Raw genomic sequence first — 57671 nt, 5'->3', positions numbered from 1 at the left:
TTTTGGGTGGAGTGACGAAGGGTCTTTAGGAAAAGCACTCCGCTTTATTACAGGAGGAAAAGAAACGTTAAATAATGAAGGAAAGCGAGTATGGCCGAATGTAGGGGATGAAGCGAGCTTTGTTTTGACGAATGCGACATGCGCTGCTGAAGCAGTAGCGCGTCAAACAGAAAAACGTTTAGTCGTGTATAAAGGAAATATTGTTGTTGGAAGTTTAAATGAGGTGGAATTAAATAATCTTGTGTAGAAGAATCGTTTAAATATTTTGAGGAGGGTTCTAATGGTGAGTATAGAACTCTTCTTTTTTATTCTTACAATATATTTTTATAGGAAAGCTAGAAGGGATGAAAAAATTGGACAATCAACATAACCAAAATCATATTATGGGAACTTTGCAATGGTTTATATTTCTATTAGCAAATTCAATCGCACTACCAATTGTCGTTGGAGGATTATTTCATCTTACGACGGAAGAAATATTTTATTTAATGCAGCGTACGTTTTTTGTAGTTGGTATATCTTCTTTCTTACAAGGATGGATTGGGCATAGACTGCCAATTGCGGATGGACCAGCTGGATCTTGGGTTGGTGTATTTACAGTACTTGCTTATGCAACGGCCGGACAAGATCAATTGCATAGTACACTGCAAATTTTAGAGTTAGGAATGATAATCTCCGGTGTTATTTTAATAGGATTAGGAGTAACTGGTTTTATAGGACGTATTTTATTTTTATTTACGCCAGTTGTGACAGGGACGTTTTTACTTTTATTATGTTTACAATTAAGTGGTGTATTTTTAAAAGGAATGCTAGGAATTACAGCTACTATTTCTCAAATCGATGGATTTACAGCGATAATTGCGTTTAGTATATTTTTGTTCGTTATTATACTGTCTAATTTTGGAAAAGGTTTTGTCAAAAGTTATGCAGTTTTAATAGGATTAATTAGTGGGTGGATTATTTTTCTTATTGCAGGAAAATTGACAATCCCATCTCAAGTAACTCATTTTGTGCAACTTCCACATATATTTGCTTGGGGACTTCCAAAGTGGAATATAGGTATGGCTGTATCAAGTTTCGTTATGGTATGTATTTTAGTTTCGAATACGGTGGCAGCTATTATAGCAATTAATCAAGCAACTATTCATAAAGCGACTATTGAACAAAAACAGTTGAAAGATGGAACATGGGTTGGGGGGATTTCACATATCATCTCTTCTGTATTTTCAACTGTAGGTGTCGTACCATTACCAGCAACGGCAGGATTTATACGTTTAACAAAACAAAAGTATATACGATCGTTCTTAATGGCATGTGCGTTACTAGTCGTAATGTCTCTTTTTCCAAGTATTATTCGTTACTTGGCATCTTTACCATCTGCTGTCGCATCGGCTGTTTTAATGGCTTCGTTCGTACAGTTAATTGGAATTGGATTTAATAATATAAAACAAGTGCCGATGAGTGAAAGGAATGTAACGATTTTAGGCGTTGCAGTATTATTTGGCAGCGGCGTTATGTTTTTACCGTCTGGAGCACTCCAATCCTTGCCGTCTGTTATGCAATATATATTTGGTAATGGTTTATTTGTAGGTACGGTTGTAAGTATATTGCTAGAACAAATATGGCGTGTTGGAAAGTGAGTGTATAAAAGTCTAAAATAACATGTGAAATAAAGCCCATTTTCATTCACCACCTGCACATTTCGTTCATACAATATCTTGACTAAATAAACACCCAACTTACACATACACAGCTCTGGCTTAAGCAAGGAGGGTTATACCAGTTGAAGGAAAAAGCGTATCAATCTAAACCTTTACTCACAAAGAGAGAGAGAGAAGTATTTGAATTGCTGGTTCAAGATAAAACAACGAAGGAAATTGCAGGTGAACTTTTTATAAGTGAAAAGACAGTTCGCAACCACATCTCAAACGCAATGCAAAAGCTAGGGGTTAAAGGACGTTCACAAGCAGTTGTTGAGCTTCTTCGCATGGGAGAGCTCGAACTATAAGAAAGCAGCCGACTTTTATATAAAAGTCGGCTATTTTTTTTGTTTATATTTTGAACTTAAAAAAGGTATCTCAGACTGTGAGGGGGAAGATATGTTTAAGAAAGAAATGTTAAAAATAACTATTTTAAAATATGATGAGGTATCCTTGTCATTCATGGATAAGAAGGTGCAAATATGAAGTTGTATTTTAAGGATATGGAGATAGGTGAAATTAAAGATGTTTTTGGAGATATGCCATGGATGTATGGAACAATTCGTCTATACGAGAATAGTAAAACGTTCCAAAAATATTTTCGTGAGATGGTAGACGAAGATAGTGCATTTGATTTTGAAAGCATAGACCCTGAATTTTTACATGAAGAAAATTGGTCTATTTTTGATGAGGATGATCAGCGGTATTTAAGGATTGATATACCTGCTATTCATATGGAGGATACAACAATTGCGTGGCGTTGGAGATAAAAGCTATACAGTTGTGAACATCTTCGTACGAAAGAATTCAAACGATAACAATAAGCTGAATTTTATACAAAAGGTCAGCTTATTGTTATCGTTTTTTTCGCTTGCTATATGAATGATAAGAACACTCCATACATAAATAGGTAGTAAGGAGGGGATATGTTGAAAAGGATATTGTTAGTTTCAACAAGCGCTCATGATATGAATGGACACCCGACTGGTTTGTGGTTGGAAGAGCTCGCAGCTCCTTATAATTTGTTTAAAAAAGCTAAGTTCGATGTTGATATTGTGTCGATACAGGGTGGTAGAGTACCGATTGATAGAGTGTCTATTCCGAACGGGATACCTCGTGAGTTTAAGCATGTTGCATCTTTGTTGCAAAATACGAATCCGATCTCAACGGTTCATTTTTCGGATTATGATGCGGTTTTATTTGGTGGTGGGCACGGGGCGATTGTAGATTTTGCGGGTAATCCGTATGTTGCAAATTTGATTGAAAATATGTACAACAATAACCGGATTGTGGCGGCTGTTTGTCACGGAGTAAGTTCTTTAGTCGGTGTGAAAAATAAAGATGGTTCGTTTTTTGTTGCCGGTAAGCGTATAACAGGTTATACAAATGATGAGGAAAAAGCTGTGCATTTAGAAAAGCGAGTGCCGTTTTTATTAGAAAGTAAATTGAAAGAAGAAGGGGCTTTGTTTTATGTGGCTCCAAATTTCACGCCGCATGTTGTAGTAGATGGGCGTTTAATTACAGGGCAAAACCCGCATTCTAGTATGGAAATAGGGAAAGCTATAAGGAGAGCTGTAAATAAAGTATAGAAAAAATGCTCGTTACTTATAAAGGTAGCGGGCATTTTTCTATAGTATAAATGACCCCTTAAACTAAAAAGATATATTGAGTATAGTGACTTCATTTATAATTAATTGTGAATTTGCTATACTATCTTGTATGGACAAAAGGGGAGGCTCTTTTAATGAGAAAAGTTGCATGTGCAAACACTTATATTAATAAAATAAAGCCCGTTATTAGAAAAACGAGTTTTAGTCAATTGAAAATAGATGAAATTGCGAAGTATATGGATATTAGTAAAGCTACTTTATATAAACGTTTTTCTTCAAAAGATGAGATTATTGAAGCTGTGGTAGAAGATTTTATGAACTACCTTCTTGAAGGAGATGCGGATAATCAAGATGAAAGTATGTCTTTTACAGAACGTTTCCAAAAGACGTTTATTCACTCTTTAAAATGTGTGACGTATATTTCAGATGTCTTTTTACAAGATTTGAAAGAGGCATATCCGCACTTATCTGATCAGTTAGTCGCTGCGCAACAAAATCGTAATCATAATTTGCAAATGTTTTTTGAAGCTGGTATGGAACAAGGTTACTTTAATAAAATGAACGCACAATTATTTATGGTGCAAGATGACGTGATGTTAAGACGTATTATAGATCATTCTTTTTGTATTCAGTACGATATTACGTTAAAGAAAGCGATACTTGATTTTTATCAACTAAAGAAGTATCAACTTTTTAAACCAGAGTATATAGAAGCAATTGATGATTCGGAAATTGAAAAAGAAGTTATTGCTATTTTGCAAATGATTTCGTAAAAAAGCAGGTTTTCCTATAGTAATGGAAAACCTGCTTTTTTATTACATGTTATTTTTTACGTATTGCAATACTAATTCAGCTACTGCACCACCTGAAGCTGGGTTTTGACCAGTGATAACACGATTATCTTCTACAGCGAAAGCTTCCCAAGGCTCTGCAGCTTTTTCGTAAAGTCCTCCATTTTTAATGAGTTCATCTTCTGTTAAAAATGGAACAAATTGATCTAATTCAGCTAGTTTTTCTTCTTCATTTGAAAATCCTGTTACTTTTTTACCGCTAATTAAACGTTCCCCATTACTTAATGTAATGTGAAATAAACCAGCAGCTCCGTGACAAACAGAGGAAACGATTCCTCCATTTTCATAAATGTTACGGCTAATCATTTGAAGTTCTTTATTTTCTGGGAAGTCCCAAATCACACCGTGACCACCTGCGTAATAAATAACAGCATAGTCTTCTGGATTCACCTCACTCGGTTTCATTGTAGAACCGAGACGATTCATAAATTCTTTCTTTTGATACCATTCCCAATCGATGCTCTCCGCCATTGCTAAACTATGCGGGTCAATCGGTGTATAACCACCTTGTGGGCTAACATAATCTACTTCGTAACCAGCTTCTTCAACTTTTTTAACGAAATGGACAGCTTCACCAAGCCAAAGACCAGTAGCTCGATTTAAATTTGGATATTTTTCTACGCTCGTTAATACAACTAACATTTTTTTCTTCATCATAATCCTCCTGTAATGTTTCTTCTATATAAAAATTTATTATTTTATTAAGTTAGAAATTGCAAATTTGAATAACCATGTCAGCCCTCTTTATATCGGATTCGAAATTAGTGTATAACAATTTTTGAACAAAGTAAACTAAAAATACTAAATTAGTTTACTTTGTATATTTTTCGTTGACAAACTGTAATGCTGAAACTATGATAGTTCCATGAATATCGAACAACATACATGTTTCGTTTCGGATCCAGTTTGTCGCGCGATAAATATATACATTTGATGAAGTTGTTTAGTAGCGATAGAGGCGCTGAATAACTTTATTTTTCATTTTTATTTACAGTTACTATAATCAGGAGAGGTGTTACACATGGGAAAAGATATAAGTAACCATTCAAAATGGTTTGTTTTCACATTATGTTTTATCGTTTTATTAGGACCGATGAATGCGGTTTTATTTAATGTTGCGTTAGAGGATATGGCTCATGATTTATCCATTAGTCAATCGAAAGTAAGTTGGGTTGTAGTAGGTTATTCCTTATTTGTCGGTATTGGTTCGATAATATATGGGAAGCTTGCTGATCGTTATAGTGTAAAAAAACTATTGATTATTTCAATTATCATATTTGTAGCTGGGTCCATTATTGGATTTGTAAATCAATCTTATGCGATTGTCATTTTTGCAAGATTAGTGCAGGCGAGTGGGGGCGCGGCGTTTATTGCGCTTAGTATGATTGCGGTAGCAAAATTAGTCGCTCCTGCTAAGAAGCCTGGTGCTTTAGCGATGATTAGTTCTTCTATTGCATTAGCGGTTGGTATTGGTCCTTTAGTTGGTGGGGCTATTACAAATACACTAGGGTGGCCATATTTATTTTTATTTATGGTTATTTCAGTATTGGGGATTTTCTTGCTTATAAAATTTATGCCAGAAGAAGCGCGTCATACGGAAGAAGCGTTTCATTTTGATTACATTGGAGCGGCGTTACTATTTGTATTTATTACGACTGTTTTGTTAGGTGTTAATATGAATAGTTGGCTATTTGTGTTATCTGTTATTTTCTTATTTTTATTCACTGTTCGTATGAAGAACGCGGAGCATCCATTTATTGATATTGAGTTGTTTACAAATAAACCATTTCTTCGTTTAATAGCGGTCGGATTTATAATGAATGTGGCGTTATGTGCTAGTTTATTATTATTGCCATTGCTGTTAGGAAGAGAGCATGGATTGTCTCCATTCGTTATCGGAATTGCATTGTTTGTTGCATCACTCTTTGGTATTGTATCTAGTTTTATTACCGGGAAGATTGTCCCTTCGTTTGGAAATGTGAACATGATTTATGTAGCGTCTGTCCTTATGATTGTTGGCTTTTTAATTTTAGGGCTTATTCCGAATGGAAACTTAATAGTTATTTTAGTAGCGATTATTTTAACGTTTATGAGTTATTCTGCCATTCAAGTATCATTGAACACATTTATACCGAAAACATTACATGTAGCTAAAGTTGGAGTCGGTCTTGGTTTATACAATTTAATTAACTTCTTCGGTATGGCATTTGGACCAGCTGTAGCGAGCAAAATTATGGAATCCACAAATAGTTATCGTTTTAATTTTATGTTAATCGTCATTTTAATTGCTGCTCATTTCTTCTTATTAATGGGAATGTCTTCTTTTCAAAAAAAGATGGAGCAATGAATATGCACTTTATATAGAAGAAACCGACTTTCTTATAGAAGGTCGGTTATTTTTCTATCTTGCAAATTACGAAAAAAAGGAGCAAAATAAAAAAGGTCCTAGTCTATACATGGGCAAATGAAAATTTTCATACAGAAGCATTTGAAGTGAGCGAACTTAAAGTGTGTAAAATATAATGATAAACATAAAAGATGATGAATGAGAAAACGGGTGATGAAGTTGAATAGAGCAATCGGTGTTATCGATTCAGGAGTTGGCGGTTTAACAGTAGCGAAGGAATTAATTCGTCAGTTGCCGAAAGAGCGTATCATATATTTAGGAGATACAGCACGTTGTCCTTATGGTCCACGTTCTCGAGAAGAAGTACGTCAATTTACGTGGGAAATGACGGAGCATTTACTAGATTTAAATATTAAAATGTTAGTTATTGCGTGTAATACAGCAACTGCAGTTGTATTAGAAGAGATGCAAAAACAATTACCAATTCCAGTAGTAGGAGTTATTCACCCAGGATCACGTACAGCTTTAAAAGTGACAAACACGTATCACGTTGGGATTATTGGAACGATTGGAACGGTGAAAAGTGGTGCATACGAAGAGGCGTTAAAGTCTATTAATAACCGTGTTATGGTAGAAAGTTTAGCTTGTCCACCTTTCGTTGAACTTGTAGAGAGTGGGAATTTCGAAAGTGAAATGGCGTATGAAGTTGTAAGAGAAACGCTGCAACCACTGAAAAGTACCGATATTGATACACTTATATTAGGGTGTACACATTATCCGATTTTAGGACCTGTTATTAAAAAAGTAATGGGAGATAAAGTGCAACTAATTAGTTCTGGTGATGAAACAGCACGTGAAGTAAGTACAATCTTATATCATAGTAAAATGTTGAATGAAGGAGAAGAACAAAGCGATCATCTCTTCTTAACAACAGGAAAAATAGACTTGTTTAAAGAAATTGCATCAAAATGGTTCGGTCAACCGATTGAAAATGTGAAGCATATTCATTTAGAAAAAGAATAATAGTAGAATTCATATAAGTGAGCTCCTGAGAAATCAGGAGTTTTTTGTTTATCCCGCTATTTTCCGCGCAGTAAGACCTTCACCTCAAAATTCAGCGGAAGAAAAGAAGTTATGTGGGGATGAACAAAACCCCCATTGATTAAAGTTTCACTATATAAGAGGCACGGTTTGTTCTAAAATGTGAAACAGCTCGTATACATAATAGTACAAACTTAGATTTTAGGGGGGAATGGCATGCCTAAATCCACTTTTAAATGGGTTGTTGGTGCTACTGTGAGCGCTGTTTTACTAACAGGGTGTGGCTTTATAAATCAGGAGAAAGCAACTGAACAAATTGATCCGCCAAAACAAGTTACGTATACAGAGGGTGGGAAGAAAGAAGTAGCTAAAAAAGATAAGCAAGGGCAAATGGTAAATAGAGAACTATACCTTGTTGATAAAAATGGTTATGTTGTACCACAAACGTTAGCTATACCTACTCCGAAAGCAAATGAGACTGTGAAGCAAACGTTAGAATACCTTGTGAAAGATGGACCGGTAACAAATTTATTACCGAATGGATTTCGTGCAGTCATTCCGGCGAATACAACGATGACCTTAGATTTGAAAAAGGACGGGACGGCAGTTATTGATTTCTCTAAAGAAATGAAAAATTATGCGAAAGAAGAAGAGCGTCAAATCGTTGAATCTATAGCGTGGACGTTGACGCAATTTACAGAGATAAAACAAGTGCAGTTCCAAATAAATGGTGAGAAATTGGCGAAGATGCCTGTTGGGGGTACACCGCTTGGTGAAGGAGTGAGCCGTGCAAATGGTATTAACTTCGATGATGAACAAGTAGCAGATGTAACGAATACAAAACCAGTCACATTGTATTTCATGGCGCAAAATAATAATAAACAGCAATACTACGTACCAGTCACACGTCGCGTTGCGGAAGGTAAAGAAAATGACTATGCAGCAATTATAGATGAGCTTGTAAAAGGTCCGATTCATCAATCGCTCCTGAATGATTTTAATCCAGGCGTTAAGCTTATTACGAATCCGAAATTACAAGACGGAAATCTTACATTAAACTTTAATGAAAATATATTTGTAAACCCAGATAAAAATATGATTTCAAATTACGTACTGAAGTCGTTAGTTTTATCTTTAACAGAAAAGAAAGGTGTGAAAAATATTTCTATTGAAGTGAATGGAAAAGCAAATCTTATAGATGAAAAGGGTGGAAAGTTAATAAAACCTGTAGATCGTCCAGAAAACGTGAATACAGGTAGTTTTTAATCTTGAATAATTTGATATACTTGTAAGAAAGGAGAATTGCTTTTTGGGTTCTCCTTCTTTTATTGTATACATATCATACATTTAAATTTGGCTATACTAACGAGTAGTAATTAAGAGGAGGTTATTTTTATGCGAGTAGATGGTAGAGAGAAAACAGAATTACGCCATATACATATTCATACGAATTATTTAAAACATCCAGAGGGATCTGTATTAATTGAAGTTGGGGATACAAAGGTGATTTGCTCAGCAACAATTGAAGAGCGTGTCCCGCCGTTTATGCGTGGAGAAGGAAAAGGATGGGTAACAGCTGAATACGCGATGATTCCGCGTGCAACAGAACAACGTACGATTAGGGAGTCAAGTAAAGGGAAAGTAACAGGACGTACAATGGAAATCCAGCGTTTAATTGGACGAGCATTACGTGCGGTAGTTGACTTAGAAGCACTTGGTGAAAGAACGGTTTGGATTGATTGTGATGTTATTCAAGCGGATGGTGGAACGAGAACTGCTTCTATTACAGGTGCATATGTAGCAATGGTATTAGCGTTTGAAAAGCTATTACAAGCAGAAAAAGTATCTAAAATTCCAGTAAAAGATTATTTAGCAGCAACGTCAGTAGGAATTGTTGAAGAACAAGGTGTTGTTTTAGATTTAAACTATGCAGAAGATTCTAAAGCAGACGTTGATATGAACGTGATTATGACTGGAAAAGGTCAGTTTGTTGAAGTGCAAGGAACTGGAGAAGAAGCGACGTTTAGCAGAGCACAGTTAAATGAATTACTTGATGCTGCAGAACAGGGCATTTTCCAACTGATTGATATGCAAAAAGAAGTGTTAGGCGACATCGTATCTCATATAGAGTAGAGGTGGAAAGTATGAAACAAGTTGTTGTAGCGACAAAAAATATGGGTAAAGTACGTGAATTTGCTGAGTTATTTGAGCGATTTGATTTAGAAGTAAAATCATTACACGATTTTCCTCATATTGATGAAGTTGAAGAAACTGGTGAAACATTTGAAGAAAATGCAATTTTAAAAGCGGATAGTTTGAGCAAACAGCTGAATGCAATCGTAATTGCGGATGATTCAGGTCTTATTGTAGATGCTTTAAACGGAAAACCAGGCGTGTATTCAGCTCGTTTTGCTGGTGAACCAAAAAATGATCAAGCAAATATCGATAAAGTGTTACAAGAATTAAATGGCATTGAATTTGAAAAGCGTAAAGCTCGTTTCTATTGTGCATTAGCAGTTGCTTTCCCTGAAGGTGATAAAAAGCCTGTCATTGTAAATGGGACATGTGAAGGATTTATTTTAGAACAACGCCGTGGAGAAAATGGTTTTGGATACGATCCGATCTTTTATGTGGAAGAATACAAAAAGGCAATGGCGGAATTAAGTTCAGATGAGAAAAATGCTATTAGCCACCGTGGTCGTGCTCTTCGTAAGTTAGAAGAAAAAATCCCAGAATGGTTTTTAGAAGAATAAGGGAGAGAGAGCGATGAAAGCTTTAATCGTAAGCGATAGTCATAGCTCTGTGAAGGAATTACAGCAGTTGAAAGAGAAATATGAAGGGAAAGTAGATATCATGATTCATTGCGGTGATTCAGAGCTAACACCTGCTCATGAAGAACTGCAAGGTTTCCATGTTGTAAAAGGAAACTGTGATTATGCTAACTTTCAAGATGAAATTGTAACTGATGTAAATGGAATTCGCTTCTTAGTTGTGCATGGACATCGCCATAATGTGAAAATGACATTACAAACGCTAGCGTACCATGCTGAAGAAGTAGGAGCGCAAGTTGCATGCTTCGGACATTCTCACGTATTAGGTGCGGAATTAATCGACGGCGTTTTATTTATTAATCCAGGCAGTATTTTATTACCACGTCAGCGTGTAGAAAAGACATTTGCTTTATTAGAAATGGATGAAAATCAAATGGAAGTTCGTTTTGAAACATTAGACGGACAACTAGTTGAACAAGCAGTTTTTAAAAGAGGATAAGAAAATTTATCCTCTTTTAAAAAAGGTGTTGACTTTATGTATGGTTATACATATAATAAATATTGTCGATAGGGCAACGGCGCTAACGAAGAAAAGAAAATAACATATGCGGGTGTAGTTTAGTGGTAAAACAAGAGCCTTCCAAGCTCTGGTCGAGAGTTCGATTCTCTTCACCCGCTCCATGTCCCAGTAGCTCAGCCGGATAGAGCATACGCCTTCTAAGCGTACGGTCGGGAGTTCGAATCTCTCCTGGGACGCTAAAAAAACCTTGTTATCAAAAGATAACAAGGTTTTTTGTTTGTCTAAAATTTGATGTTTGGGTTATAGGTGTAGTTCATTCTTGATATTTGCGACCTTTCCTTTGATATTAAGCAGTTGCATATGTACTTCTTTTTCTTAAATAAAAAGAGCGCCATTTATGCGCCCTATTCCTCTTATTTAATTTAAAGAATCAATAGGTTTATGATGGAACTCAAATCCATATCCAGATTCTCTTAATTGTTTACTTACAATATTATAAAACTCTTTACCATTCTAGTACGATTGAGCAGCAGTTATCGGAACTTATTCCCGGTAGTGTGTTACAATTAATAGAAGCGGAAAACGAGAATCTCCAATTGACTGGACCTGTGATTGGTTAGATGGTTTAAGAAGGTCGTATAAAAAAGGGAGATGGCGCAAAGATGGCGAGATCAAATGAGAATGATTTAACGGAGAAATTGGCGGAAGGTCACCGGAAATATGGTGATGGCAATTTTACAGTACAGAACATCGGTGATGAAACTAACCCGAATTGGACTGTCGTAAAAAATGTGAGGAAGGGATCGGCAGGCATTCGCGAAGGAGAAGATATATTAAGACTGCGATCAAAATATATAAAATAGTACGGAAATGGGCGGAGCGGGAGTTCGAATCTCTCCTGGGACGCTAAGAAAACCTTGTTATCTTTTTGATAACAAGGTTTTTTGTTTGTTTTAAATTAGTTGTTAATAAACTTGTCAAAGACAAAACCATAATCTTTCACATTATATTGTTTCTTCGTATCAACAAGCCAGTTAAAGGCGATCTCGTTCATCTCTTTAAATTGCTCTGCTAAGTTTACTTGTGCGTTTGAAATACGGCTGAAAGCGTTAGATGCCATATCTAAACTTTTATGTGCATATTTTAATGTAATGTCGTTGTCGTATGAAATTTCTTCAATTTTAAGTAAAGCCTTATATAAATCTTTTAATTCTTCAATATGTTTTTTATGAACATCAATTGAGTAATGCTCATCTCCCATTTGAAACTTAATTTCTATATCTAAATCAATCGTTCCTGCAGTTTCAAGTGCTACGTTTTTAATTTGATATTTACTATAGCTATAGCGGCGCAGTGTGCGTTTTTTACTTGTTGCGCTTGTACCATCTAGGTGAAGTAATCCTTTGTTTGTGAAGCAATATTCATCTGATTTGGATTTAATTAGAAAATAAATTTTCTCTCCATCTTCGTGCATCACGTAATCATCAGCATCAACTTTATCGTAATCTTTCGGTGTAATGACAGAACCTACATCGCTTAACCCTAAAACATCAGCAGCTACTTTTTTGAACATATATAATCCCCCTTGTAAATTAAATTCTTAATTGTACAAAAATATATTAACATGATTTTAACAAAGAGTTTTCTTTTAATGAGAAAATATTGGGAGGTAAGTTAAGAAAAGGAACGAATATTATTATAAAATATGTAAAAAGGTGCTGAGAAAAAGTGTACCATCATACAAGAACAAAAGGAGATTTAGCTGTTTTAAAGGCACAAGTTGATTTGTATGAAAAAGGATACATGATTTTAATGCTGCAAACAGAGCATTCGCCGTTTGATCTTGTAGTATATAAAGACGTGAGATTTAAAAGGGTACAAGTGAAATATAGAGAATTGAATGCAAGAGGGATACTAGAAGTTAGATTCCGATCTAGTTATTCTACGACAAGCGGAGTCACTACAAAAGAAGTGAATAAAGAAGAGATAGATGTGTATTGTGTATACTGTCCTCAAACAGATCTTTGTTATTATTTCAATCCAAAATTATTTAGTAAATCTATTAGTTTAAGAGTGGATTCTCCGAAAAATAACCAAGAGAAAAAAGTTAATTTTGCAAGTGATTATAGAGAAACTCCGTGAAAGCACCTCAAGCGATATGAGGTGTTTTTCAATCCTCTTTCGAAATCTTACAATTCTGTAAGGTAACTGTAAGGTAGTTCGATGGTAACAAATTGCTAATCCTCTATAATGAAGATAACAACGATAAAACGAGGAGGAAGAAATGATGAAAGGATTAGTTGTAACGGGCTTGACGGTTGCTTTTGGATTTGTAGCGTATGAGAAATTAACGTATGTAGTTGATGTTGTGAAACATTTGATTGCTTAGAGAAAACAGCCATGAGAGGGAAAGGGAATGAGTGAATGAATGGAATGGTTATTTGGAATTATAGGTACTTGTAGTGTAGTGTTATTGTTCTTTGTCCCAAGTGGTATACTTAGTTCGACAACAAGTTTGTTCTTCTTAAGTTTGTTTGCTTGTACGATGCTTATTATTATGTTTTTAATGAAGCGAAGTAAACCAATCTTCTATTTTAGCATGATTGTTATGGCAATTATTGTTCTCCAAATTATTACCCTTGTAATATACCCCACAATTATAAAAGCTTTCCATTAATGATAAATCCTCTGCGTTTGTTGCTGGGGATTTTTATTTGTACAATTTTAATTTTTAGTAGAGATTTATTTGTATTGGAATGTAAAAATTAAATATTTTTATATTTCAAACAAATAGTTTTGGGATGTTGTGTTCTCATTACGCATTTGATATATTTACTTTGAACATAATTAAAATCAAGAAAAAGAGGCGGACGTATGGATAAAAAAGAAAATACGGTCGTATTGTTTCCACAACTATCAGAGCGCTATATTGATGAAGGTTTTTTAGCGCTGAAAGAGCGGAAATTCGAAGATGCATTGCGCTGCTTTGAAATATTACGTCAGTATAATGCGGAAACGGAACAAACGGAATTAGCTTCAGTTATTTGTTTACTCGAATTAAAACGTATGGAAGAAGCGAAAGACAAATGTGAACAGTTGCTTAAAACAGGAGTTGTCTTATTTGGTGATATTCTTGAAACGTACGTGACTATTTTAGTTCAAACAAATGATTATGAAGGTGTTATTGAAACTGTTGAAAAGGTTTTACAAACGAAAGATATAATGCCTGATCAAAAGGAAAAATTAGCGCAGCTTGCTTTATTTGCAGAAGGTATGCTAAATGAAGGAGACGCATCGCTAGTGGATTCGAATTTTGAATTGGATGAGTTTACTAATGAAATTTTTGGAGAAAACTTTGGACAGAAGCTAAGAGCGATTCAGCGACTTTCTTTAAAAGACTTAGATCTTGCATTACCTGTTTTAAAGAAATTTTTAATAGACGAAGAGCAACACCCCTATTTGAAAACTTCTATTTTGTATAAAATGATAGAAAGTCAGGTAGAAGAGGAAATAGAGGTAGAAAAGTTTGGGAATACGATTAAGGTAATTCCAGCATTTACAGGTCATAATGAGGAGCAATCCAATAACATTATACATAAATTATCAAGTCGATTAGAGCAAAATTATCCCGATATATTTGAAGCGATGGTTACATATTGGAAAGAATTGCAAATTAGCGTTTTCCCATTCGCTCTATTAATGGATAAAGAGGAGATTTGGTCAGCTGTTTTAGAGAGAATTGGAAGAAAGCGTTTCGGATTGGCTATTGATGAAGAAGAGCTTATGGCAGCATACAATATCGAATTGGAAGAGTTTCATATTGCCTATCAATGGTTATTACGTGTTGAAAGAGAAGGATATTTGCCCGTATAATTATGAAAAAGAATCGTTCAGTTCTTGAAACGAGCATATTCTATGTTATAATGTAAGGGTTGCAAAAGGCAGAAAACTGCCTGTTTGTAAGAGAAGAGAAGTGTAATTCTCTTACTTAATATGTTTCATATTATTCTCGAACAAAATATACCGTAGTTGTCTTCTGGGCAATTAGTAGATTGGAACATTATATCTGAAAGCTTTTGCTAGAGGATTATTTGTGTATTTGTTATTTCAAAAAAGAGATAATGAAGATCTTAATCTATAGAGGTATGTGCATACATTATTATAGTTGGAGGGAAAGAATAAATGTCTACAAAATGGGAAAAATTAGAAGGTAACGTTGGCGTTTTAACAATCGAAGTTGATGCTAAAGAAGTAAACAACTCTATCGACGCTGCGTTCAAAAAAGTAGTAAAAACAATTAACGTACCAGGTTTCCGTAAAGGAAAAATGCCTCGTCCATTATTCGAACAACGCTTTGGTATTGAATCTTTATACCAAGATGCTTTAGATATCATTTTACCAAAAGCATACGGTGAAGCGATTGAAGAAGCTGGTATCTTCCCAGTTGATCATCCTGAAATCGACATCGAGAAGTTCGAAAAAAATGCTAACCTTATCTTCACTGCAAAAGTTACAGTGAAACCTGAAGTTAAATTAGGTGAGTACAAAGGTTTAGCAGTAGAAAAAGTTGAAACAACTGTAACTGACGAAGATGTAGAGAACGAATTAAAATCTTTACAAGAGCGTCAAGCTGAGCTAGTTGTTAAAGAAGAAGGAACTGTTGAAAACGGTGATACAGCTGTAATCGACTTCGAAGGTTTCGTTGATGGCGAAGCATTTGAAGGCGGAAAAGGCGAAAACTACTCTCTAGCAATCGGTTCTGGTACATTCATCCCAGGTTTCGAAGAGCAAGTAATCGGTCTTAAATCTGGTGAGTCTAAAGACGTTGAAGTATCATTCCCAGAAGAGTACCATGCTGCTGAATTAGCTGGCAAACCAGCAACATTCAAAGTAACAATTCACGAAATCAAAACAAAAGAACTTCCTGAGTTAAACGACGAGTTCGCTAAAGAAGCAGACGAAGCGGTTGCAACTCTTGATGAATTAAAAGCAAAACTTCGCACAAACTTAGAAGAAGGCAAAAAGCACGAAGCTGAGCACAAAGTACGTGACGAAGTAGTAGAATTAGCTGCTGCTAACGCTGAAATCGAAATTCCAGAAGCTATGATCAACACTGAGTTAGATCGTATGGTTCGTGAATTCGAGCAACGTTTAAGCCAACAAGGTATGAACCTTGAGCTTTACTACCAATTCACAGGTACTGATGCTGACAAATTAAAAGAGCAAATGAAAGAAGATGCACAAAAACGTGTAAGAATCAATCTTGTTCTTGAAGCTATCATTGAAGCTGAAAACATCGAAGTTACTGAAGAAGAAGTAACTGCAGAAGTTGAAAAAATGGCTGAAATGTACGGTATGCCAGTAGACGCTATCAAGCAAGCTCTTGGAAGCGTAGACGCTTTAGCTGAAGATCTTAAAGTGCGTAAAGCTGTAGACTTCTTAGTAGAAAACGCTGCATAATAAAATAACAAGGCACGATTAAAATCGTGCCTTGTTTTATAAATATAGAAATATATTTATAAAACTTTTCGATGGAGAAGGAAAAGTTCCTTTACAAGTCGAATATACATATTTCAAAAGTTTTAAAAATTTTTTATTTGTACATAACTAGTCATATTATTTGTATTTCTCGCCACGTAGTGACATAATATGTATTTACATACGATACATTTATCGTGTACATACGAAGGCAAGAGGTTAGCACTTTGTAAGGGGTGTGAAAATATGTTTAAATTTAATGATGAAAAAGGGCAATTAAAATGTTCTTTCTGTGGTAAAACACAAACGCAAGTTCGAAAGTTAGTGGCAGGTCCAGGTGTTTACATTTGTGACGAGTGTATCGAACTTTGTACTGAAATTGTACAAGAGGAGCTTGCGAAGGACGAAGAAGTAGAATTCAAAGATGTACCGAAACCGGTAGAAATTCGTGAAATCTTAGATGAGTATGTCATCGGGCAAGATAGCGCGAAAAAAGCACTAGCAGTAGCGGTATATAACCATTACAAACGCATTAATTCTAACAGCAAAATTGATGATGTAGAATTAGCGAAGAGTAATATCGCACTTATCGGGCCAACAGGTAGTGGTAAAACATTACTTGCACAAACGTTAGCGCGTATTCTAAATGTTCCATTTGCAATCGCGGACGCAACATCTTTAACAGAAGCTGGATATGTTGGGGAAGATGTAGAAAATATCTTACTAAAATTAATTCAAGCAGCTGATTATGATGTAGAGAAAGCGGAAAAAGGAATCATTTATATTGATGAGATTGATAAAGTGGCACGTAAGTCCGAAAATCCATCAATTACACGTGATGTATCTGGTGAAGGTGTGCAGCAGGCACTTCTGAAAATTTTAGAAGGTACTGTAGCAAGCGTTCCGCCTCAAGGTGGTCGTAAGCATCCGCACCAAGAGTTTATTCAAATTGATACAACGAACATCTTATTCATTTGTGGTGGAGCGTTTGATGGCATTGAGCCGATTATTAAACGTCGCCTTGGTGAAAAAGTAATTGGATTTGGTTCTGAGAAGAAAAATGCTGATGTAAATGAGAAGCATGTTTTATCTCACGTATTACCAGAGGATCTTTTAAGATTTGGTTTAATTCCAGAGTTTATCGGTCGTCTTCCAGTTATTGCGAACCTAGAGCCACTTGATGAAGATGCTCTTGTTGATATTTTAACGAAACCGAAAAATGCACTTGTTAAGCAATTCCAAAAACTATTGGAGCTTGACGATGTTGAGTTAGAGTTTGAAGAAGGTGCACTAATCGAAATTGCGAAAAAAGCAATTGAACGTAAAACGGGTGCTCGTGGACTTCGTTCTATTATTGAAGGCTTAATGCTTGATGTAATGTTCGAACTTCCATCTCGTAAAGATATCGAGAAGTGTATTCTTACAAAAGAAACAGTAGCTGATAATGAGCCACCAAAATTGGTGTTACAAGACGGTACTGTACTTGATACAAAAACATCTGCATAATGCGAAAGGGAAACAGCAATTTTTATAATTGCTGTTTTTCTTTATGTTTAGCTACGTTCCTCCGCGGAAATACTAAGAGATAAAATATTGCGGGAGGAAATAAATAATGAGCTGGACAAATATATTTTTAGTTGTTCAACTTGTTTTTGGTGTAATTGTCGGATTGTATTTCTGGCATTTACTTCGAAATCAACGAACACAAAAAGTTTCAATTGATCGAGAATCGAAAAAAGAATTAGAACAGCTTCGTAAAATGCGTGAGATTTCTTTAACAGAGCCGCTAGCAGAAAAGGTGCGTCCTACAACCTTTTTAGATATTGTAGGGCAAGAGGACGGGATTAAGTCGTTAAAAGCGGCTCTTTGTGGTCCGAATCCGCAACATGTAATCATATATGGCCCGCCAGGTGTTGGGAAAACAGCGGCAGCACGTCTTGTATTAGAAGAAGCGAAACGAAATCCTAAATCTCCATTTCGTACGAATGCAACATTTATTGAACTTGATGCGACAACAGCTCGGTTTGATGAACGTGGTATCGCAGACCCTTTAATTGGTTCGGTGCATGATCCGATTTATCAAGGTGCTGGGGCGATGGGGCAAGCAGGTATTCCGCAACCGAAAAAAGGTGCTGTAACAGATGCACATGGTGGTATTTTGTTTATTGATGAGATTGGCGAGCTCCATCCGATTCAAATGAACAAAATGTTAAAGGTGTTAGAAGATCGAAAAGTATTTTTAGAAAGTGCGTACTATAGTGAAGAAAATACGATGATCCCAACATATATACATGATATTTTCCAAAAAGGCTTACCGGCAGATTTTCGTTTAGTTGGAGCAACGACACGTTCGCCAGAGGAAATTCCTCCTGCTATTCGGTCACGTTGCTTAGAAGTATTTTTCCGTGAATTAGATACGGAAGAAATTCAAAAAGTAGCGAAAAATGCCGCGGAAAAAGTGGAAATGCAAATGGGTGAAAATGGTATTGAAATGATTGGGATGTATGCAAGGAATGGACGAGAAGCGATTAATCTCGTGCAAATCTCTGCTGGTATGGCGATAAATGAAGAACGTTCTTTCATTAAGGATGAAGATATAGAGTGGGTTGTTCACTCGAGTCAGCTTACACCGAAATATGAAAAGCGCATTTATCCGATTCCAAGGATTGGTCTTGTAAATGGTCTTGCTGTATACGGACCAAATACAGGTGCGTTATTAGAAATTGAAGTAACAGCAATTCTGGCGAAAGATAAAGGATCGGTAAATGTTACCGGAATTGTGGAAGAAGAAAGTATTGGTAGTCAAACGAAATCGATTCGTCGTAAAAGTATGGCGAAAGGCTCTGTTGATAATGTATTAACAGTACTTCGTTCTTTAGATGTGTTGCCAGAAGGATATGATATACATATTAATTTTCCAGGTGGTATCCCAATTGATGGACCTTCTGCAGGAATCGCTATGGCAACAGGTGTATATTCTGCGGTGCACCGCACGTATGTAAATAATGAAGTAGCGATGACAGGGGAAATAAGTATACACGGAGAGGTAAAGCCTATTGGTGGCGTGTACGCAAAAATAAAAGCTGCGAAAAAAGCGGGAGCTAAGAAAGTCATTATTCCTGCTGAAAATATGCAACCATTTTTGTATACGATCAAGGGAATTGAAATTATTCCTGTTCGTAAGTTAAAAGAAGTATTTGAGTTAACGTTTATGCAAGAAAATATGCATAGAGAGCTAGATGTACATACTCACGTAGACGAAACAGATGCACAATCTATGTAAAAATAAACAATAATAAAATTTGCCAGACTTCGTTTAAGTTTGTATGCTTAATCGGAGTCTTTTTTCTTTTCGTGAGGTAGAAAAACAAGCTATTTACAATTGCGCGGAATCTCAGCAATTGCATCTAGGTGTATTGTAATATAAAATAGTTGAACAGGAGTTTAATTTATTATGGAGGTGCTATGTCTAGTATGAATACGAACGAAAGAATCGTGCCCCTCCTACCATTAAGAGGCGTTCTCGTATATCCAACGATGGTTTTGCATCTTGATGTAGGACGTGATAAATCGATACAAGCACTAGAGCAGGCGGCAATGGATGAAAATATCATCTTTTTAGCAATGCAAAAAGAAATGAATATCGATGATCCGAAAGAAGATGACATATATAGTGTAGGTACGGTGGCGAAAGTGAAGCAAATGTTAAAATTGCCGAACGGTACGCTTCGTGTCCTTGTGGAAGGTTTACATAGAGCAGAAGTAATAGAGTTTATCGAAGAAGAAAATGTAGTACAAGTGTCTATTAAAACGGTAACTGAAGAAGTAGAAGATGATTTAGAAGAGAAAGCTTTTATGCGTACGTTACTGGAGCATTTCGAACAATATATTAAAGTTTCGAAAAAAGTTTCAAATGAAACATTTGCAACGGTAGCTGATGTGGAAGAACCAGGGAGATTAGCTGATCTAATTGCCTCTCACTTGCCAATTAAAACGAAGCAGAAACAAGAGATTCTAGAGATTGTATCTGTAAAAGAACGATTACAAACACTTATTTCAATTATTCAAGATGAACAAGAGTTACTTAGCCTAGAAAAGAAAATTGGGCAAAAAGTGAAACGTTCCATGGAGCGCACGCAAAAAGAATATTTCTTACGTGAGCAAATGAAGGCGATTCAAACTGAACTTGGCGACAAAGAAGGCAAGGGCGGAGAAGTAGAAGAACTTCGTGAGAAAATTGAACAGTCAGGAATGCCGGAAGAAACAATGAAGGCTGCGCTGAAAGAATTAGATCGTTATGAAAAGTTACCAGCAAGTTCTGCGGAGAGTGGTGTTATTCGCAATTATATTGATTGGTTATTAGCGCTTCCGTGGACAGAGGCAACAGAAGATATAATTGACCTTGCTCATTCGGAAGAGATTTTAAATAACGATCATTACGGTCTTGAAAAAGTGAAAGAGCGTGTACTTGAATATTTAGCTGTACAGAAGTTAACGAATTCATTAAAAGGACCTATCCTTTGTTTAGTAGGCCCTCCTGGGGTCGGCAAAACTTCGTTAGCGCGTTCAATTGCAACATCATTGAATCGTAACTTCGTCCGTGTATCTCTTGGTGGTGTGCGTGATGAATCTGAAATTCGTGGTCACCGCCGTACATATGTTGGAGCAATGCCAGGACGCATTATTCAAGGTATGAAAAAGGCGAAAACAGTTAATCCAGTCTTCTTATTAGATGAGATTGATAAAATGTCTAACGATTTCCGTGGAGATCCATCAGCGGCATTACTTGAAGTATTAGATCCAGAACAAAACCATAACTTCAGTGATCATTACATTGAAGAACCATATGATCTATCAAAAGTTATGTTTGTAGCAACTGCTAATACACTTTCAAGTATTCCAGGTCCATTACTTGACCGTATGGAAATCATTTCGATTGCTGGCTATACAGAACTTGAAAAAGTACACATTGCTCGTGAGCATTTATTGCCGAAACAATTAAAAGAACATGGCTTACGAAAAGGTAATTTACAAGTGCGTGATGAAGCGCTGCTTGAGATTATTCGTTATTATACACGTGAGGCTGGTGTTCGTACGCTAGAGCGCCAAATTGCAAAAGTTTGCCGTAAAGTAGCGAAGATTATCGTTACAGCAGAACGTAAACGTATCGTTGTGACAGAGAAAAAGATTGTTGATTTACTTGGTAAACACATATTCCGTTATGGGCAAGCTGAAAAAACAGACCAAGTTGGTATGGCAACAGGTCTAGCTTACACAGCAGCAGGCGGCGATACACTTGCCATTGAAGTTTCTGTAGCGCCAGGAAAAGGGAAACTAATTTTAACAGGGAAACTTGGGGATGTTATGAAAGAATCAGCACAAGCTGCGTTTAGTTATATACGTTCTCGTGCAGAAGAGCTTCAGATTGATCCGAATTTCCATGAGAAAAATGATATTCATATTCACGTTCCAGAAGGAGCAGTTCCAAAAGACGGACCGTCAGCAGGTATTACGATGGCAACGGCACTTATTTCTGCGCTAACAGGTATTCCTGTAAGTAAAGAAGTGGGTATGACAGGTGAAATTACACTTCGTGGTCGTGTATTACCAATTGGTGGTTTAAAAGAAAAAACATTAAGTGCTCACCGCGCAGGCTTAACAAAAATTATTTTGCCAGCAGAAAACGAGAAAGATTTAGATGATATTCCAGAGAGCGTAAAAGAAAACCTTACGTTTGTGCTTGCATCTCATTTAGATGAAGTATTGGAGCACGCATTAGTAGGAGTGAAACAATGAAAGTAACAAAAGCAGATATTGTAATTAGTGCTGTTAAACCAGAACAATATCCAGACAGTGATTTACCAGAAATTGCATTAGCAGGTCGTTCAAATGTGGGGAAGTCTTCCTTTATTAATAAAATTTTAAATCGTAAAAAGTTAGTGCGTATTTCTTCTAAACCAGGAAAAACGCAAACGCTGAACTTTTTCTTAATCAATGAGATGATGCACTTTGTTGATGTTCCAGGTTACGGATATGCAAAAGTATCTAAATCGGAGCGCGCTGCATGGGGGAAAATGATTGAAACGTACTTTACAACTCGTGAGCAATTAGACGCAGCTGTATTAGTAGTTGATTTACGTCACCAACCAACAAGTGATGACGTGATGATGTATGATTTCTTAAAGCATTATGAAATCCCAACAATTATTATTGCGACGAAAGCCGATAAAATTCCGAAAGGGAAATGGCAAAAGCATTTAAAAGTTGTAAAAGAAACGCTTGCTGTTGAAAGTGGCGATGAAATTGTTCTATTCTCTTCTGAAACAGGACTTGGAAAAGAAGAAGCGTGGAAAGCAATTCATAAATTTACAAAAACAAAAAACGCGTGACGAATGTCGCGCGTTTTTGTTTTGCTAAATTTTTTAGCGTACGTTTAATGTAACTTCAATATTTCCTCGTGTTGCTTTCGAGTAAGGACATACACCGTGAGCCGCTTCTACAAGTTCTTGTGCTTCGCTATGTGAAACGCCAGCCACATGTACATCAAGTACAGCAGATAGACCGAAACCACCATCTGTATCTTTTCCGATAGAAACGTGAGCAGTTACTTCTGTACTTTCTACTTTCATACGTTTTGTACGAATGACAAGTTGTAATGCACTATCGAAACAAGCTGCATAACCAGCTGCAAATAGTTGTTCTGGATTTGTTGCTTCTCCGCCTGCACCACCTAGTGCTTTCGGCATTTTTACATCAAGATTTAATATGCCATCATCTGAAACTACTTTCCCATTTCTTCCACCTGTTGCTGTTACTGAAGCAGTATATAATTTATCCATATTTATTCCCCTTTTCCATCATTAATTGTTTTCATTGTGTCAATTAGTTTATTTAGTTGAATTAATAAAGAGAGATATTCTTGCTCTGTAATTCCTAAGTTTGTAGCCATCGTTGTCGGTAATGAACAAGCCTTTTCCTTTAAATCTTTGCCTTGTTCTGTTAATTCAATACAAACTTTTCGCTCGTCTTCTTTGGAACGAACACGTTTTACAAGTTTTAATGATTCCATTCGTTTTAACATAGGTGTTAACGTACCAGAATCTAAAAATAGACGTTCTCCAATTTCTTTTACTGTTAGTCCATCTTGCTCCCATAGTACGAGTAAAGTAATGTACTGGGGATACGTAATACCCATTTCTTCTAAATAAGGTCGATAAAAACGAGTAACCTCTCTAGAGCAGGCGTAAATAGAAAAACAAAGTTGGTTATCTAGATGCAAAGAGTTTTCTGTCATAAATAACTCCCTTCTAATTAAATTGTGCACAATTTAATTTTGTAAAACTAATATAACGAAAAAGAAATACAATGTCAAATACATTGTATTGAGAAAGTCTTTGTTACATTTTGGAACAATCATACATATTTTCCTTCATGATGAAAGAAGATAGGGAAGATGATGTTATAATTTATATGGAATAGTTTCCATCACTTGATTATGAGGGCTTTTTTTGGTAACGTACAAATAGAGTTATTAATTTATAATCATTATAAAGTAGAAGTTTTTTTATTAGTGTTACTGAATCTCCTTTATTACATACGGAGAATAATTAAAAAATAATCGGTTGTTCACACGATTGTCAGATTCATAAGAGGAAAGTTGTATTATGATAGTAGATAAAGTGATAAAACGGGTGAAGGGGGACATGCTGCGTGCATATTCTTGTTGTTAGTGTAAATTATCGAACAGCCCCTGTAGAATTTCGTGAGAAACTCACATTTCAGGCAGCAGAACTAGAGCGAGCGATGACTACATTACAAAATCAAAAGAGCGTGTTAGAGAATGTCATTGTATCAACTTGTAATCGCACTGAGATTTATGCTGTTGTCGATCAATTACACACGGGACGGTATTATATTAAGAAGTTTTTAGCTGATTGGTTTCAGCTTGAAATAGAAGAAGTTGCGCCATATTTAACTATTTTTGAACAAGATGGTGCAATAGATCATTTATTCCGCGTAACGTGCGGTTTAGATTCAATGGTAGTCGGAGAAACGCAGATTTTAGGTCAAATAAAAGATAGCTTTTTAGAAGCGCAACAAGTTAAAGCAACAGGCACAATTTTTAATGAATTGTTTAAGCAAGTCATTACATTAGCAAAACGTGCCCACTCAGAAACAACAATCGGGGAAAGTGCGATGTCTGTTAGTTATGCTGCTGTTGAGCTTGGAAAGAAAATATTTGGCGAGTTAACAGATTGTCATGTGCTTATTCTTGGTGCTGGTAAAATGGGCGAACTTGCACTGCAAAACTTATATGGAAGTGGTGCTCGTAAAGTAACAGTTATGAATAGGACGCTTTCGAAAGCAGAAGTAATGGCTGAGAAATATATGGGACATGCAAAATCGTTAAGCGAATTACAATGTGCATTATTAGAAGCAGATATTTTAATTAGTTCAACTGGTGCATCTGAGTATGTCATTACGAAAGAGATGATGACAAAGGTGGAGAAAATGCGCTCTGGTCGTCCTTTATTTATGGTTGATATTGCAGTACCACGTGATATTGATCCAGCGATTGATGAGTTAGAAGGTTCTTTCTTGTATGACATTGATGATCTGCAAGGAGTAGTGGAGGCAAACCGTGCTGAGCGTTTGAAAGAAGCGGAGAAAATTCAATTTATGATTGAAGAGGAAATTGTTCTATTTAAAACGTGGTTAAGTACACTTGGTGTTGTTCCATTAATATCAGCTCTTCGTGATAAGGCACTTGCAATCCAAAGTGAAACGATGGTAAGCCTAGAGCGAAAAATACCAAACCTTAGTGATCGTGAGAAAAAAGTTATTAGTAAGCATACGAAAAGTATTATTAATCAATTATTAAAAGACCCAATTTTAGTAGCGAAAGAAATAGCTGCTGAAGAGGGAGCGAGCGAAAAATTAGCGTTATTTGCGAAGATTTTCGATTTAGAAACGGAAGAAGTAGAGAGTCGTGCGGAAGAAGTAGAACATAAAAGAGTGTGGACACCATCCGTTCCATCTTTATAATTTGGAAGGATGATCGGATGAGTTTTTTAAATAACAGTATTATTTATCATATTGCAATTATTTTATATGCTTGTAGCATTAGTTTATATTTTATAGATTATTTCCAAAGTAACCGAAAGGCGAACCGATTTGCTTTTTGGTTACTTTCGATTGTATGGGTATTGCAGTCTATTTTTATGTTGCTTAGGGCGACAGATTCAGAAACGAACCCCATTTTAACTTTATTATCAGGGATTTATTTTTATGTTTGGTTATTGATTACGATGTCATTAGTCATAAATCGATTTATGCGCGTTGACTTTTTAGTCTTCTTTACAAATGTTGTTGCATTTGGCGTAAGCGCTTTTTCTATTTTTACACCGCTCGGAAAGATGTCGCCAGTACTTGCAGAGCAATTAGTTTCAGAACTTGTATACGTGCATGTTGGAATGGCGATTATTTCTTATGCAACGTTTACGGTATCGTTTATTTTTTCTATTATGTATTTACTGCAATATCGCCTATTAAAAAAGAAAAAGTGGAATGCGAGATTAAGAAGGTTAGGGAATTTACCGAAGCTTGAATCTACGTCTTACGGATTAAATTTATTTTCTGTTCCATTTTTCTTACTAGCAATTTTATTAGGATGTATATGGGGATATACAAAATTAGATAATTTTCATTGGTATGATACGAAAGTAATTGGTTCGTTTGTCGTTCTATTTGTATACTGTGCGGGCTTGTATTTAAGAGCGGCAGATGTGTTGCAAGGGAAGAAAATTGTACTGTGGAATGTAGGGGCCTTTCTCGTAATGCTAGTTAACATTTTTTTATTAAGTAGTTTATCTAATTTCCACTTTTGGTATTTATAATGAGGAGAGAGAATTATGCGCAAAATTATTGTAGGGTCACGAAAGAGTAAGCTAGCATTAACACAAACAAACTGGTTTATTGATCAGTTAAAAGCACTTGGTTTACCATATGAATTTGAAGTGAAAGAAATTGTCACTAAAGGTGATGTGATTTTAGATGTTACTCTTTCAAAAGTAGGCGGAAAAGGTTTGTTCGTTAAAGAAATTGAGCATGCGTTACTTACGAAAGAAATCGATATGGCTGTACATAGTATGAAAGATATGCCAGCCGTACTTCCAGAAGGATTGATGATTGGCTGTACACCAAAGCGTGTTGACCCTCGTGATGCTTTTATCTCAAAAAATGGAGCATCGTTTAAAGAGTTAGCGGAAGGTGCTATTTTAGGTACGAGTAGTTTAAGACGTAGTGCACAGCTACTCGCTGCGAGACCAGATTTACAAGTGAAGTGGATTCGCGGAAATATCGATACACGTTTACGTAAATTAAAAGAAGAGGATTACGATGCGATTATTTTAGCGACAGCTGGATTACAAAGAATGGGCTGGGATGATGAAGTTATTACAGAACATTTAGATGAAACGTTATGTGTACCTGCTGTAGGACAAGGTGCATTAGCGATTGAATGTCGTGAGGACGATAAGGATTTATTGCAGCTGTTAGCGCATATTAATGATGCGATAACAGAAAGAACAGTGGCAGCGGAGCGAGTATTTCTTCATAAACTTGAAGGTGGATGCCAAGTTCCAATCGCTGGATATGCAACCCTTACAAAAAATGATGCAATCGAATTAACAGCTCTTGTCGGCTCTATGGATGGCTCTGTTTTATTAAAAGAGACAGTAGTGGGTACTAATCCTGAGGAAGTAGGATTAGAGGCCGCAGACCGTTTAATTAAGCGAGGCGCCAAAGAACTCATTCTTGCTGCAAATAAGGAGCAACAATAAATATGAACGCTCTCGCTGGAAAAACGGTATTGATTACACGTGCCCAGCATCAAGCGAAACAAATGAGTGTAGCAGTGAAAGAAAAGAGCGGAATTCCATTGGAAATTCCGCTTTTGCGTATGGAAGGTATGTCTCATAGGCAAATTCAACATATCAAAGAGCAGCTACATTCATACGACTGGGTTATTTTTACGAGCAGAAATGGTGTAGCTTTTTTTCTAGATAGTTTAAAAAAGAAACTACCACTAACCATTAAAATCGCTGCAGTAGGTGTGAAAACAAAATTAGAGTTAGAAAAAAGGGGCTATCAAGTTCATTTTGTTCCGACTTCATTTGTTGCAGAAGCATTTGCAGAAGAGTTTCTAAAAGAATTAAGTGGAAACGAACGTATTTTATTTCCGAAAGGGAATTTAGCAAGAGAGGTAATTCCGGTTGCACTTCGGGAAATTGGTGTTTCTCTAGATGAGCTAATCGTATACGGTACGAAAGTGAATATAGAAAAAAAGCAAGAGCTTATAGCGGCATTGAAGTTAGGGAAAGTAGACATTATTACATTTACGAGCCCTTCAACTGTTACTAGTTTTGTTCGTTTACTTGAGGGTACAAACTGGAGAGAATGGACAAAAAAATGTACAATTGCTTGTATAGGACCTATTACGGAAAAAGAGGCAAGTCTTTATTTTCCGTCTGTTATTGTGCCGAAAGAGTATACTGTAGAAGCATTACTACAATATGTTTGTGAATCTATAAAATGAAAGAATGGGGATAGAAATCTATGAACTCTTTACAATTTAATCGTCATCGTCGTTTAAGACAAAGCGGGGGCATGCGTGCGCTTGTGCGTGAAACGTTTTTACATACGGAAGATTTTATTTACCCTATTTTTGTATTAGAAGGTGAAAATGTTCGTAATGAAGTTCCTTCTATGCCAGGCGTATATCAAATGTCTTTAGATTTATTGCAAGCTGAAATGCAAGAAGTTGTTGATTTAGGTATTCGTTCTGTTATTGTATTTGGTTTACCTGCTGAAAAGGATGAAGTTGGATCATCAGCATATTGTGATCATGGAATTGTACAACGTGCTATTCAGCAAATTAAAGGTGATTTCCCTGAGCTAGTAGTAGTTGCAGACACATGTTTATGTCAATTTACAAGCCATGGTCATTGCGGTGTAATTGAAGATGGTATTATTTTAAATGACGAGTCTCTTGCGGTTCTTGCGAAAACAGCTGTAAGTCAAGCGAAAGCAGGAGCGGACATTATTGCGCCATCAAACATGATGGACGGCTTCGTAACAGCAATTCGCCAAGCATTAGACGAAAATGGTTTTGAACACGTGCCAGTTATGTCGTACGCTGTGAAATATTCATCAGCATTTTATGGACCATTCCGTGATGCTGCGCATGGTGCACCACAATTTGGTGACCGTAAAACATATCAAATGGATCCGGCAAACCGTATGGAAGCATTCCGTGAAGCAGAATCAGATGTAATGGAAGGTGCAGATTTCTTAATCGTAAAACCAGCTCTTTCTTACTTAGATATCGTTCGTGATGTGAAAAATAACTTTAATTTACCAGTTGTCGCTTATAATGTAAGTGGTGAATATTCGATGATTAAAGCGGCAGCGCAAAATGGTTGGATTAATGAAAAAGAAGTTGTTCTTGAAAAATTAATTAGTATGAAACGTGCAGGGGCAGATTTAATTATTACGTATCATGCAAAAGATGCAGCAAGATGGTTACAAGAAGGAGGCACTAAATAATGAAAAAGTTTGATAAGTCAATTGCAGCGTTTGAAGAGGCGCAAGACTTAATGCCTGGTGGCGTAAATAGCCCGGTTCGTGCCTTTAAGTCTGTTGGGATGAATCCGTTGTTTATGGAGCGTGGAAAAGGTTCTAAAGTATATGATATCGATGGGAATGAATACATCGACTACGTATTATCATGGGGTCCTTTAATTCATGGTCATGCAAATGATCGTGTTGTAGAAGCGTTAAAATCTGTCGCTGAAAGAGGTACAAGCTTCGGTGCACCAACAGAAATTGAAAATAAATTAGCAAAACTTGTTATTGAGCGTGTGCCATCAATTGAGATTGTGCGTATGGTTAACTCTGGAACGGAAGCAACAATGAGTGCACTACGTTTAGCTCGTGGTTATACAGGTCGTAATAAAATCTTGAAATTTATTGGTTGTTACCACGGTCATGGTGATTCGTTATTAATTAAAGCTGGTTCTGGTGTGGCGACTTTAGGTTTACCAGATAGTCCTGGTGTACCAGAAGGTGTAGCGAAAAATACGATTACAGTAGCTTATAACGATTTAGAAAGCGTAAAATACGCGTTTGAACAATTCGGTGATGATATTGCTTGTGTAATTGTAGAACCAGTAGCAGGAAATATGGGGGTTGTTCCACCGCAGCCTGGATTTTTAGAAGGGCTTCGTGAAGTAACAGAACAAAACGGTGCATTGCTTATTTTTGATGAAGTAATGACAGGGTTCCGAGTAGCTTATAATTGTGGTCAAGGTTATTATGGCGTAACACCTGATTTAACATGCTTAGGTAAAGTAATCGGTGGTGGTTTACCGGTAGGAGCATACGGTGGTAAAGCAGAAATTATGCGCCAAGTTGCGCCAAGCGGACCGATTTACCAAGCTGGTACTTTATCAGGTAACCCACTTGCAATGGCGGCAGGTTATGAAACGTTAATACAGTTAACGCCAGAATCATATGTAGAATTTGAGCGTAAAGCTGAAATGTTAGAAGATGGATTACGTAAAGCAGCTGAAAAACATGGCATTCCGCATCATATTAACCGTGCAGGCTCTATGATTGGTATTTTCTTTACAGATGAACCTGTTATTAATTACGATGCAGCAAAATCTTCAAATTTAGAATTCTTTGCGGCTTACTATCGTGAAATGGTAGAACAAGGTGTATTCTTACCACCATCTCAATTCGAAGGTTTATTCTTATCGACAGCACATAGTGATGCAGATATTGAAGCGACGATTGCAGCAGCTGAAATTGCAATGTCAAAATTAAAAGCGTAATGTATTAGAGAAAATCGCTCTCCATAAGGGGAGCGATTTTTTTTATTCATAAAGTAAGCTTTCCACACATAAATCTGTAATGACATATAGTTTGGGAGGGGGAAAAGAAGTGGCTGCAGATCATTCATTACGATTTTCATTAAAAGAATCTGTGTGGTTCCAAAAAGGACAGGAAGTCGAAGAACTTTTGTCAATTTCGTTAGATCCAGACGTTGAGATAGAAGAGCTTGATCATGAAGTAATCGTGAGAGGACAATTAGATTTAACGGGAGAGTATGTTGCACGAAAAGATGATTCCGCGTATTCATTAAGAGAACTATCGCCAGCAAAGTCAATTGATTATGTAGAAACAAGAGAAGATGGGGTTAATGAACTTGTTCATTCCTTTCCACTTGAAATATCAATTCCGAGAAATCGAGTGAAAGTAATTGAAGAGCTATATGTATCAATCGAGGAATTTGATTATGAATTAAAGGAAAATGGTTGCTTACAATTATTAGCGGATATATCTATTACCGGTTTGTGTGATGAAGAGAGAAGCGAGGATGAAGTTGAAGAGGAAGAAACGGTGTATGCTGAGTTAGAAGAAGATTCAGCGCAAGAGGATGAAAATAGACCGGCGCCGCATGTAGAAGAAACAGCATATAAGGAATCAGATGAGTGGGAAGATTACGCATTTGAACCGTTCCAATTAGAGGAAAGAAAAGAGCAGGAATTAGAAGAAGAGAAAATAGAAGAACATGAATTTGTGGAACGTGAAGAGGAGCAAGAAACAACGCCGCAATTTGAACTGTTCGGACGAAAAGATTTCAAGAAAGAAAAAGCGAAAAAGCAGGAAGAACAAGAAGAAGAGTACTCACAGCGAGATGAAAATGCGCTTTATTTAACAAAACTATTTACGAAAGAACCGGAAGAAGAATTTACAAAGTTAAGAATGTATTTCGTGCAAGAAGGAGATACAATTGAATCTATTGCAGACCGTTATGAAACGTCTGTACAAAATTTATACCGTGTCAATCAAACAGAAGATATATTTTTAAATACGGGGCAAATTATTTATATTCCCGTTTCAAGGGTAAAGGCGAAATAAGGAAGTGAGTGTTTTCACTCACTTCCTTTCTTAGAGGCTATGTTTTGAATAGAAAGGGTTATTCGTATGGATATTGAGTTGCGAAATCACTATGAACCTATCGTGAGGCAATATAGATTGGATACGCAGCATATGGAAGAGCACGGAAATGTAATGAAAATTTATACGAATCAAGGTCCATATGCACTCAAGAAAATAGAAGGCAGAAAGTTAGAGCGGAATAACTTTCTGCATCATATTCAATATTTGAAGGAGAAAGGTTTTTCAAATTATGTACCTATATATCATGCGACGGATGGAAGTTATATTTTAAGTGACGGGACGTATAATTATTATTTAATGCCTTGGTTAGAACGTGCAGAAGGAAACGGTGAGGACAATGATCAATACCATAAAATGTTTCAGACACTTGGAATGTTGCATCAAAAAACTGTGAAGGAAGAAACGTATACGGAAGAAGATTTAGAAAAACATTATACAACTATATCCGATCGTTGGGAAAATGATGGTGAGATGTTAGAAGAGTTTCTCGTAGAATCTGAATCAAAATGGTATATGTCCCCGTTTGAATTGCAATATTGTACGTACTATCATCATGTAATGAGAGCGCGTGAATTTGCAACGAAGCAATTAAATGAGTGGAACGATGCGATGAAAGAAAAAGAGAAAACGCGTATTACTTTTGTGCATGGTAATGTGTCACTTAATCATTTTTTATTTGACTATGAGCGGAATGGCTATTTTATTAGTTTAGAAAAATCGAAGTTTGCAACGCCTGTGCAAGATATAGTAGGTTTTTATTCACGGTCTTTAAACACATATCCAATCGCAAGAAGTGATCGGTTTGAATGGTTTCAAATGTATCAAAAAAATTTCCCTTTTACGAAAGAAGAGCAACTACTTATGTTTGCGTATATGACGTATCCATCGCAATTTATTCGGCAAATCCAGTCTTATAAGAAAAGAAGAGAGCGTCGTAATGAGGAAAATGAACTTCTCGGAGTAAAGAGTTTGCAACAATCGCATTGGCTCGTTAGTAATATAGAATATTTCCTTTCGCAATTACAAGCTGCCCAGCAAGGGAACGGATAAAGAAGATAAGTAGAGGGTACTACTTATCTTCTTTTTTTCATTCCAAAAGCTATAGTCTTAAATTTATCTTGACGAATAAGGTTTCGTTTTTTACACTATTGTATATAATAATTAACAATCATATAAATGCCTTGAAGGGGAAGAGTATAACAAGAAACGTCTTCAGAGAGGAGAATCATTAGCTGGGAGATTCTCTAGATAGTTATGTTAGAAGGTAGCCCTGGAGCATCTTTTCTGAACGGAATAGTTCTCATTAGGAAAAGACGGATTTGTCCGTTATCAAATTAAGAGTATAAGCAAATTATGAATTTGTTTGTAAATAAAGGTGGTACCGCGATGTCCCTCGTCCTTTTTGGATGAGGGACATTTTTTATTTTAAGGAGGGAAAATAATGTCAAACACGGAAAAGAATTTACCAACTAAATATGATCATATGTCCGTTGAAGAAGGCCTTTATCAATGGTGGCTTGAAGGCAAATATTTTGAAGCAACAGGAGACGAGAAGAAACAACCGTATACAATTGTAATTCCACCTCCGAACGTAACTGGTAAGTTACACTTAGGTCATGCTTGGGATACAACTCTTCAAGATATTTTAACTCGTACGAAGCGTATGCAAGGATACGATGTACTATGGCTTCCAGGAATGGACCATGCTGGTATCGCAACACAAGCGAAAGTAGAAGGAAAACTTCGTGAAGAAGGTATTTCACGTTACGATCTTGGCCGTGAAAAATTCCTTGAAAAAGCTTGGGAGTGGAAAGAAGAGTACGCTTCTCACATTCGTCAACAATGGGGGAAAGTTGGTTTAGGACTAGACTATTCTCGTGAACGCTTCACATTAGACAAAGGTTTATCAGATGCAGTTAATAAAGTATTCGTGCAATTATACGAAAAAGGCTTAATTTACCGCGGTGAATATATTATCAACTGGGATCCAGCAACACGCACAGCTCTTTCTGATATTGAAGTAATTCATAAAGAAGTTCAAGGTGCATTCTACCATATGAACTATCCGTTAACAGATGGTTCTGGTCACATTCGTCTTGCGACAACTCGTCCAGAAACGATGCTTGGTGATACAGCAGTAGCAGTTCATCCAGAAGATGATCGTTACAAACATTTAATTGGAAAAACAGTTACACTTCCAATCGTAGGCCGTGAGATTCCGATTATTGCTGATGAGTACGTAGAAAAAGACTTTGGAACAGGCGTTGTAAAAATTACACCAGCTCATGACCCAAATGACTTTGAAGTAGGTAACCGTCATGACTTACCACGCATCTTAGTAATGAACGAAGATGGGACAATGAATGAAAAAGCTGGTAAGTATGACGGTATGGATCGTTTCGAATGCCGTAAAGAATTAGTGAAAGACTTACAAGAAGCTGGCGTATTAGTAGAAATCGAGCCACATATGCATTCAGTAGGTCATAGTGAGCGTAGCGGTGCAGTTGTTGAGCCTTATTTATCAACACAATGGTTCGTAAAAATGGCTCCACTTGCTGAAAAAGCAGTAGCGCTTCAACAAAAAGAAGAAGAAAAAGTAACGTTCGTACCAGAGCGTTTTGAAAACACATACTTACGCTGGATGGAAAATATTCATGACTGGTGTATTTCTCGTCAATTATGGTGGGGACACCGTATTCCAGCTTGGTACCATAAAGAAACTGGTGAAGTATACGTAGGTACAGAAGCACCAGCAGATATTGAAAACTGGAATCAAGATAACGACGTACTTGATACATGGTTCAGTTCAGCATTATGGCCATTCTCCACACTTGGTTGGCCAAATGAAGATTCAGCAGATTTCAAACGTTACTATTCAACAGATGCACTAGTAACGGGTTATGATATCATCTTCTTCTGGGTATCTCGTATGATTTTCCAAGGTTTAGAGTTTACAGGAGAGCGTCCATTTAAAGATGTATTAATTCACGGTTTAGTTCGTGACGAGCAAGGTCGTAAGATGAGTAAATCTCTTGGTAACGGTATTGACCCAATGGATGTTATCGAAAAGTACGGTGCAGATGCAATGCGTTTCTTCTTATCAACAGGAAGTGCACCAGGTCAAGATTTACGTTTCAGCATGGAAAAAGTAGAATCTACTTGGAACTTCATTAATAAAATTTGGAACGCATCACGTTTCGTATTAATGAACATGGATGATATGAAGTATGAAGAAATCGATTTAACTGGTGAAAAATCAGTAGCAGATAAGTGGATCTTAACTCGCTTAAACGAAACAATCGAAAGCGTAACACGTAACATGGATAAATATGAGTTCGGTGAAGCTGGTCGTTCATTATACAACTTCATTTGGGACGATTTCTGTGATTGGTATATTGAAATGGCGAAACTTCCACTATACGGTGAAGATGAAGCAGCTAAGAAAACAACTCGTTCTATTTTAGCTTACGTATTAGATCAAACAATGCGTCTATTACACCCATTCATGCCATTCGTAACAGAGAAAATTTGGCAACATTTACCGCATGAAGGCGAATCTATTACAGTAGCTGCGTGGCCAACAGTTCGCGAAGATTTACAAGATACGGAAGCTGCGGCAGAAATGCATCTTCTAGTTGATATCATTCGCTCTGTTCGTAACATCCGTGCGGAAGTTAACACGCCAATGAGCAAAAAAGTTCAAATGCAAATTAAAGCAAAAGATGAGGCTGTACTTGCTCAACTTACGAAAAATAGCTCTTACATTGAGCGTTTCTGTAACCCAAGCGAATTAACAATCCAAACGGACTTACAAGCGCCAGAAAAAGCGATGACTGCAATCGTAACAGGTGCAGAGTTATTCTTACCGTTAGCTGATCTTATCAATCTTGATGAAGAGAGAGCTCGTCTTGAGAAAGAACTTGAGAAGTTCGATAAAGAAGTAGAACGTGTACAGAAGAAACTTTCTAACCAAGGTTTCGTAGCGAAAGCTCCTGCAGCGGTTATTGAAGGAGAGCGTGCGAAAGAGCAAGATTACCTAGAAAAACGCGAAGCAGTTCGTCAACGTCTAGCAGATCTTGAAAAGTAAAAATGTTTTTAGAGACTCACTATATTGGTGAGTCTCTTTTCTTTGCGTATAATAGAACTATGAAAGTTGTCTTTTGAAAGGGGAAAAGCATACGTGATACATACATACGAAGAAGCGATAGGGTGGATTCATAGCCGATTGAAATTTGGAATGAAGCCAGGATTAGAAAGAATGAGATGGATGCTAGAAGAACTTGGAAATCCAGAGCGTCATATAAAATGTGTTCATCTTGCTGGTACAAATGGAAAAGGTTCAACGTTAACATATATGCGTTACATGTTAGAAGGCGCGAAATATAAGGTAGGAACGTTTACCTCTCCTTATATAGAAACATTTAATGAGCGCATTAGTGTGAATGGAACACCAATTGCAGATGAAGAGATTATTGAACTTGTAAAAATGGTAAAACCAGTCGTTGAAAAACTAGACGAGACAGATTTAGGGGAAGCAACGGAGTTTGAAATTATTACTGTTATGGCGATTTGCTATTTCGGTAAAGTCAATTTCTGTGATGTTGTATTATTTGAAACAGGGCTTGGTGGACGTTTTGATTCTACCAATGTTATACACCCTGTTCTCACGATTATTACGAATATCGGTCACGATCATATGCATATTTTAGGAAATACACTAGGAGAAATTGCATATGAAAAGGCGGGGATTATTAAGTCTGGCGTGCCTGTAATTACTGGTGTACAAGATGAAGAAGCTTTGCAAGTCATTCAAAATGTTGCAAAGGAAAACCATGCAAACTTATACGAACTTGGCAAGCATTTTACAGCGCTACATAAACAGTCTAACGAAGATGGAGAACAGTTTGATTTTACTTGTCCTTTTTCCACATTTGAAGATTTGCAAATCTCAATGAAAGGCATTCATCAAGTAGGAAATGCAGCGCTAGCACTTATGGCAGTAATGTATGTAAAAACATATGTATCATTTTTAATTGAGGAAGAGGAAATAAGAACGGGATTACAGTTAGCATATTGGATTGGGCGCTTTGAAAAGCTACAAAGTAACCCGGATATTATTATAGATGGTGCTCATAATCCAGAAGGTATCGAAAGCCTTGTGAAAACAGTAGAAGCGCATTACAAAGATAAAAATGTAATAGTGTTATTTACTGCCCTTGGTGATAAACAATTACATAACATGGTAGGCCAATTAGAAACCATTGCAGATGAAATTATTTTTACAACATTCGCCTTTGATCGTGCTATTTCTGCTGATAAGCTTGCATCATATTCACAGAAAGAATCAAAATTAGTTTTTGAAAATTGGAAAGAGGCAATTGATACAAAAGTTGAAATGATAGCAGAAAATGATGTTTTTATCATAACAGGTTCTCTTTATTTCATTTCTGAAGTACGAAAATATATTTGCGAGAAAAACTAGATAGTCTTTGCTATCTAGTTTTTTGTTCTACAAATGAAGTCAAATGCATACATATAAGATAAATATATAGGGTTATTTGGCGAATTCCTCTGACAAATATCTCGTTTTTTTGTGAAATGAATATGATATGATGCGGACAACGATAAGAGGTGAGGTGTGAGTGTATGGACAAGCAATCACGAACGATCTCAGTGAAAGTGAATGGAACAGAAGCGAAGTATGAGGAAAAGAAGAAAGATGAATTTGAATGGATGGTAGTAGAAAGTGAACGACCGAAAAATGTTGTTCCGTTTCAAAAAGCGAAATCAATGTCTGTGGAAAAATACAGAAAGAAGTGGAGTAATACATTAATTGTAATCGTTGCAACCGCAATTATTATCGGTACGGCGTTTGGAATGGGGATGCTTCATTTACTTACTGGACAAGGAACGACAGGAGGAAGTGAAGTAACTGCTTCAAGGCCGACTGGAAATGGAGAATCAAAGGTGGGTGGAACGGCAGAACAAACACCAGCACCGAAAGAAGAAAAACAAAAGGCGCAGGCAGGAACGTCATTGGATCCGATGAAATTATTTTTTGTTCAAGGGGGGCTTTATTCTTCTGAAGAAAAGGGACAGGCAGCTCTTGAAGAATGGAAAGGCAATGGGGGTATTGGTGCTTTGAGACCGAGCGGTGATAAGTATGCAATAGTTTTTGGTATTGCTAGCGATGAACAGTCTATAAATCAATTAATGACTAAGTATAAAAATGATGGTGTCTCCGTTTTAAAAAAGAACTGGGATATAACAGATAAAGCATTGCTGAAAGATGATAAAGAAGTAGGAACATTTTTAACAAAAGTGCAGCCATTATACAATCATTTAGCAAAATATGCTTCTAGCGTACAAGTTGGTGGAAAAAGCAGCGCAAAAGATATAGAAGTAATTGAAAAAGAATGGAAAAAGGTTGAAAAAGAAGGGAAAAGTATGAAACAAGAAGAAGCAAAGAAACTGTATATGTATACGTCGGTAGCTGTACAAACAGTAAAAGATGGGAAGATGGATAAGGAATCTTTGGCGAAATTAAATCAAGTTATTATTGATGGTTTACTCTCGTATGAAAAAATTGTTTCGTAGAAAGTGAAATGATAGGATAATAAAATGAGTAAGAAAGAAGTACATGTACTTCTTTCTTTTCTTTTGAATTTAGAGCAAAGTGCTTTCTCTATGACAGGAATATAATCGTATGCAATAAAGAAGTGTTATTTTAGTTAGAGAAATTAATATTTCTTTCATTTGTGGACAAACTATTCCTTTGATACGATTAATATAAATTGTTCTGCTTCATGTGAGAAAGGAAGGAGAAAATATGAGAAAAATAATTTTAGCTTCAGGGTCACCTCGGAGGAAGGAATTGCTTGAGTTAGCTAGTGTGCCATTTGAAATCGTTGTAAGTGAAGTAGAGGAAACAATTGGTGCATATTCATCGCCTTCTGATATTGTAATGTCGCTTGCCTTGCAAAAAGCATCAGCGGTGGCAGAAAATAATAGTGATCACATTGTGTTAGGTGCAGATACAATTGTTACATATGAGTCGCGTATTCTTGGTAAGCCTTCTAATGAGGATGAGGCGAAAGAGATGTTGCAATTACTATCAGGGAAAACACATGAAGTGTATACAGGTGTTGCAATTATAGCAAAAGAAAAAACGGTTACTTTTTATGAGCGTACAGAAGTTACATTTTGGGAGTTAACAGAAGAGGAAATTGATACATACGTCGCGTCGAAAGAACCTCTTGATAAAGCCGGTAGTTATGGGATTCAAGGTAAAGGATCTATTTTCGTTCAAAATATTCAAGGGGACTACTATAGTGTAGTTGGCTTACCAATTGCACGTCTCGTTCGGGAATTAAAACAATTTGATATTGATGTAACCCATGCGTAAAATTGCATGGGGTTTTCTTTGAGAGAACAAATAAAGGGGTGGAGAGATGAACGGTATTCGTGATGTTGTAAGAGAAGAACAGCCACGGGAGCGTTTATTGTTAGAAGGTGCTGGAAGTTTATCAAATCGAGAGCTTCTCGCAGTGTTACTCAGAACAGGTTCTAAAGAAGAAACAGTTTTAAAGTTATCAGATAAAATTTTACATCAATTTGATGGCTTACGTATGTTGAAAGATGCAACATTAGAAGAGCTAATTAGTATACATGGTATTGGGATTTCAAAGGCATCGCAACTTATGGCAGCCTTTGAACTAGGCAGAAGAATGGTACGTTTAGAATATCAAAATAGATATAGTATTCGAAGTCCAGAAGATTGTGCGAAATACATGATGGAAGAAATGCGTTTTTTACAACAAGAGCATTTTGTTTGTTTATATTTAAATACAAAAAATCAAGTTATACATAGGCAAACGATCTTTATTGGAAGTTTAAACACGTCAATTGTACACCCGAGGGAAGTTTTTAAAGAAGCCTTCCGTCGTGCAGCAGCCTCTATCATATGTCTTCATAACCATCCCTCAGGAGATCCCACGCCGAGCCGTGAAGATATTGCAGTAACAAAACGCTTAGTAGAATGCGGCCAGATTATCGGAATTGAAGTGCTTGATCATATTATAATAGGTGACCATAAATTCGTGAGTTTAAAGGAAAAAGGTCATATTTAAGACTATGCTTTTTACTTATTTTGTTTTATAATGTGATTTATGAGTTTTTTGTAGAAATTTATCTACAAAAAGGATAAAGATATAAAAAACGTACTGTTTTTATAATATAAAGTAAGAAAAAATGAGTCCGTGAAAACAAGAAAGGAAGATAAATAATATGTTTGGATTTGGTGGATTTACTCGCGATCTTGGAATAGACTTAGGAACTGCGAACACGCTTGTATATGTAAAAGGAAAAGGTGTAGTTTTACGTGAACCTTCAGTAGTTGCGTTACAAACTGATACGAAACAAATCGTTGCTGTAGGTAGCGATGCAAAACAAATGATTGGTCGTACACCAGGGAACGTTGTGGCACTTCGCCCGATGAAAGACGGTGTAATTGCTGATTATGAAACAACTGCAACAATGATGAAATATTACATTCAACAAGCTCAAAAATCAAACGGTTTCTTCTCACGTAAGCCGTATGTAATGGTATGTGTACCATCTGGTATTACAGCTGTAGAAAGACGTGCAGTAATCGATGCGACTCGTCAAGCGGGTGCTCGTGATGCTTATCCTATCGAAGAGCCATTTGCAGCAGCAATTGGTGCAAACTTACCTGTTTGGGAACCAACTGGTAGTATGGTTGTTGATATCGGTGGTGGTACAACAGAAGTTGCAATTATTTCTCTAGGTGGTATTGTAACAAGCCAGTCAGTCCGTGTTGCTGGTGATGATATGGACGATTCAATCATTCAGTACATTAAGAAAAGCTATAACTTAATGATCGGTGAAAGAACAGCTGAAGCATTAAAATTAGAAATTGGTTCTGCAGGCGAGCCAGAAGGTATCGAGCCTATGGAAATTCGCGGTCGTGATTTAGTAAGTGGTTTACCAAAAACAGTACTAATTCAGCCAGAAGAAATTGCAGATGCATTAAAAGATACAGTAGATGCGATTGTAGAATCAGTTAAAAATACGTTAGAAAAAACTCCACCTGAATTAGCGGCTGATATTATGGACCGCGGTATCGTATTAACAGGTGGCGGGGCATTACTACGTAATTTAGATAAAGTAATTAGTGAAGAAACGAAAATGCCAGTTCTTGTTGCAGAAGATCCATTAGATTGCGTAGCAATTGGAACAGGTAAAGCATTAGACAATATCGATCTTTTCAAAACTGCTGCTCGATAATATTGCAAAATAAAAATCAGTGAAATTAAGAGGGTGTGAACGTGCCACAGTTTTTCTTAAACAAAAGATTAATTGTTTTGTTGGTTAGTATTATTCTTCTCGTGGCATTGATTGGAATCTCATTGAAAGAACGGAACAGTTTAACATGGCCAGAGCAGTTTGTTAAAGATACTGTCGGTGTTGTAGAACGTGTATTCCAAAAGCCAGCGAAATACGTAGCTGGATTCTTCGAAAATGTAGAGGATGTAAAGCGCACGTATGAAGAGAATAAAGAATTAAAAGCAAAATTAGATAATTATGCAGGTCTATCAGGGAAAGTAAAACAATTAGAAGATGATAACAAGAAGCTACAAGAGCTAACTGGTAAAAAAGAGTTAAATAGTGGGTATACTGAAATTCCAGCTACTGTTGTTTCTCGTAATCCAGATAAATGGTACGATTTAATTGGAATTGATAAAGGGGCACAGCAAGGAATTAAGAAAGATATGGCGGTAGTAACTTCACAAGGGTTAGTTGGAAGAGTGAAAAGTGTATCTCAGTTTACATCATCAGTAGAATTACTAAGTTCTATGAGCCGAACAAATCGCGTTTCTGCTATTGTACAAGGGCAAGAGAAAATCTTTGGATTGATTGAAGGTTATGACAAAGAAAAGCAATTACTTCTTTTCACAAAGATTGGCTCTGATGCACCGGTAGAGAAAGATCAACTAGTTGTAACATCTGGACTGGGTGATATTTTCCCGAAAGGTCTTGTAATTGGAAAAATCGTTGAAGTTCAGCCGGATGCATATGGCTTAACAAAAACAGCTTATGTAAAACCTTCCGCTGATTTAAATGACGTAGAGCATATTACGGTTGCTAAACGTGCAACACCTTCAGCGCCATTAGAATAGGAGGAGAAGAAGAGATGATGAAGATATTAAAAAGAGCAGCTCTTCCTCTTTTGCTCCTTTTTGTGTTTCTATTTGAAAATATGTTTGCTACTTTTGTTCCAACGGATGTGTTTTGGAAAGACAGCATAGTAGCACCGCATTTCTTTATAATCGTCTTATGTTTTATTACAGTGTATTATAGTCCGGTTCAAGGGATTTATTACGGACTATTATTTGGCTTCTTATTTGATACCGTATACACAGAGCTTGTCGGGATATATATTTTTGCTTATCCGATTTTAGCCTATTTAGTTTATAGTGTGATGAAAGTACTACAATTGAATTTATTTATTGTTGTTTCTATCATATTAGCTAGCGTTGTAGCACTAGAGTATTATGTGTATGGATTCTTAACTTTGTTAGGACGTACTCATATGCCAGCGTATGTCTTTTTCACAGATCGTCTCCTTTCTACTTTATTGTTAAATGCTATTTTCTTATTGATAGTTTGTTTCCCACTGAGACGATATATAGTGCGTCTTTCAAAAGCGATGGAAGAAAAAGAAAAAAGGATTTTCTAATTTTATGTCGAATTGAATCGGTGGGGTGAACTTTAGTGGAAGAAAAAAAGCAACAAAATGTAACGATAAAAGGGACAAAAGATGGGATAACGCTTCATTTAGATGATTGTTGTTCATTCTCAGAATTATTGATGGAATTAGAAGAAAAACTTTCTACACATTACTACGATGGTGATGGGCGCTCTTTAATTGAAGTGCATGTGAAAGTAGGAAATCGTTATTTAACAGAAGTCCAACAAGAAGAGATTCGTACGTTAATTCGTAATAAAAAGAATCTTGTTGTGGATTCAATTGAAAGTGATGTTATCACTAAAGCAGAAGCAATAGCTTGGAAAGAAGAAACAGAAATTGTCCCTATTTCCAAAATTGTTCGCTCTGGACAAGTTTTACATGTAAAAGGAAATTTGTTGTTAATTGGTGATGTTAATCCAGGCGGAACGGTTATCGCTGGGGGGAATATTTTTGTCGTAGGATCATTAAGAGGAATTGCACATGCTGGGTATTATGGGGATTCGGATGCTGTAATTGCTGCATCTGTTATGAACCCGATGCAACTTCGAATTAGTGATGTGGCAATGCGGGCTCCGGAAGAGAAAGAAGACGGAGCGGAGGCGGCAGAATGTGCGTATATTAATGAGAACAATCACATTGTTGTCGATCGCCTGCAACTTCTCACTCATCTTAGACCTAATTTAACAAAGTTAGAAAGGGGAATTGTATAGCTGTGGGAGAGGCAATAGTAATTACATCTGGAAAAGGCGGAGTAGGTAAAACTACTACATCTGCGAACATTGGTACGGCCCTAGCGTTATCTGGAAAGAAAGTGTGCTTAATTGACACAGATATCGGTCTTCGAAATTTAGACGTAGTAATGGGGCTGGAAAATCGTATTGTATTTGATCTTGTTGATGTCGTTGAAGGGCGTTGCCGTTTACCTCAGGCTCTTATTAAAGACAAACGTTTTGATGATCTTTATTTATTACCTGCAGCACAAACGAGTGATAAATCAGCGGTAACACCTGAACAAATGGATGAATTAATACAAGTATTACGTCAAGATTATGATTACATATTAATCGATTGTCCTGCGGGGATTGAGCAGGGATTTAAAAATGCGGTAGCTGGTGCGGATAAAGCAATCGTTGTTACGACTCCAGAAGTATCCTCAATGCGCGATGCGGATCGTATTATTGGGCTTTTAGAAAAAGAGGATATTGAACCACCGAAACTTGTTATTAACCGTGTACGTAGTCATATGCTTCATGAACAGGATATGTTAGATGTTGATGAAATTGTACGTACATTGTCAATCGAGCTTCTTGGTGTTGTCGAAGATGACGATGAAGTTATTCGAGCTACAAATACAGGTGAACCTGTGGCGTTGCAACCAAGCGGAAAAGCAGCGTTGGCTTATCGTAATATTGCAAGACGCTTGTTAGGTGAGAATGTACCATTACAAGCATTTGAACAAGAAAAGGTATCGGTATTTGCAAAGGTGAAAAACTTCTTTGGAATCCGTTAAGAGCACTTCGCACATATGCGAAGTGCTTTCTTTTTTCTTCACACGAATATCTTTCTTTCTTAGCTCATACATATGTACAAACTGTATACAACTGTTTCTATTGAAATTAGCTTAACGAAAGAAAGGAGACAGTATGAAGAATAGACGCGTAGAAGAAATTAAAAAGCGGATTGCAAAAAGGAAGGCCGAGCAAGAAAGGATGGAGGAAGAGCAGTATTTTAACGGAGGGAATTTTGATAGTGAAGCGGTATTTATTGAAGATGGAGAAAAGGAAATGCATCCTTTATTTCGAAAGGAAGTCTTTTTCTTCAAAGTTTTATTATCAGCAATATTAGTTCTTTCGGTTGCTATTTTATATAAGAATGCTCCTTCTTCATTTAATGGAGCTAAAGCTGTTACGGAAAAAGTGATGAAAGAGGAATTTCAGTTTGCTACTGTAGCGAAATGGTACGAAAAGCAATTTGGAAAACCGCTTGTATTCTATTCGCCGAACGAGAAAAAAGAAGGAAGTATTCAGCAAAAAGATTATGCAATTCCTGCTTCTGGAAAGGTAATGCAAGGGTTTCAAAAAAATGGCCAAGGTGTATTTGTCCAAACAGCTACAAATGCAAAAGTGGAATCAGTGAATGAAGGGTTAGTTGTTTTTGCAGGCAAGAAAGAGGAACTTGGAAATACAGTTCAAATTCAACATGCAGATGGTACGGAGTCATGGTATGCAAACTTAAATGATATGTCAGTGAAATTATATGATTACGTTTCAAAGAAACAAAAAATTGGAACGGTGAGTAATGATACAAATGATAAAAATGGAAAGTTTTATTTCGCGATAAAAAAGAATGAAAAATTTATTGATCCGATCCAGGTGATCTCATTTGATTAAATATAGGGACGTTTTAACGAAAATTTCCGTGCATCCATTATTTTGGGTTATTATTGTCATTGGTATTTTTACTGCGCGTTTTAAAGAGTTACTACTGTTATTTTGTATTGTTCTTATTCATGAACTTGGGCATGCTTTTGCAGCAGCACACTATAATTGGCGTATAAAAAGAATTCAGCTTTTGCCGTTTGGTGGCGTTGCCGAGCTTGAGGAACATGGTAATAAGTCATTGAAAGAGGAACTTGTTGTCGTAATTGCAGGACCGATTCAACATGTTTGGATGATGCTGGTAGGTTATATGTTGTTCGAAGCCGGTTGGCTGAATGCAGATTTATATTATTTCTTTATGTGGAATAATATAATTATTTTAGCATTTAATTTACTCCCTATTTGGCCGTTAGATGGCGGGAAAGTATTGTTTAATGTATTATCATATCGTTTCCCTTATTTACAAGCACATGAAAAGATGATGAAATTGTCATGTGTTTTTTTTGGTGTAATATTAGGATGGCAGTTACTCTGGAATAGTAACAATATTATGATGTGGGTACTACTCGTATTTTTAGCAGTGTCATTATATCGAGAGTGGAAACAAAGACGGTATGCATTTATGCGTTTTTTATTAGAACGTTATTATGGAAACAAAAGAGGAATCGAAAAGATTGCACCTATTGAAGTGCAAACGGAAGATCGTTTATATACGATATTCACAAAATTTCGTAGAGGATATAAGCATTCTATTATCGTCCGTGGAAAATATAAAGAGCATTACACATTGGATGAAAATGAATTGCTCTATGCATATTTTACTGAAAAACGAACAACTTCATCAGTTGAAGAATTAATCGGTTAGTGTTGACGATAGCACTAACCTTTTATTATTGTAAAAGCAAAGAAGATTATAAAGTGAGGAAATAATTTTGAAAACGTTATATGTAAATTACGCTGGTTCGGAAAAGCGCGTTGCAATTGAAGAGAAGAAAAAGATTGTTGAATTTTTATGGAAACGTAATGAAGAGCAAGAGATTGTTGGGCATATTTATGTTGGGCGTGTCGTAAGAACAATTGCTGGAATGAATGCAGCTTTTGTAAACATCGGTTTAGAAAAGCATGCTTACCTTTCGTACGATGATGTACCATCTTCTTATCGTATACATGAAGGGCAAGCGATACTCGTACAAGTTGTGAAAGAGGCAATTGATACGAAAGGGCCTAAATTGACAGCGAATATAGAATTTACCGGGAAATATGTCGTTTATATGCCGTTTGATGAGATGCGCGCTGTTTCTCGAAAAATAAAAAATAATAAAAGAAGACAACAGTTACTCCAAATTGAAATAGAGGGAACGGGGGGATACATTTTCCGCTCTGCTTCTGAAAAAGGAGAAATTGAAAAAATACAAGCTGAAATGCAAAGGTTACAGCAGTTATATGAAGAGTTAAAAAGAAAAGAGAGCCAAGGAAAGGCACCGTTACTACTTCATCGACCGGCAACTTTTTTAGATCGTGTATTTCAAGAAAATCCGATTGAGACGATTGAAAAAGTAGTTGTAGATACAAGGAGTATAGTAAAAGAATTAGAAGAAAAGGTCGGTAAAGAGAAAGTATCTTTTTATAATGAAAAGTCTTCGATGTTTAACCATTTTGGAATAGAGCGTGAAATTGAGAAAGCACTCCAAAAAATTGTTTGGCTTCCAAATGGTGCTTATTTAATTGTAGAACAAATGGAGACGATGACTGTAATTGATGTGAATACGGGCAAGTTTACGGGAAAACAAAATTTACAAGATACAGTACTTCGCACAAATGAGATGGCAGCTGAAGAAATTGCACGCCAATTAAGACTTCGTGATATTGGTGGTATGATATTAATTGATTTTATTAATATGAAAAAAAGAGAAGATAAAGAAAAGGTAAGAGAATGTCTCATAGCTGCTATGCAAGATGACCGCACATATACAAGGGTGCTCGGCTTTACGGAGCTAGGGATTTTGGAAATGACACGTAAACGTAAAAAGCATTCTTTACGGGACGTATTATTAAAAGAGTGTGTACCTTGCAAAGCGACGGGTTATGTGATGTCGTATGAAACAATTGCATATGAGTTAGAGAGAGAACTAATCACATATGGGAATATAGAAGATGAAGCAGTATTAATCGCTGCGCCTAAAGAACTGCAAAAACAGTTTTTGCAAAAAGAATTACAAAAAAATATTCCATTTGAAATTTATTTCAAAGATGATAATATCGAAAAGTATGCTATCGTTCGTTTTGGAAGTAAAAAAGAAATTGTAGAACGGAAAAAATAGTTAGCAGAACATTTATTGACAACTGTCTATGATTCATGATAACATCTTTATGTTATAGTTTATAGCACCTAAACGGCTATATGCTACAACCGCACAAGACAGGTTCCCTAAAGGCATTTATGTCTACCTCGTTTTTGGCGAGTCTTAGTAATTAAGAGGAGGTGCAAGTATGTACGCAATTATCGAAACAGGTGGAAAACAAATTAAAGTTGAAGCTGGTCAAGCAATCTACATTGAAAAATTAGATGTTGAAGCTGGTGAAACTGTTACTTTTGACAAAGTTCTTTTCGTTGGTGGCGAAAACGTTAAAGTTGGTAGCCCAGTTGTAGAAGGTGCAACAGTTACTGCGAAAGTTGAAAAACAAGGTCGCGCTAAGAAAATTATCGTTTTCAAATACAAAGCGAAAAAGAACAATCGTAAGAAACAAGGTCATCGTCAACCTTACACTAAGCTAGTTGTTGAAGCTATCAACGCTTAATTCTGGTTAACATGATTAAAATTACGATAAGTCGCACGAAATTAGGAAGTATCCAATCATTTAAAATGACTGGACATGCCGATTATGCGCCACATGGACAAGACCTTGTCTGTGCTGGAACTACAGCGGTTGTGTTTGGTTCTATAAATGCAGTGGAACAACTTTGTAATGTGCAAGCAACTATTGAACTCGGAAGTGATGGCGGATTCTTAACGTATGAATTGCCTAATGATTTAGACGTTCATGCAGCAGAAAAAGCACAAACGCTTTTAGAAGGATTAGTTGTTTCGCTTAAGACGATCGAACTTGATTACGGAAAGTATATCCGTTTAATAGAAAAAGTGCAGGAGGTGTAACGTATGTTAAGATTAGATCTTCAGTTTTTCGCATCTAAGAAAGGTGTAGGTAGTACAAAGAACGGTCGTGACTCTCAGTCAAAACGTCTTGGTGCTAAACGCGCAGATGGTCAAACGGTTACAGGTGGTTCAATTCTTTACCGTCAACGCGGTACAAAAATTTATCCAGGTGTTAACGTTGGTCGTGGTGGCGATGACACTTTATACGCGAAAGTTGACGGCGTAGTACGCTTTGAGCGTCTTGGCCGTGACCGCAAACAAGTGAGCGTATATCCTGTTGCTCAAGAAGCATAAGAACTCACGGAAAACTCTAACCTGAGTGCAGGTTAGAGTTTTTCTATATTAAGGGGTATCTAAATGAATGAAAAATGGACAATTATAGATGCATTGCGCCATTCAAGACATGATTGGCTCAATCGTATGCAGATGGTGAAAGGAAACCTTTCCCTTGGAAAAGTGGAAGAAATTCATAGTCTCATCGATCGTTTTGTCCAAGAAGCGAGACAAGAATCCAATCTGATGGGGCTATCAATGCCTTTATTTTCAGAGTGGATTTTAACATATAATTGGAAACAGCAGCCGTGCTTATTGGAGTACGAAGTATTAGGGAAATTACATAACTTATCTCACTTAGATGAGACTGTATGTACATGGACGAACCAATTTTTCTCGATGCTTCAGCATAGTTTAGACGTATATGTTGAAAATTATGTTTGTATCACAATTGAATGTGACGCGGATAATGCTCGTTTCTTTTTTGATTTTCGTGGTAAGCTAACGAGTGTAGAAGAACTACAGAATTGGCTTGCGACCCAAAACAATAAATGGTATTCCATTTCTTATACAGTGCGAGACGAAGAAGTCTCAGTTATATTACAACCAATTGAAAAAAGTGTGGTGAAATAATGTTTGTAGATCAGGTCAAAATATATGTAAAAGGCGGCGACGGTGGTAACGGTATGGTTGCGTATCGTCGTGAGAAGTATGTACCAAAAGGTGGCCCAGCAGGTGGCGACGGCGGTAAAGGTGCAGATGTTGTTTTCGTAGTTGAGGAAGGCTTACGTACATTAATGGACTTCCGCTACCAACGTCATTTCAAAGCTGATCGCGGTCAGCACGGAATGAGTAAAGGTCAGCACGGACGTAAATCTGAAGATTTACTTGTAAAGGTTCCGCCAGGAACAGTAGTAAAAGATGAAAAAACTGGTCAAATTCTTGCCGATTTAGTAACGCATGGACAAACTGCTGTAATTGCAAAAGGTGGCCGCGGTGGCCGTGGTAACTCACGTTTCGCAACAGCTACGAACCCAGCGCCAGAAATCGCTGAGAACGGGGAACCAGGTCAAGAGCGTGATGTTATTCTAGAACTTAAAGTACTAGCAGACGTTGGACTCGTTGGATTCCCAAGTGTAGGTAAATCTACATTATTATCTGTTGTATCATCAGCGCGTCCGAAAATTGCAGAGTATCACTTCACAACAATCGTTCCAAATCTTGGTGTTGTTGAAACTGGTGATAACCGCAGCTTCGTTATGGCTGACCTTCCAGGACTAATTGAAGGCGCACATGCTGGCGTCGGACTTGGACACCAATTCTTACGTCATATTGAGCGTACACGTGTAATCGTGCATGTTATTGATATGTCTGGTTTAGAAGGCCGTGATCCATATGAAGATTACGTAACGATTAATAATGAATTAAAAGAATACAATCTTCGCTTAACTGAGCGTCCACAAGTTGTTGTTGCAAACAAAATGGATATGCCAGATGCAGAAGAAAACTTACAAGCATTTAAAGAGAAAGTGGGAGACGAAGTAAAAATCTTCCCAATCTCAGCTGTAACAAGACAAGGTGTTCGTGACTTACTGTTTGAAGTAGCGAACTTAATAGAAACAACACCAGAATTCCCAATACATGAAGTTGCGGATGAGTCTGATACAAGTGTAATGTACAAATTTGATACTGAAGGTGTTAAATTTGAAATTACACGTGAAAGTGATGGCACGTTTGTTATCTCTGGTTACGATATCGAGAAAACATTCAAGATGACAGACTTCTCACGTGATGAATCTGTACGTCGTTTCGCTCGTCAAATGCGCGGAATGGGTATTGATGAAGCGCTTCGTGCACGTGGCGCGAAAGACGGAGATATTGTAAAAATTCTTGAATATGAATTTGAATTTATCGATTAAGACTGCCGAAATACGGCAGTCTTTTTTATATCGCAAAAATCGGATTTGTACAGGAAAAAATCCCCACTAATTAAATTTTCAATTTATAATAAAAAGGGGAGTGGTTTTAGAAGAATTTTTTTATGGGGAGAAAACGAACATGTATAAAATATTAATTGTAGAAGATGATGAGAAAATCGCGGGAATATTAGAAGAGCATTTAGAAAGGTATGGCTATCAATCATTTAGAGCAAGTGATTTACGTCAAATAAAAGATGAGTTTGTAAAAGTGAATCCTCATCTCGTGTTACTTGATATTAATTTACCGTACTTTGACGGTTTTTATTGGTGTCGTCAAATTCGTACTGTATCGAATGCGCCAATTATTTTTGTTTCTGCAAGAACAGGAGAAATGGATCAAGTAATGGCGATTGAAAATGGCGGCGATGATTATATTACAAAGCCATTCCATTTAGATATCGTAATGGCAAAGGTGAAGAGTGCACTTCGCCGTGGTTATGGAGAGTATGCTTCTGCTGCTGAGAATGATTGTTTAGGTGTAAATGGACTGTTGTTATTCCCGTCTCAGCATATTGTTGAGTGGCAGGGACAACAAACTGAACTGACAAAAAATGAGTTCTACTTATTAGAGTGTTTAATGAAACAAGTGAATCAATATGTAACGCGCGAAGAACTGTTAGAAGCTCTATGGGATGAAGTAGCATTTGTGGATGATAATACATTAACCGTAAATGTAAAACGTGTAAGGAAGAAACTAGAGGAGTTAGGCATTAAAAATGCAATTGTAACGAAACGTGGATATGGTTATGCGCTTCTTACGGAGTGGGGCGAAGGGCATGAAGGTTAAAAATTACTTCATGGACCGCTTTTCTTTAATTCTTTCTTATATTGTTAGCCTTTGTTTATTTGGGCTTGTACTGCAGTTGCAAAGTCTTTTAGAAAAGGAATCCATTGATTGGAGTACGTGGTTATATGGACTTTTATTAGGAACTGTTGTATTTACTGTATACCTCATTTACGATTACCGAAAACGGAGTGTGTTTTTAAAGAGGATCGAAAAGTACGTTACTGGCGGAAATACATTACATGACTCTTTACTTATTGATGAATCTTATACATCAGAGCAAGAAATGGTCGTTGAATCTTTTACGTTATTAAGACAGCAATATATGAATGAAGTTCATAAACAGCATGCGAAAGAGCAACAGCAAATGATATTTATGAACCAATGGATTCACCAAATGAAAACACCAGTATCTGTTATTGAATTATTGTTGCAGAAGTTTGGCAAAGAGCATCGTGAGGCAAGAGTAACAGTTGAAAGTATCCGTGAAGAAAATAACCGCATACTAAATGGTTTAGATTTAGCGTTACATATGGCAAGACTAGAACAGTTTGCGAAAGATTATAAGGTAGAAGTAGTAAATGTTATAGATGTAGTGCGAGGTATTATTAATGAAAATCGAAAATCCTTCATTCAATCGTCTGTATTTCCGAAAGTGATGTTTCAAGAAGATACTTGTATGGTTGCATCTGATAGAAAATGGCTCAGTATTGCTATAGGTCAAATCGTTGTAAATGCAATTAAGTATACGAAAATTTCAGAAGCAGAGAAAAAGGAAATTCAATTTCAAATTGAAGAGAAAGATCAAAAAGTGTTATTACATATTAAGGACAATGGAATCGGTATTCCAGAGCAAGATGTAAAGCGTATATTTGATCCATTCTTTACGGGGATAAATGGCCGTAAAACGAGAGAAGCGACTGGGATGGGTTTATATATTACGAAGGAAATTTGCGATAATTTACATCACGGTATTTATGTGCAATCGGTTGAAGGAGAAGGGACGACATTTACGTTCCAATTTGCAAAAGATGAAGAATATCATACATTAATGAGAAAAATGACAAAACTGTAAGATAACAAAACGTTTTGTAAGGGAAATCACTCGTTTCTTTTTCTTATTTTTCTTATAGTAAATGTAAGAAGAAAACACATAGGGGGATTAGAAATGAGTGTTCTTGAAGTAAAAGGATTAACGAAGGTGTACCAATCAAAAGGTTCAGTAGCGACGACTGCTTTAAATGATATAAATTTTAAAATAGAAGAAGGCGAATTTGTAGGGATTATGGGTCCTTCGGGAAGCGGGAAAACAACGCTTTTAAATTTATTGGCGACAATTGATAAGCAAACTTCAGGTCATGTGCTTGTAAATGGGGAAGAAATTAATCAAATGCGTGCTGCAAAATTAGCGGAGTTTCGCCGTACACATTTAGGGTTCATCTTCCAAGATTTTAACTTACTTGATACGTTATCCATTAAAGAAAACATTATTTTACCACTTGTAATGGCGAAGAAATCTGTAAATGAAATCGATGCGAAAGTACTGGAAATTGCGAAGTTTTTAAACATCGAAGAAATTTTAAATAAAAAAGTATACGAAGTATCAGGCGGACAACAGCAACGTGCAGCAGCTGCGAGAGCGATCATTCATGAGCCTACGTTAATTTTAGCAGATGAGCCGACTGGAAACTTAGATTCGAAGTCAGCAAAATCATTAATGAGCGCGTTGCAAGACTTACATGAACAAAAGAAAGTGACAATTGCAATGGTAACGCATGATCCAGTAGCAGCGAGTTATTGCGAACGTATTCTATTCATTCGCGACGGAGAAATTTTCTCAGAAATACATAAAGGAAGAACGAAACAAGCCTTTTTCCAAGAAATTCTGGACGTACTTGCGATGCTAGGAGGAGAATATCATGAACTTTCGCCAGCTCGCGCTTAATAACGTAAAAGGAAATTGGCGTAACTATAAAGCGTTTCTTATAAGTAGTTGTTTATCGATTGTCGTATTTTTCATGTATGCTTCTTTTATTTATCATCCAGATGTCGTAAGCGGTAATATTAGTATGAGAAAGATGATCACAAAAGGATTAGAATCGATGAATTATATTGTGGTCATCTTCTCGGCACTCTTTATTTTATATGCAAATTCAACGTTTTTACGAGCAAGAAAAAAAGAGTTTGGCCTACTAACATTAATAGGCGGAACGAAATCGCAGCTCGGCCGAATGATTATATTAGAGCAACTGATGTTAGGTAGTATTGCAATTGTAGTTGGTATTGGGGTTGGAATGCTTTGTTCAAAATTATTTTTCCAAGCGTTAAGCGTATTATTAAAAATAGATAAGACACTTCCACTCGTTTGGAATAGTAAAGCAGTTCTTATTACAGCTGGTGTATACTTTATTCTATTTTTAATCCTGTCATTGTTTAGTGTTTGGACAGTAGGACGCTTGCAAATTATTGATTTATTAAGAGAGGCAAGAAAGCAAAAAGTAGAGCCGTTTGCATTTACATGGTTAAGTATAGTTGGTATAGGATGTATTATTGCTGCATATGTACTTAGCTTCCAAGTAACGTTTCTGAATTTCCTCATCCTCTTTTTACCGGTGGTAGGACTGACAATTGGCGGAACGTATTTACTATTTACACAAGGTAGTACAGTTGTATTAAAAGCATTACAAAAAAGAAAGCAATCTTTCTATACATATCCAAATATGTTTGTTCTTAGCAACCTTATTTATAAAATGAAAGATAATGCTCGTTTTCTATTTGTAATTTCTATTATTACGGCGATTGTATCCTCGACCGTTGGCACGCTTTACGTATATTTTGAGGATATGAGTTATAAAACGGTAGTCAAAACTCCACATGCTATTTCATATGAGGAAAAGGGGTTAAATACGCATAGCCTTATTAATGAAGAAAAGGTACAGGAGCTTGTGAAGAGACACGGGTTTGAAGATGCGCGAAAAGTAACATACATAAAACTACCGGCAACACAGAAAGTAACGTTTTTTAACGGTGAACATGAAGTGCCGATCACGATTATTTCAGAAAAAGAATATAATGCAGAAGTGCGCAAACAAAAGAGAGAGCAAGTTACAGAAGTTCATAATGTACCAGGTAGTGCAACGATGGTTATGGTCGATATGGCAAATGAACTGATGAAGATAGATCGTACGAAACCGTATGAATTTACAATGAACGGACAAAAGCAGTCTGTTCAGCTAAATAGCCCAACTTCATTTTCTGTTTTTAATGATAGTGAATATCTCGTTGTAAATGATCAAGATTTTGAGAAATATGCAAAACTCGTACCAGATGAAGAAAAGACGAAATATTATGGTTATTATATTGAGGATTGGAAAAGTACAGAAGATCTTGTATTAGATTTGAAAAATGAAATTGCACCAGAAAAGCAAGGGGAATTGAGAAATTCAGTGTTTGCGTATAAGGATATAAGAGAAGGTGGAGCAATTACAATGTTCATCGGTTTCTTCGTAGCGGTACTGTTCTTCTTCTTCGCTTGTAGTATGACATACTTTAAATGGTTTAACGATAAAGAACAAGATCGTATTCAATTTAAATCGTTAAAGAGAATCGGTATGACAGATAAAGAAATTCGCAAAATTGCGATTCGACAAATGGGAGTTATCTTCTTTATCCCAATTTTAATCGGTTCCATTCATAGTGGAGTTGCTCTTCATACGTTAGGGAAAATGCTTTATATTGATTTGTGGAAATCAGGTGCGCTTGTAATTGGAGCATACATTTTAGCTTCTGCCATTTACTTTATGATCGCGCAAAGAGGATATTTAAAACACGTAAAAAGCTAGGGGAATCTCTAGCTTTTTGCCAATGTAGTAAGTTACAGGAGGACGATAGATGAACATTCGGCAACTAGCGCTGCAAAATATAAAAGGAAATTGGCGTAATTATAAAGTGTTTTTCTTAAGTAGTTGTTTTGCAATATTTGCTTCTTACGCATATATGTCTGTCATTGTGCATCCATATATGCAAGAGACGATGTGGTATCAAAACGTACGCTGGGGACTTATCATATGTAATGTTATAATCATTTCTTTTTTCGTCATATTTATTTTGTACTCTACTTCTATTTTCATAGAAGCACGTAAGAAAGAATTAGGGTTATATATGTTAATGGGAGCAACGAAGTCTAACGTAATAGGAGTGATTATGACCGAGCAAATTTTAATCGGGGTCTTCGCGAATATTTTCGGTATTGGGCTTGGTATGATATTTTTAAAACTCTTTTTTATGGTATTTAGTATGTTACTGGGGCTTCCGAAAGAACTACCTGTTATATTTGACGTAAGGGCGATTGGTGTAACATTTATTACATATATGGTCGTTTTTATTTTGTTATCTTTTATAAGTGCTTTACGTATATGGAATATAAAAATCATTCGGTTATTGAAAGAATTTCGAACAGATAAAAAAGAGAAAAAAACATCAAAGTGGCTTTGTTTATTCGGTTTTGCTTGTTTAGTGGGCGGGTATGCGTTGGCGCTACAAGTGACGATGGCTACGATAGTGATATACTTTTTCCCTGTGTCTATACTTGTCTTTTTTGGAACGTACTTTTCTTTCGCGCATGGAGCTACCCAAGTGTTAGAAATGATAAAGCGAAATAAAAAGATTATGTATACATATCCATATTTATTTATAGTGAATCAATTGTCACATCGAATGAAGGAAAATGGTCGCTTTTTCTTTCTGATGTCTATGGCAACGACGTTTGTAGTTACAGCAACAGGTACGGTGTTTTTATATTTTTCTAGCATGCAAGATATGTGGCGAACTGGAGGGGTACACTCGTTTTCGTACATAGAAAAAGGTATTTCTACTCATGAGGTCTTTGAGGAAGGTGCGGTTGAAAAATTACTGCATCAATATGAGTATGATGATTTTCAATATATGAGTTTTATTGGAGTGTATGCATCCTTTCAGTCTAATAAGGGAGAAACAACAATAGCACCGCTTATAAAAGAAAGTGAATATAACCAAGAAGCGAGGAAACAAAAACAGAAAACGTATCGTCCTAAAAAAGGTACAGTGACACTCGTTTATTATAATAAATACAATAATTCGAATGTATATAATCAAAAAGAGATTCAATTGCAAGTAATGAATCAACCATATCAATTCGTATTTAACGGTCAGAAAGAAGGTGTTCAATTTAACCATCATCCCTCGTACATTAATGGTCTGTTCTTCGTTATGAATGATGAAGATTTTGACAGTATAGCAAATCAGGTTCCTGATTCTGAAAAAATGATATATAGAGGCTACACATTACCAAATATCGAAAAGACGAAGAAATTAAATGAAGATTTACGGAAACATATGAAACAAGATAATAATGCATTTCGAAGCAATATGGAGTTATATGTAAATATGAAAGAAGGCGGCGATATTACTCTATTTGTAGGCTCATTTATTAGTATATTATTTTTTCTTACTTCATGTAGTATCGTGTATTTTAAATGGTTCCATAATATTGCATCGGACCGAAAGCAGTATGGTGCACTCTCTAAACTTGGAATGACGAAGGAAGAAGTATGGAAAATTTCTCGTTGGCAATTATGTATGCTATTTTTTGCGCCAATTATAGTAGGGAGTATGCATAGTGCAGTTGCGTTATATACGTTTCATAATACGCTTTTTATGGATGGATCATTAAGAAAAGTAGGTTTGTTCATTCTGTTTTATATCGCAGCATGTATCATTTATTTCTTCTTCGCTCAAAGAGAATATAAGAAACATTTAGACTAGCGAAAGCCAGTCTTTTTTTAATATTAGAAATTTACATAGAAGAATATAAAAAAGTATGGTATAACAGTAAGAAAACGAAAAAGAGGGGAAAAGACGATGATTCGAGTAGGATATTTAGGACCAGAAGCAACATTTACAAATATGGCGGTGAGTCGTTTTTTTCCAGAAGCAGAGCATGTACCGTATCGAACGATTCCAGATTGTATAGATGCAGCTGCAAATGAAAATGTAGACTTCGCAGTTGTACCGTTAGAAAATGCAATAGAAGGTTCAGTGAATATAACGGTTGATTATCTTGTACATGAGCAGCCGCTTTCCATTGTAGGAGAAATTACAGTACCAATTCAGCAGCATTTACTTGTACATCCGCAGTATGCAGAAGTGTGGGATGAAGTATATGCGGTGCATTCTCATCCGCATGCCATTGCACAGTGCCATAAATTTTTAAATGAAGAATTAAAAGGAGTAACTGTTCGAGATATGACATCCACAAGTGCCGCTGCGCAATATGTGAAAGAACATCCTGAAGAGAAAATTGCCGCTATTGCAAATGAAGCAGCTGCAGAAAAATATGGATTAACAATTGTGAGGCGTAGCATTCATACGCATAAAAATAATCACACACGTTTCCTAGTACTCCATAAGAAAAAGAAAGCAGTACTCCCGAATAACGGAGAGAACCGCGGAGAGAAAACGACGCTTATGATAACGTTACCTGCAGATTATGCAGGTGCCCTATATCAAGTGTTATCAGCTTTTGCATGGAGAAAATTAAACTTATCAAAAATCGAATCGCGTCCGATGAAAACAGGTCTTGGAAATTACTTTTTCTTAATCGATGTCGATAAAGCATATGATGACGTATTATTGCCAGGCGTAACGATGGAACTTGAAGCACTCGGTTTTTCTGTTACTGTGCTGGGGAGTTATTCTTCTTATTGGTTGTAAAGGGAGCTGTTGTTAAACTTGTTTGAAATGAAAAGTTGTTTATCGGTTTGAGGCAGAGTAAGCTATCGATTCTATTGAAGTAAGTGATTAATTAAGCTAGCAAAATAAAGAAGCCATCCTAAAAGATTGAAGTGACCCCCGAAAGTTAGACAGGTCGTTTCATTAGGCAGCCTCTAGGGTATGAGCCCGGTATTGTACTGGGCTCATACCCTTTAATTTTGCCTTAATTCTTTTAT

At 36.5% G+C, this 57671-nt stretch carries 58 protein-coding genes, 2 tRNA genes, 1 pseudogene and 2 other annotated features (1 of these 63 running past the window's edge); of the genes and pseudogenes, 55 read left to right on the top strand and 6 right to left on the bottom strand.

Going from position 1 to position 57671, the window contains the following annotated elements; translation table 11 throughout:
• The 6 genes from ACTFRH_RS27985 to ACTFRH_RS27960 form a co-directional block, all read left to right on the top strand.
• Positions 1-247: the 3' end of an amidohydrolase family protein gene (locus ACTFRH_RS27985; protein WP_000219552.1), read on the top strand. It extends 995 nt beyond the left edge of the window; 247 of the gene's 1242 nt are visible here — the last part of the coding sequence; the start codon falls outside the window, past its left edge; the stop codon is at positions 245-247.
• Positions 248-344: 97 nt separating this feature from the next.
• Positions 345-1640 carry a purine/pyrimidine permease gene (locus ACTFRH_RS27980; protein ID WP_002164195.1) on the top strand — a complete coding sequence of 432 codons (1296 nt, stop codon included), beginning with the start codon at positions 345-347 and terminating at the stop codon, positions 1638-1640.
• A gap of 143 nt (positions 1641-1783) precedes the next feature.
• A complete protein-coding gene (gene gerE, locus ACTFRH_RS27975; protein WP_000659484.1) occupies positions 1784-2008 on the top strand; it encodes a spore germination transcription factor GerE in 225 nt (74 codons plus the stop codon).
• Between the two features lie 174 nt (positions 2009-2182).
• Positions 2183-2470, top strand: a complete 288-nt coding sequence (locus tag ACTFRH_RS27970; protein ID WP_000780763.1) for a hypothetical protein — start codon at positions 2183-2185, stop codon at positions 2468-2470.
• A 156-nt stretch (positions 2471-2626) separates the two neighbouring features.
• Positions 2627-3289, top strand: coding sequence for a type 1 glutamine amidotransferase domain-containing protein (locus ACTFRH_RS27965; RefSeq protein ID WP_002164194.1), 663 nt, complete (start codon positions 2627-2629; stop codon positions 3287-3289).
• A 155-nt stretch (positions 3290-3444) separates the two neighbouring features.
• Positions 3445-4083: a TetR/AcrR family transcriptional regulator gene (locus tag ACTFRH_RS27960; RefSeq protein ID WP_001233028.1), complete on the top strand. Its 639-nt coding sequence runs from the start codon at positions 3445-3447 to the stop codon at positions 4081-4083.
• 42 nt (positions 4084-4125) lie between these two features.
• Here ACTFRH_RS27960 and ACTFRH_RS27955 read toward each other — a convergent pair whose 3' ends face one another.
• On the bottom strand, positions 4126-4815 hold the full coding sequence (locus ACTFRH_RS27955; RefSeq protein WP_000728508.1) for a type 1 glutamine amidotransferase domain-containing protein: 690 nt from the start codon (positions 4813-4815) through the stop codon (positions 4126-4128).
• Positions 4816-5182: 367 nt separating this feature from the next.
• Here ACTFRH_RS27955 and ACTFRH_RS27950 point away from each other — a divergent pair, with 367 nt between their 5' ends.
• From ACTFRH_RS27950 to ACTFRH_RS27915, 8 genes are all read left to right on the top strand, one after another.
• A complete protein-coding gene (locus ACTFRH_RS27950; RefSeq protein ID WP_000513865.1) occupies positions 5183-6508 on the top strand; it encodes an MFS transporter in 1326 nt (441 codons plus the stop codon).
• Between the two features lie 213 nt (positions 6509-6721).
• Positions 6722-7531 (top strand): glutamate racemase, encoded by an 810-nt coding sequence (racE, locus tag ACTFRH_RS27945; protein WP_000774004.1) that lies wholly within the window; start codon positions 6722-6724, stop codon positions 7529-7531.
• Between the two features lie 234 nt (positions 7532-7765).
• On the top strand, positions 7766-8815 hold the full coding sequence (gerM, locus tag ACTFRH_RS27940; RefSeq protein WP_001126746.1) for a spore germination protein GerM: 1050 nt from the start codon (positions 7766-7768) through the stop codon (positions 8813-8815).
• Positions 8816-8944: 129 nt separating this feature from the next.
• A complete protein-coding gene (gene rph / locus ACTFRH_RS27935) occupies positions 8945-9682 on the top strand; it encodes a ribonuclease PH (protein ID WP_001261766.1) in 738 nt (245 codons plus the stop codon).
• Between the two features lie 11 nt (positions 9683-9693).
• Entirely contained in the window at positions 9694-10302 is a 609-nt protein-coding gene (locus ACTFRH_RS27930; RefSeq protein ID WP_000815925.1) for an XTP/dITP diphosphatase, read from the top strand.
• Between the two features lie 13 nt (positions 10303-10315).
• On the top strand, positions 10316-10819 hold the full coding sequence (locus ACTFRH_RS27925; RefSeq protein WP_000645501.1) for a metallophosphoesterase: 504 nt from the start codon (positions 10316-10318) through the stop codon (positions 10817-10819).
• Between the two features lie 108 nt (positions 10820-10927).
• Positions 10928-11001, top strand: a tRNA-Gly gene (locus ACTFRH_RS27920).
• A gap of 1 nt (position 11002) precedes the next feature.
• Positions 11003-11076, top strand: a tRNA-Arg gene (locus tag ACTFRH_RS27915).
• Between the two features lie 181 nt (positions 11077-11257).
• Here the strand turns inward: ACTFRH_RS27915 and ACTFRH_RS27910 are convergent.
• A pseudogene (locus ACTFRH_RS27910) lies at positions 11258-11350 on the bottom strand (DUF6572 domain-containing protein); the annotation flags it as partial.
• Positions 11351-11502: 152 nt separating this feature from the next.
• On the opposite strand from ACTFRH_RS27910, the gene ACTFRH_RS27905 reads away from it, so the two are divergent.
• On the top strand, positions 11503-11703 hold the full coding sequence (locus ACTFRH_RS27905; protein WP_000124460.1) for a hypothetical protein: 201 nt from the start codon (positions 11503-11505) through the stop codon (positions 11701-11703).
• Positions 11704-11798: 95 nt separating this feature from the next.
• Here the strand turns inward: ACTFRH_RS27905 and ACTFRH_RS27900 are convergent, their stop codons facing one another.
• Positions 11799-12413: a PH domain-containing protein gene (locus tag ACTFRH_RS27900; RefSeq protein ID WP_000475212.1), complete on the bottom strand. Its 615-nt coding sequence runs from the start codon at positions 12411-12413 to the stop codon at positions 11799-11801.
• 155 nt (positions 12414-12568) lie between these two features.
• Here ACTFRH_RS27900 and ACTFRH_RS27895 point away from each other — a divergent pair, with 155 nt between their 5' ends.
• The 8 genes from ACTFRH_RS27895 (at position 12569) to ysxC (ending at position 22707) form a co-directional block, all read left to right on the top strand.
• Complete coding sequence (locus tag ACTFRH_RS27895; protein ID WP_000274744.1) at positions 12569-12982, top strand: group I intron-associated PD-(D/E)XK endonuclease; 414 nt, start codon at positions 12569-12571, stop codon at positions 12980-12982.
• Positions 12983-13268: 286 nt separating this feature from the next.
• Entirely contained in the window at positions 13269-13517 is a 249-nt protein-coding gene (locus ACTFRH_RS27890) for a hypothetical protein (RefSeq protein WP_001983650.1), read from the top strand.
• Between the two features lie 197 nt (positions 13518-13714).
• Complete coding sequence (locus ACTFRH_RS27885; RefSeq protein ID WP_000358275.1) at positions 13715-14713, top strand: hypothetical protein; 999 nt, start codon at positions 13715-13717, stop codon at positions 14711-14713.
• Positions 14714-15022: 309 nt separating this feature from the next.
• Entirely contained in the window at positions 15023-16300 is a 1278-nt protein-coding gene (gene tig / locus ACTFRH_RS27880) for a trigger factor (RefSeq protein ID WP_000105215.1), read from the top strand.
• 264 nt (positions 16301-16564) lie between these two features.
• A complete protein-coding gene (gene clpX / locus ACTFRH_RS27875) occupies positions 16565-17824 on the top strand; it encodes an ATP-dependent protease ATP-binding subunit ClpX (protein WP_000472289.1) in 1260 nt (419 codons plus the stop codon).
• A gap of 106 nt (positions 17825-17930) precedes the next feature.
• Positions 17931-19601: an ATP-dependent protease LonB gene (gene lonB / locus ACTFRH_RS27870; protein WP_440048878.1), complete on the top strand. Its 1671-nt coding sequence runs from the start codon at positions 17931-17933 to the stop codon at positions 19599-19601.
• Between the two features lie 182 nt (positions 19602-19783).
• Positions 19784-22114 carry an endopeptidase La gene (lon, locus tag ACTFRH_RS27865; protein ID WP_000097285.1) on the top strand — a complete coding sequence of 777 codons (2331 nt, stop codon included), beginning with the start codon at positions 19784-19786 and terminating at the stop codon, positions 22112-22114.
• Positions 22111-22707 (top strand): ribosome biogenesis GTP-binding protein YsxC, encoded by a 597-nt coding sequence (ysxC, locus tag ACTFRH_RS27860; RefSeq protein WP_000869117.1) that lies wholly within the window; start codon positions 22111-22113, stop codon positions 22705-22707. The genes lon and ysxC overlap by 4 nt, the downstream gene beginning before the upstream one ends.
• Before the next feature lie 33 nt (positions 22708-22740).
• On the opposite strand, the gene ACTFRH_RS27855 is transcribed toward ysxC, so the two are convergent.
• Together ACTFRH_RS27855 and ACTFRH_RS27850 are read right to left on the bottom strand one after the other, a co-directional pair.
• The gene (locus ACTFRH_RS27855) at positions 22741-23157 is read right to left on the bottom strand and encodes an organic hydroperoxide resistance protein (RefSeq protein WP_000359774.1); all 417 of its coding nucleotides are present in this window, start codon (positions 23155-23157) and stop codon (positions 22741-22743) included.
• A gap of 2 nt (positions 23158-23159) precedes the next feature.
• Complete coding sequence (locus ACTFRH_RS27850) at positions 23160-23612, bottom strand: MarR family winged helix-turn-helix transcriptional regulator (protein ID WP_000138546.1); 453 nt, start codon at positions 23610-23612, stop codon at positions 23160-23162.
• A gap of 416 nt (positions 23613-24028) precedes the next feature.
• Here ACTFRH_RS27850 and hemA point away from each other — a divergent pair, with 416 nt between their 5' ends.
• The 32 genes from hemA (at position 24029) to pheA (ending at position 57435) form a co-directional block, all read left to right on the top strand.
• Entirely contained in the window at positions 24029-25363 is a 1335-nt protein-coding gene (gene hemA / locus ACTFRH_RS27845) for a glutamyl-tRNA reductase (RefSeq protein ID WP_000547868.1), read from the top strand.
• Positions 25364-25380: 17 nt separating this feature from the next.
• Positions 25381-26214, top strand: coding sequence for a cytochrome c biogenesis protein (locus ACTFRH_RS27840; protein ID WP_000009002.1), 834 nt, complete (start codon positions 25381-25383; stop codon positions 26212-26214).
• Positions 26215-26229: 15 nt separating this feature from the next.
• Positions 26230-27159: a hydroxymethylbilane synthase gene (gene hemC / locus ACTFRH_RS27835; protein ID WP_001226400.1), complete on the top strand. Its 930-nt coding sequence runs from the start codon at positions 26230-26232 to the stop codon at positions 27157-27159.
• Positions 27160-27161: 2 nt separating this feature from the next.
• The gene (hemD, locus tag ACTFRH_RS27830; RefSeq protein ID WP_000992355.1) at positions 27162-27914 is read left to right on the top strand and encodes a uroporphyrinogen-III synthase; all 753 of its coding nucleotides are present in this window, start codon (positions 27162-27164) and stop codon (positions 27912-27914) included.
• A 20-nt stretch (positions 27915-27934) separates the two neighbouring features.
• On the top strand, positions 27935-28924 hold the full coding sequence (gene hemB, locus ACTFRH_RS27825) for a porphobilinogen synthase (protein ID WP_001087067.1): 990 nt from the start codon (positions 27935-27937) through the stop codon (positions 28922-28924).
• Positions 28924-30213, top strand: a complete 1290-nt coding sequence (gene hemL, locus ACTFRH_RS27820) for a glutamate-1-semialdehyde 2,1-aminomutase (protein WP_000712940.1) — start codon at positions 28924-28926, stop codon at positions 30211-30213. Before hemB ends, hemL begins: the two co-directional genes overlap by 1 nt.
• Before the next feature lie 79 nt (positions 30214-30292).
• Positions 30293-31303: a stage VI sporulation protein D gene (spoVID, locus tag ACTFRH_RS27815; protein WP_003302846.1), complete on the top strand. Its 1011-nt coding sequence runs from the start codon at positions 30293-30295 to the stop codon at positions 31301-31303.
• A 66-nt stretch (positions 31304-31369) separates the two neighbouring features.
• Entirely contained in the window at positions 31370-32395 is a 1026-nt protein-coding gene (ysxE, locus tag ACTFRH_RS27810) for a spore coat protein YsxE (protein WP_000350654.1), read from the top strand.
• A gap of 122 nt (positions 32396-32517) precedes the next feature.
• Positions 32518-32749, top strand: a binding site (T-box leader).
• Positions 32750-32786: 37 nt separating this feature from the next.
• Positions 32787-35432, top strand: a complete 2646-nt coding sequence (locus ACTFRH_RS27805) for a valine--tRNA ligase (protein WP_000072247.1) — start codon at positions 32787-32789, stop codon at positions 35430-35432.
• Between the two features lie 93 nt (positions 35433-35525).
• A complete protein-coding gene (locus ACTFRH_RS27800) occupies positions 35526-36827 on the top strand; it encodes a bifunctional folylpolyglutamate synthase/dihydrofolate synthase (RefSeq protein WP_000582093.1) in 1302 nt (433 codons plus the stop codon).
• Between the two features lie 164 nt (positions 36828-36991).
• Complete coding sequence (locus tag ACTFRH_RS27795) at positions 36992-37942, top strand: hypothetical protein (protein WP_000361006.1); 951 nt, start codon at positions 36992-36994, stop codon at positions 37940-37942.
• 232 nt (positions 37943-38174) lie between these two features.
• Complete coding sequence (locus tag ACTFRH_RS27790) at positions 38175-38750, top strand: Maf family protein (protein WP_001226291.1); 576 nt, start codon at positions 38175-38177, stop codon at positions 38748-38750.
• Positions 38751-38796: 46 nt separating this feature from the next.
• Complete coding sequence (gene radC / locus ACTFRH_RS27785; RefSeq protein WP_001013390.1) at positions 38797-39474, top strand: RadC family protein; 678 nt, start codon at positions 38797-38799, stop codon at positions 39472-39474.
• A gap of 157 nt (positions 39475-39631) precedes the next feature.
• Positions 39632-40651, top strand: coding sequence for a cell shape-determining protein MreB (gene mreB, locus ACTFRH_RS27780; RefSeq protein ID WP_000466736.1), 1020 nt, complete (start codon positions 39632-39634; stop codon positions 40649-40651).
• A gap of 41 nt (positions 40652-40692) precedes the next feature.
• Positions 40693-41544 carry a rod shape-determining protein MreC gene (gene mreC, locus ACTFRH_RS27775; RefSeq protein ID WP_001135489.1) on the top strand — a complete coding sequence of 284 codons (852 nt, stop codon included), beginning with the start codon at positions 40693-40695 and terminating at the stop codon, positions 41542-41544.
• Between the two features lie 14 nt (positions 41545-41558).
• Complete coding sequence (mreD, locus tag ACTFRH_RS27770; protein ID WP_000975748.1) at positions 41559-42104, top strand: rod shape-determining protein MreD; 546 nt, start codon at positions 41559-41561, stop codon at positions 42102-42104.
• A gap of 35 nt (positions 42105-42139) precedes the next feature.
• Positions 42140-42826 carry a septum site-determining protein MinC gene (minC, locus tag ACTFRH_RS27765; protein ID WP_000391523.1) on the top strand — a complete coding sequence of 229 codons (687 nt, stop codon included), beginning with the start codon at positions 42140-42142 and terminating at the stop codon, positions 42824-42826.
• A 2-nt stretch (positions 42827-42828) separates the two neighbouring features.
• Positions 42829-43626 carry a septum site-determining protein MinD gene (minD, locus tag ACTFRH_RS27760; RefSeq protein ID WP_000503309.1) on the top strand — a complete coding sequence of 266 codons (798 nt, stop codon included), beginning with the start codon at positions 42829-42831 and terminating at the stop codon, positions 43624-43626.
• 133 nt (positions 43627-43759) lie between these two features.
• Positions 43760-44506, top strand: a complete 747-nt coding sequence (gene spoIVFA / locus ACTFRH_RS27755) for a stage IV sporulation protein SpoIVFA (protein ID WP_000797471.1) — start codon at positions 43760-43762, stop codon at positions 44504-44506.
• Positions 44499-45359: a stage IV sporulation intramembrane metalloprotease SpoIVFB gene (spoIVFB, locus tag ACTFRH_RS27750; RefSeq protein WP_000599053.1), complete on the top strand. Its 861-nt coding sequence runs from the start codon at positions 44499-44501 to the stop codon at positions 45357-45359. Before spoIVFA ends, spoIVFB begins: the two co-directional genes overlap by 8 nt.
• Positions 45360-45426: 67 nt before the next feature.
• Positions 45427-46815 (top strand): Rne/Rng family ribonuclease, encoded by a 1389-nt coding sequence (locus ACTFRH_RS27745; protein ID WP_000855497.1) that lies wholly within the window; start codon positions 45427-45429, stop codon positions 46813-46815.
• A gap of 77 nt (positions 46816-46892) precedes the next feature.
• Positions 46893-46970, top strand: a sequence feature (ribosomal protein L21 leader region).
• Positions 46971-46984: 14 nt separating this feature from the next.
• Positions 46985-47293, top strand: a complete 309-nt coding sequence (rplU, locus tag ACTFRH_RS27740; RefSeq protein WP_000270907.1) for a 50S ribosomal protein L21 — start codon at positions 46985-46987, stop codon at positions 47291-47293.
• Positions 47294-47304: 11 nt separating this feature from the next.
• Positions 47305-47649, top strand: a complete 345-nt coding sequence (locus tag ACTFRH_RS27735; protein ID WP_002164192.1) for a ribosomal-processing cysteine protease Prp — start codon at positions 47305-47307, stop codon at positions 47647-47649.
• Positions 47650-47652: 3 nt separating this feature from the next.
• Positions 47653-47943 (top strand): 50S ribosomal protein L27, encoded by a 291-nt coding sequence (rpmA, locus tag ACTFRH_RS27730; RefSeq protein WP_000944958.1) that lies wholly within the window; start codon positions 47653-47655, stop codon positions 47941-47943.
• Between the two features lie 63 nt (positions 47944-48006).
• A complete protein-coding gene (locus tag ACTFRH_RS27725; protein WP_001003584.1) occupies positions 48007-48555 on the top strand; it encodes a sporulation initiation phosphotransferase B in 549 nt (182 codons plus the stop codon).
• Complete coding sequence (gene obgE / locus ACTFRH_RS27720; protein WP_000497128.1) at positions 48555-49841, top strand: GTPase ObgE; 1287 nt, start codon at positions 48555-48557, stop codon at positions 49839-49841. The genes ACTFRH_RS27725 and obgE overlap by 1 nt, the downstream gene beginning before the upstream one ends.
• A gap of 139 nt (positions 49842-49980) precedes the next feature.
• Positions 49981-50688 (top strand): response regulator transcription factor, encoded by a 708-nt coding sequence (locus tag ACTFRH_RS27715; RefSeq protein WP_002164191.1) that lies wholly within the window; start codon positions 49981-49983, stop codon positions 50686-50688.
• Positions 50678-51760 carry a HAMP domain-containing histidine kinase gene (locus ACTFRH_RS27710; RefSeq protein WP_000865388.1) on the top strand — a complete coding sequence of 361 codons (1083 nt, stop codon included), beginning with the start codon at positions 50678-50680 and terminating at the stop codon, positions 51758-51760. Before ACTFRH_RS27715 ends, ACTFRH_RS27710 begins: the two co-directional genes overlap by 11 nt.
• 93 nt (positions 51761-51853) lie before the next feature.
• Positions 51854-52630, top strand: a complete 777-nt coding sequence (locus ACTFRH_RS27705) for an ABC transporter ATP-binding protein (RefSeq protein WP_000114530.1) — start codon at positions 51854-51856, stop codon at positions 52628-52630.
• Complete coding sequence (locus ACTFRH_RS27700; RefSeq protein WP_001011428.1) at positions 52605-54527, top strand: ABC transporter permease; 1923 nt, start codon at positions 52605-52607, stop codon at positions 54525-54527. The genes ACTFRH_RS27705 and ACTFRH_RS27700 overlap by 26 nt, the downstream gene beginning before the upstream one ends.
• 49 nt (positions 54528-54576) lie before the next feature.
• Positions 54577-56487, top strand: a complete 1911-nt coding sequence (locus tag ACTFRH_RS27695; protein WP_001026369.1) for an ABC transporter permease — start codon at positions 54577-54579, stop codon at positions 56485-56487.
• 96 nt (positions 56488-56583) lie between these two features.
• On the top strand, positions 56584-57435 hold the full coding sequence (gene pheA / locus ACTFRH_RS27690) for a prephenate dehydratase (RefSeq protein ID WP_000621701.1): 852 nt from the start codon (positions 56584-56586) through the stop codon (positions 57433-57435).
• A gap of 162 nt (positions 57436-57597) precedes the next feature.
• On the opposite strand, the gene ACTFRH_RS27685 is transcribed toward pheA, so the two are convergent.
• Positions 57598-57671, bottom strand: a 74-nt coding sequence (locus tag ACTFRH_RS27685; protein WP_228161212.1) for an integrase core domain-containing protein, incomplete at its 5' end; no start/stop codon positions are given.

It is taken from the genome of Bacillus cereus group sp. MYBK216-1 (assembly GCF_051916495.1).
Classification (GTDB): Bacteria; Bacillota; Bacilli; order Bacillales; family Bacillaceae_G; genus Bacillus_A; species Bacillus_A thuringiensis_K.
Note: the sequence above shows the minus strand (reverse complement) of the source record. Positions and strands in the feature narration are given on the sequence as shown.

Excerpts from the sequence above, each read along its gene's own strand:
- ACTFRH_RS27980 (WP_002164195.1), top strand. The coding sequence starts at position 345 with ATGAAAAAATTGGACAATCAACATAACCAAAATCATATTATGGGAACT.
- ACTFRH_RS27970 (WP_000780763.1), top strand. The coding sequence starts at position 2,183 with ATGAAGTTGTATTTTAAGGATATGGAGATAGGTGAAATTAAAGATGTT.
- ACTFRH_RS27965 (WP_002164194.1), top strand. The coding sequence starts at position 2,627 with ATGTTGAAAAGGATATTGTTAGTTTCAACAAGCGCTCATGATATGAAT.
- ACTFRH_RS27960 (WP_001233028.1), top strand. The coding sequence starts at position 3,445 with ATGAGAAAAGTTGCATGTGCAAACACTTATATTAATAAAATAAAGCCC.
- ACTFRH_RS27955 (WP_000728508.1), bottom strand. The coding sequence starts at position 4,815 with ATGAAGAAAAAAATGTTAGTTGTATTAACGAGCGTAGAAAAATATCCA.
- ACTFRH_RS27950 (WP_000513865.1), top strand. The coding sequence starts at position 5,183 with ATGGGAAAAGATATAAGTAACCATTCAAAATGGTTTGTTTTCACATTA.
- racE (WP_000774004.1), top strand. The coding sequence starts at position 6,722 with ATGAAGTTGAATAGAGCAATCGGTGTTATCGATTCAGGAGTTGGCGGT.
- gerM (WP_001126746.1), top strand. The coding sequence starts at position 7,766 with ATGCCTAAATCCACTTTTAAATGGGTTGTTGGTGCTACTGTGAGCGCT.
- rph (WP_001261766.1), top strand. The coding sequence starts at position 8,945 with ATGCGAGTAGATGGTAGAGAGAAAACAGAATTACGCCATATACATATT.
- ACTFRH_RS27930 (WP_000815925.1), top strand. The coding sequence starts at position 9,694 with ATGAAACAAGTTGTTGTAGCGACAAAAAATATGGGTAAAGTACGTGAA.
- ACTFRH_RS27925 (WP_000645501.1), top strand. The coding sequence starts at position 10,316 with ATGAAAGCTTTAATCGTAAGCGATAGTCATAGCTCTGTGAAGGAATTA.
- ACTFRH_RS27905 (WP_000124460.1), top strand. The coding sequence starts at position 11,503 with ATGGCGAGATCAAATGAGAATGATTTAACGGAGAAATTGGCGGAAGGT.
- ACTFRH_RS27900 (WP_000475212.1), bottom strand. The coding sequence starts at position 12,413 with ATGTTCAAAAAAGTAGCTGCTGATGTTTTAGGGTTAAGCGATGTAGGT.
- ACTFRH_RS27890 (WP_001983650.1), top strand. The coding sequence starts at position 13,269 with ATGGAATGGTTATTTGGAATTATAGGTACTTGTAGTGTAGTGTTATTG.
- ACTFRH_RS27885 (WP_000358275.1), top strand. The coding sequence starts at position 13,715 with ATGGATAAAAAAGAAAATACGGTCGTATTGTTTCCACAACTATCAGAG.
- tig (WP_000105215.1), top strand. The coding sequence starts at position 15,023 with ATGTCTACAAAATGGGAAAAATTAGAAGGTAACGTTGGCGTTTTAACA.
- clpX (WP_000472289.1), top strand. The coding sequence starts at position 16,565 with ATGTTTAAATTTAATGATGAAAAAGGGCAATTAAAATGTTCTTTCTGT.
- lonB (WP_440048878.1), top strand. The coding sequence starts at position 17,931 with ATGAGCTGGACAAATATATTTTTAGTTGTTCAACTTGTTTTTGGTGTA.
- lon (WP_000097285.1), top strand. The coding sequence starts at position 19,784 with ATGTCTAGTATGAATACGAACGAAAGAATCGTGCCCCTCCTACCATTA.
- ysxC (WP_000869117.1), top strand. The coding sequence starts at position 22,111 with ATGAAAGTAACAAAAGCAGATATTGTAATTAGTGCTGTTAAACCAGAA.
- ACTFRH_RS27855 (WP_000359774.1), bottom strand. The coding sequence starts at position 23,157 with ATGGATAAATTATATACTGCTTCAGTAACAGCAACAGGTGGAAGAAAT.
- ACTFRH_RS27850 (WP_000138546.1), bottom strand. The coding sequence starts at position 23,612 with ATGACAGAAAACTCTTTGCATCTAGATAACCAACTTTGTTTTTCTATT.
- ACTFRH_RS27840 (WP_000009002.1), top strand. The coding sequence starts at position 25,381 with ATGAGTTTTTTAAATAACAGTATTATTTATCATATTGCAATTATTTTA.
- hemC (WP_001226400.1), top strand. The coding sequence starts at position 26,230 with ATGCGCAAAATTATTGTAGGGTCACGAAAGAGTAAGCTAGCATTAACA.
- hemD (WP_000992355.1), top strand. The coding sequence starts at position 27,162 with ATGAACGCTCTCGCTGGAAAAACGGTATTGATTACACGTGCCCAGCAT.
- hemB (WP_001087067.1), top strand. The coding sequence starts at position 27,935 with ATGAACTCTTTACAATTTAATCGTCATCGTCGTTTAAGACAAAGCGGG.
- hemL (WP_000712940.1), top strand. The coding sequence starts at position 28,924 with ATGAAAAAGTTTGATAAGTCAATTGCAGCGTTTGAAGAGGCGCAAGAC.
- spoVID (WP_003302846.1), top strand. The coding sequence starts at position 30,293 with ATGACATATAGTTTGGGAGGGGGAAAAGAAGTGGCTGCAGATCATTCA.
- ysxE (WP_000350654.1), top strand. The coding sequence starts at position 31,370 with ATGGATATTGAGTTGCGAAATCACTATGAACCTATCGTGAGGCAATAT.
- ACTFRH_RS27805 (WP_000072247.1), top strand. The coding sequence starts at position 32,787 with ATGTCAAACACGGAAAAGAATTTACCAACTAAATATGATCATATGTCC.
- ACTFRH_RS27795 (WP_000361006.1), top strand. The coding sequence starts at position 36,992 with ATGGACAAGCAATCACGAACGATCTCAGTGAAAGTGAATGGAACAGAA.
- ACTFRH_RS27790 (WP_001226291.1), top strand. The coding sequence starts at position 38,175 with ATGAGAAAAATAATTTTAGCTTCAGGGTCACCTCGGAGGAAGGAATTG.
- radC (WP_001013390.1), top strand. The coding sequence starts at position 38,797 with ATGAACGGTATTCGTGATGTTGTAAGAGAAGAACAGCCACGGGAGCGT.
- mreB (WP_000466736.1), top strand. The coding sequence starts at position 39,632 with ATGTTTGGATTTGGTGGATTTACTCGCGATCTTGGAATAGACTTAGGA.
- mreD (WP_000975748.1), top strand. The coding sequence starts at position 41,559 with ATGATGAAGATATTAAAAAGAGCAGCTCTTCCTCTTTTGCTCCTTTTT.
- spoIVFA (WP_000797471.1), top strand. The coding sequence starts at position 43,760 with ATGAAGAATAGACGCGTAGAAGAAATTAAAAAGCGGATTGCAAAAAGG.
- rplU (WP_000270907.1), top strand. The coding sequence starts at position 46,985 with ATGTACGCAATTATCGAAACAGGTGGAAAACAAATTAAAGTTGAAGCT.
- ACTFRH_RS27735 (WP_002164192.1), top strand. The coding sequence starts at position 47,305 with ATGATTAAAATTACGATAAGTCGCACGAAATTAGGAAGTATCCAATCA.
- rpmA (WP_000944958.1), top strand. The coding sequence starts at position 47,653 with ATGTTAAGATTAGATCTTCAGTTTTTCGCATCTAAGAAAGGTGTAGGT.
- ACTFRH_RS27725 (WP_001003584.1), top strand. The coding sequence starts at position 48,007 with ATGAATGAAAAATGGACAATTATAGATGCATTGCGCCATTCAAGACAT.
- obgE (WP_000497128.1), top strand. The coding sequence starts at position 48,555 with ATGTTTGTAGATCAGGTCAAAATATATGTAAAAGGCGGCGACGGTGGT.
- ACTFRH_RS27715 (WP_002164191.1), top strand. The coding sequence starts at position 49,981 with ATGTATAAAATATTAATTGTAGAAGATGATGAGAAAATCGCGGGAATA.
- ACTFRH_RS27710 (WP_000865388.1), top strand. The coding sequence starts at position 50,678 with ATGAAGGTTAAAAATTACTTCATGGACCGCTTTTCTTTAATTCTTTCT.
- ACTFRH_RS27705 (WP_000114530.1), top strand. The coding sequence starts at position 51,854 with ATGAGTGTTCTTGAAGTAAAAGGATTAACGAAGGTGTACCAATCAAAA.
- ACTFRH_RS27700 (WP_001011428.1), top strand. The coding sequence starts at position 52,605 with ATGAACTTTCGCCAGCTCGCGCTTAATAACGTAAAAGGAAATTGGCGT.
- ACTFRH_RS27695 (WP_001026369.1), top strand. The coding sequence starts at position 54,577 with ATGAACATTCGGCAACTAGCGCTGCAAAATATAAAAGGAAATTGGCGT.
- pheA (WP_000621701.1), top strand. The coding sequence starts at position 56,584 with ATGATTCGAGTAGGATATTTAGGACCAGAAGCAACATTTACAAATATG.